The organism is Bradyrhizobium sp. Gha, assembly GCF_900113735.1.
GTDB lineage: Bacteria > Pseudomonadota > Alphaproteobacteria > Rhizobiales > Xanthobacteraceae > Bradyrhizobium.
This window is the reverse complement of the sequence record NZ_FOQM01000055.1, coordinates 1-41,169: the sequence shown is the minus strand read 5'-3', so window position 1 is coordinate 41,169 and position 41,169 is coordinate 1. Positions and strand designations below refer to the sequence as shown.

41 protein-coding genes and 1 pseudogene are annotated in these 41,169 nt (G+C 64.3%); 33 read left to right on the top strand and 9 right to left on the bottom strand.

The window, feature by feature from the left end; all coding sequences use genetic code 11:
- The 6 genes from BM222_RS36985 to BM222_RS42935 all read left to right on the top strand — a co-directional run.
- A partial coding sequence (locus BM222_RS36985; RefSeq protein ID WP_092239583.1) for a copper-translocating P-type ATPase occupies positions 1-1,451 on the top strand: 1,451 nt, incomplete at its 5' end.
- Positions 1,451-1,672: a cbb3-type cytochrome oxidase assembly protein CcoS gene (ccoS, locus tag BM222_RS36980; protein WP_092239582.1), complete on the top strand. Its 222-nt coding sequence runs from the start codon at positions 1,451-1,453 to the stop codon at positions 1,670-1,672. The genes BM222_RS36985 and ccoS, both read left to right, overlap by 1 nt.
- A gap of 20 nt (positions 1,673-1,692) precedes the next feature.
- Positions 1,693-2,481, top strand: a complete 789-nt coding sequence (locus BM222_RS36975) for a DUF2189 domain-containing protein (RefSeq protein WP_092239581.1) — start codon at positions 1,693-1,695, stop codon at positions 2,479-2,481.
- A gap of 318 nt (positions 2,482-2,799) precedes the next feature.
- Entirely contained in the window at positions 2,800-3,045 is a 246-nt protein-coding gene (locus BM222_RS36970; RefSeq protein WP_092239580.1) for a hypothetical protein, read from the top strand.
- 627 nt (positions 3,046-3,672) lie between these two features.
- Positions 3,673-4,074, top strand: a complete 402-nt coding sequence (locus BM222_RS36965) for a VOC family protein (protein WP_092239579.1) — start codon at positions 3,673-3,675, stop codon at positions 4,072-4,074.
- A 525-nt stretch (positions 4,075-4,599) separates the two neighbouring features.
- Entirely contained in the window at positions 4,600-4,734 is a 135-nt protein-coding gene (locus BM222_RS42935; RefSeq protein WP_283810291.1) for a hypothetical protein, read from the top strand.
- A gap of 232 nt (positions 4,735-4,966) precedes the next feature.
- On the opposite strand, the gene BM222_RS42570 is transcribed toward BM222_RS42935, so the two are convergent.
- The 4 genes from BM222_RS42570 to BM222_RS36945 all read right to left on the bottom strand — a co-directional run bounded on the left by BM222_RS42570 (position 4,967) and on the right by BM222_RS36945 (position 8,275).
- Entirely contained in the window at positions 4,967-5,167 is a 201-nt protein-coding gene (locus BM222_RS42570) for a hypothetical protein (RefSeq protein ID WP_092239578.1), read from the bottom strand.
- A gap of 162 nt (positions 5,168-5,329) precedes the next feature.
- Positions 5,330-5,515: a hypothetical protein gene (locus BM222_RS43545; RefSeq protein WP_177243690.1), complete on the bottom strand. Its 186-nt coding sequence runs from the start codon at positions 5,513-5,515 to the stop codon at positions 5,330-5,332.
- A gap of 277 nt (positions 5,516-5,792) precedes the next feature.
- Positions 5,793-6,968: an MFS transporter gene (locus BM222_RS36950; RefSeq protein WP_177243689.1), complete on the bottom strand. Its 1,176-nt coding sequence runs from the start codon at positions 6,966-6,968 to the stop codon at positions 5,793-5,795.
- Positions 6,969-7,042: 74 nt separating this feature from the next.
- Entirely contained in the window at positions 7,043-8,275 is a 1,233-nt protein-coding gene (locus BM222_RS36945) for a cytochrome P450 (protein ID WP_092239575.1), read from the bottom strand.
- A gap of 499 nt (positions 8,276-8,774) precedes the next feature.
- Between BM222_RS36945 and BM222_RS36940 the strand changes: the two genes are divergently transcribed.
- The 12 genes from BM222_RS36940 to dhaK all read left to right on the top strand — a co-directional run bounded on the left by BM222_RS36940 (position 8,775) and on the right by dhaK (position 18,807).
- On the top strand, positions 8,775-10,121 hold the full coding sequence (locus tag BM222_RS36940; RefSeq protein ID WP_092239574.1) for an ABC transporter substrate-binding protein: 1,347 nt from the start codon (positions 8,775-8,777) through the stop codon (positions 10,119-10,121).
- Between the two features lie 103 nt (positions 10,122-10,224).
- The gene (locus BM222_RS36935) at positions 10,225-11,184 is read left to right on the top strand and encodes a carbohydrate ABC transporter permease (protein ID WP_092239573.1); all 960 of its coding nucleotides are present in this window, start codon (positions 10,225-10,227) and stop codon (positions 11,182-11,184) included.
- Entirely contained in the window at positions 11,181-12,134 is a 954-nt protein-coding gene (locus tag BM222_RS36930; protein WP_092239572.1) for a carbohydrate ABC transporter permease, read from the top strand. Before BM222_RS36935 ends, BM222_RS36930 begins: the two co-directional genes overlap by 4 nt.
- Entirely contained in the window at positions 12,131-12,343 is a 213-nt protein-coding gene (locus BM222_RS36925) for a hypothetical protein (RefSeq protein WP_092239571.1), read from the top strand. The genes BM222_RS36930 and BM222_RS36925 overlap by 4 nt, the downstream gene beginning before the upstream one ends.
- Positions 12,344-12,349: 6 nt before the next feature.
- Complete coding sequence (locus tag BM222_RS36920) at positions 12,350-13,447, top strand: ABC transporter ATP-binding protein (RefSeq protein ID WP_092239570.1); 1,098 nt, start codon at positions 12,350-12,352, stop codon at positions 13,445-13,447.
- Positions 13,440-14,447: an ABC transporter ATP-binding protein gene (locus tag BM222_RS36915; protein WP_092239588.1), complete on the top strand. Its 1,008-nt coding sequence runs from the start codon at positions 13,440-13,442 to the stop codon at positions 14,445-14,447. The genes BM222_RS36920 and BM222_RS36915 overlap by 8 nt, the downstream gene beginning before the upstream one ends.
- On the top strand, positions 14,444-15,058 hold the full coding sequence (gene dhaL / locus BM222_RS36910) for a dihydroxyacetone kinase subunit DhaL (protein ID WP_092239569.1): 615 nt from the start codon (positions 14,444-14,446) through the stop codon (positions 15,056-15,058). Before BM222_RS36915 ends, dhaL begins: the two co-directional genes overlap by 4 nt.
- Positions 15,055-15,441: a dihydroxyacetone kinase phosphoryl donor subunit DhaM gene (gene dhaM, locus BM222_RS36905; protein ID WP_092239568.1), complete on the top strand. Its 387-nt coding sequence runs from the start codon at positions 15,055-15,057 to the stop codon at positions 15,439-15,441. The genes dhaL and dhaM overlap by 4 nt, the downstream gene beginning before the upstream one ends.
- Positions 15,434-15,748: an HPr family phosphocarrier protein gene (locus tag BM222_RS36900; protein WP_092239567.1), complete on the top strand. Its 315-nt coding sequence runs from the start codon at positions 15,434-15,436 to the stop codon at positions 15,746-15,748. The genes dhaM and BM222_RS36900 overlap by 8 nt, the downstream gene beginning before the upstream one ends.
- A complete protein-coding gene (ptsP, locus tag BM222_RS36895) occupies positions 15,726-17,351 on the top strand; it encodes a phosphoenolpyruvate--protein phosphotransferase (protein WP_092239566.1) in 1,626 nt (541 codons plus the stop codon). The genes BM222_RS36900 and ptsP overlap by 23 nt, the downstream gene beginning before the upstream one ends.
- Positions 17,348-17,779, top strand: a complete 432-nt coding sequence (locus tag BM222_RS36890) for a hypothetical protein (protein WP_092239565.1) — start codon at positions 17,348-17,350, stop codon at positions 17,777-17,779. Before ptsP ends, BM222_RS36890 begins: the two co-directional genes overlap by 4 nt.
- Before the next feature lie 38 nt (positions 17,780-17,817).
- A complete protein-coding gene (gene dhaK, locus BM222_RS36885) occupies positions 17,818-18,807 on the top strand; it encodes a dihydroxyacetone kinase subunit DhaK (protein ID WP_092239564.1) in 990 nt (329 codons plus the stop codon).
- A gap of 10 nt (positions 18,808-18,817) precedes the next feature.
- Here the strand turns inward: dhaK and BM222_RS36880 are convergent, their stop codons facing one another.
- Positions 18,818-19,609: a carbohydrate ABC transporter permease gene (locus BM222_RS36880; RefSeq protein ID WP_092239563.1), complete on the bottom strand. Its 792-nt coding sequence runs from the start codon at positions 19,607-19,609 to the stop codon at positions 18,818-18,820.
- Positions 19,606-20,484: a carbohydrate ABC transporter permease gene (locus tag BM222_RS36875; protein ID WP_092239587.1), complete on the bottom strand. Its 879-nt coding sequence runs from the start codon at positions 20,482-20,484 to the stop codon at positions 19,606-19,608. The genes BM222_RS36880 and BM222_RS36875 overlap by 4 nt, the downstream gene beginning before the upstream one ends.
- Before the next feature lie 409 nt (positions 20,485-20,893).
- On the opposite strand from BM222_RS36875, the gene BM222_RS36865 reads away from it, so the two are divergent.
- The 3 genes from BM222_RS36865 to BM222_RS36850 all read left to right on the top strand — a co-directional run bounded on the left by BM222_RS36865 (position 20,894) and on the right by BM222_RS36850 (position 24,673).
- On the top strand, positions 20,894-21,061 hold the full coding sequence (locus tag BM222_RS36865) for a DUF2934 domain-containing protein (RefSeq protein ID WP_502691002.1): 168 nt from the start codon (positions 20,894-20,896) through the stop codon (positions 21,059-21,061).
- 428 nt (positions 21,062-21,489) lie between these two features.
- Positions 21,490-21,894: a hypothetical protein gene (locus tag BM222_RS41575; RefSeq protein ID WP_177243688.1), complete on the top strand. Its 405-nt coding sequence runs from the start codon at positions 21,490-21,492 to the stop codon at positions 21,892-21,894.
- Positions 21,895-22,351: 457 nt separating this feature from the next.
- Positions 22,352-24,673, top strand: coding sequence for a molybdopterin guanine dinucleotide-containing S/N-oxide reductase (locus BM222_RS36850; protein WP_092239585.1), 2,322 nt, complete (start codon positions 22,352-22,354; stop codon positions 24,671-24,673).
- 14 nt (positions 24,674-24,687) lie between these two features.
- Here the strand turns inward: BM222_RS36850 and BM222_RS36845 are convergent, their stop codons facing one another.
- Positions 24,688-25,263, bottom strand: a complete 576-nt coding sequence (locus tag BM222_RS36845) for a TetR/AcrR family transcriptional regulator (protein ID WP_092239559.1) — start codon at positions 25,261-25,263, stop codon at positions 24,688-24,690.
- 152 nt (positions 25,264-25,415) lie between these two features.
- Between BM222_RS36845 and BM222_RS36840 the strand changes: the two genes are divergently transcribed.
- The 10 genes from BM222_RS36840 to BM222_RS36795 all read left to right on the top strand — a co-directional run bounded on the left by BM222_RS36840 (position 25,416) and on the right by BM222_RS36795 (position 36,054).
- Complete coding sequence (locus tag BM222_RS36840) at positions 25,416-26,855, top strand: MATE family efflux transporter (protein WP_177243687.1); 1,440 nt, start codon at positions 25,416-25,418, stop codon at positions 26,853-26,855.
- A gap of 161 nt (positions 26,856-27,016) precedes the next feature.
- Positions 27,017-27,811 carry a MetQ/NlpA family ABC transporter substrate-binding protein gene (locus BM222_RS36835; RefSeq protein ID WP_092239557.1) on the top strand — a complete coding sequence of 265 codons (795 nt, stop codon included), beginning with the start codon at positions 27,017-27,019 and terminating at the stop codon, positions 27,809-27,811.
- A gap of 126 nt (positions 27,812-27,937) precedes the next feature.
- Positions 27,938-28,972, top strand: coding sequence for a putative FMN-dependent luciferase-like monooxygenase (locus BM222_RS36830; RefSeq protein WP_092239556.1), 1,035 nt, complete (start codon positions 27,938-27,940; stop codon positions 28,970-28,972).
- 27 nt (positions 28,973-28,999) lie between these two features.
- The gene (locus tag BM222_RS42560; protein WP_092239555.1) at positions 29,000-29,608 is read left to right on the top strand and encodes a CMD domain protein; all 609 of its coding nucleotides are present in this window, start codon (positions 29,000-29,002) and stop codon (positions 29,606-29,608) included.
- 15 nt (positions 29,609-29,623) lie between these two features.
- A complete protein-coding gene (locus tag BM222_RS42555) occupies positions 29,624-30,202 on the top strand; it encodes an alkylhydroperoxidase domain protein (protein ID WP_092239554.1) in 579 nt (192 codons plus the stop codon).
- Positions 30,203-30,235: 33 nt separating this feature from the next.
- Entirely contained in the window at positions 30,236-31,393 is a 1,158-nt protein-coding gene (locus tag BM222_RS36815; protein WP_092239553.1) for an ABC transporter substrate-binding protein, read from the top strand.
- Between the two features lie 54 nt (positions 31,394-31,447).
- The gene (locus BM222_RS36810) at positions 31,448-33,271 is read left to right on the top strand and encodes an ABC transporter permease (protein ID WP_092239552.1); all 1,824 of its coding nucleotides are present in this window, start codon (positions 31,448-31,450) and stop codon (positions 33,269-33,271) included.
- On the top strand, positions 33,271-34,119 hold the full coding sequence (locus tag BM222_RS36805; protein ID WP_177243686.1) for an ABC transporter ATP-binding protein: 849 nt from the start codon (positions 33,271-33,273) through the stop codon (positions 34,117-34,119). Before BM222_RS36810 ends, BM222_RS36805 begins: the two co-directional genes overlap by 1 nt.
- Complete coding sequence (locus tag BM222_RS36800; RefSeq protein WP_092239550.1) at positions 34,116-34,856, top strand: ABC transporter ATP-binding protein; 741 nt, start codon at positions 34,116-34,118, stop codon at positions 34,854-34,856. The genes BM222_RS36805 and BM222_RS36800 overlap by 4 nt, the downstream gene beginning before the upstream one ends.
- Positions 34,857-35,034: 178 nt before the next feature.
- Positions 35,035-36,054, top strand: a complete 1,020-nt coding sequence (locus BM222_RS36795) for a HoxN/HupN/NixA family nickel/cobalt transporter (RefSeq protein WP_092239549.1) — start codon at positions 35,035-35,037, stop codon at positions 36,052-36,054.
- 29 nt (positions 36,055-36,083) lie between these two features.
- Here the strand turns inward: BM222_RS36795 and BM222_RS36790 are convergent, their stop codons facing one another.
- Entirely contained in the window at positions 36,084-37,595 is a 1,512-nt protein-coding gene (locus BM222_RS36790) for a helicase HerA domain-containing protein (RefSeq protein WP_092239548.1), read from the bottom strand.
- 317 nt (positions 37,596-37,912) lie between these two features.
- On the opposite strand from BM222_RS36790, the gene BM222_RS36785 reads away from it, so the two are divergent.
- Positions 37,913-38,977, top strand: a complete 1,065-nt coding sequence (locus tag BM222_RS36785) for a ketopantoate reductase family protein (protein ID WP_092239584.1) — start codon at positions 37,913-37,915, stop codon at positions 38,975-38,977.
- An 877-nt stretch (positions 38,978-39,854) separates the two neighbouring features.
- Complete coding sequence (locus tag BM222_RS36770; protein ID WP_143106014.1) at positions 39,855-40,880, top strand: IS110 family RNA-guided transposase; 1,026 nt, start codon at positions 39,855-39,857, stop codon at positions 40,878-40,880.
- Between the two features lie 26 nt (positions 40,881-40,906).
- Here BM222_RS36770 and BM222_RS41735 read toward each other — a convergent pair.
- Positions 40,907-41,169, bottom strand: a pseudogene (locus tag BM222_RS41735) (hypothetical protein); the annotation flags it as partial.

Here is a 41,169-nt window from a genome sequence, read left to right as displayed (position 1 = left end):
CTGACGAAATCTCGCAGGTGCCGGTCGCAGCGATCCATCCCGGCGACATCGTGCTGCTGCGGCCCGGCGAGCGCTGCGCGGTCGACGGCACGGTGATCGAGGGGCGCTCCGAGATCGACCAGAGCCTGATCACCGGCGAGACGCTCTATGTCACGGCCGAGCAGGGTACGCCCGTCTATGCGGGCTCGATGAACATCTCCGGCACGCTGCGGGTGCGGGTCTCTGCTGCATCGGAGGCGACGCTGCTTGCCGAGATCGCCCGGCTGCTCGACAATGCGCTCCAGGCGCGCTCGCGCTACATGCGGCTGGCCGACCGCGCCTCGCGGCTTTATGCGCCCGTGGTGCATGCGACCGCGCTGGTCACGATTCTGGGCTGGGTGATCGCGGGCGCCAGCTGGCATGATGCTGTTGTCACCGGGGTTGCGGTTCTGATCATCACCTGTCCCTGTGCGCTCGGGCTTGCGATCCCGACCGTGCAGACGGTGGCCTCGGGCACGATGTTCAGGGCTGGCGTGCTGCTCAACTCCGGCGATGCGATCGAGCGCCTCGCCGAAGCCGACCACGTCATCTTCGACAAGACCGGCACGCTGACGCTGCCAGATCTCGACGTGAGCAACGCCGCCGACATTCCCGGCGAAATTTTCGAGCTAGCCGGACGCCTCGCATTGTCGAGCCATCATCCCGTCGCCGCCGCGGTTGCGCAGGCTGCCGGCGCGAGATCGCCGATCGTCGGCGCCGTCGAAGAGGCCGGGCGGGGCGTCCGCGCAGCGGTGGATGGTGTTGAGCTCCGCCTTGGCCGTGCTTCCTTCTGCGGAGCGGAGGCGTTGGTGATCGGCGCCGATCTCGATCCCGAAGCCTCGGTCGTCGCCTTCAGCAAGGGCGACGCAAAATTCGTCCTCTCGGTGCGCCAGGGTCTGCGTCCGGATGCGCAGGCCGTGATCGCGGCGTTGAAGGATCGCAACATTGGTATCGAGATTCTCTCCGGCGACCGCGAGCCCGCAGTGGTCGCGGCGGCTCATTCGCTCGGGATCGCCGAATGGCGCGCCGGCGTCACGCCGGCCGACAAGATTGCGCGGATCGAAGAGCTGAAGCGGCGTGGTGCAAAGGTGCTGATGGTCGGCGATGGCATGAACGATGCGCCGGCGCTCGCGGCAGCGCACGTCTCGATGTCGCCCATCTCGGCGGCGCATCTGAGCCAGGCCACCGCGGATCTCGTCTTCCTCGGCCGACCGCTGGCGCCCGTTGTCGCGGCCATCGATTCCGCGCGCAAGGCGCTGCATCTGATGCGGCAAAATCTCTGGCTTGCGATCGGCTACAATGTCCTGGCCGTGCCGGTCGCGATCAGCGGCGTCGTGACGCCACTGATCGCGGCGGCCGCCATGAGCGGATCCTCGATCCTGGTGATGCTGAATTCGCTGCGCGCCCGCAGCGCCTCGCGGGAGACCGTGTGATGGAGATTTTGGTCTTCCTGGTGCCTCTGGCACTGATGCTCGGCGGTGCGGGCCTCGCCGCCTTCCTCTGGTCGCTCCGCAGCGGCCAATACGACGATCTCGACGGTGCAGCCTGGCGGGCGATCGCGGAGGACGATGATGAGCCGCCGATCGCGCCAGCCGGCGGCAACAGATGGCGACCCAGCGAAGGCGGAGAAAAGTGGGGGCCTGCCTCGATATAAATCGGTGAGCAGAGGGATCCATGACGTCGGTATCCGGCAAGGCTGATCCCGTGGTCCGGTGCATTGCGGCTGCGGTCATTGTGGAAGCGCTGAGTGAGGGCTTGCGCGACTTTCAGGCGGCGCCGCTCTACGGGCTGGCTTTCGGCGCGCTCTATGCTGCGGGCGGAATCGCAATATTGCTCTGCCTGCTGGGGCTCGACCTCGTTTACTTGGCCTATCCGCTCGCTGCTGGGTTTGCAATGATCGGCCCGTTTGTCGCCACCGGGATCTATGAAGTGAGCCGTCGACGCGAGAACGGGCTGACGATTTCGGCCGCGGCGATATGGTCCACTGTGAAGTCCCGGGGCGAGATCGGTTGGATGGCTTTCGTCACGCTTTTCGTCTTCGTTGTGTGGATGTACCAGGTACGGCTGCTGATGGCGCTGCTGATTGGGCTTAATGCCTCGTTTTCCAGCTTTCACGAGTTCATGACGATTGTGCTCACGACCAACGGAGGACTGTTGTTCTTAGTTGTCGGCAACGCGGTTGGCGCAGCCCTATCACTGATACTTTTTGCGCTTACGGTGGTGTCGTTCCCATTGCTGCTTGAGCGGGATGTCGATTTCGTTACTGCTATGATCACCAGCGTACGCGCGGTTGCGGCCAGTCCTGGGCCGATGATCGGATGGGCCGCGGTTACCGTCGCGCTGTTAGCGGTCTCGGCTATCCCGTATTTTCTCGGCCTGGTGGTGACACTCCCGGTGCTTGGTCACACCACTTGGCATCTTTACCGCCGCATTGTTGTGCCGGTGGGTAGCGGCGCGACTTGACGCCGGCGAGCAGTGGGCCGCGGCGAATGCCGTCGTATTTGATCTGGCGCAATGCAGACGCTGCCCGACGACAGGATATTGAGCTAATTCAATCCTTCCGGAGGTCGCCATGACATCGTTGGTCACAGATTCGGCATCGATCGCGAGCAGGTTGATTGCAAGCTTTGCGGACTGGCTCTGGCGGGGGCACGATTGTGCTGACGTCCGGTCGATGAGCGCCTCGGAGGTCGAATCCATAGCGCACGATCTTCGCATCTCGCGAGCCGAGCTCGAAGTTCTCGTCGTCCATAACCACCAAGCCGCCAACGAACTGCCGCAGTGCTCGAGGGCCTCGGGATTGACGAGTGTGCGATCGCGCGCAAGGAGCCGGGTGTGCTGCGCGACTTGACGTTGGTATGCGCACTTTGCTCAACGAAGTTCCGCTGTAACCGCGAGATCGAGGCGGGGACGGCGGCTCTGCACTATCAGGATTATTGCGCCAACAGCTACACCATCGATGCGCTGAGAAAGGAATCTTCAAGAGCCGAGGTAGCCGAATTTATTCGCGGGCCTGCCTGCTGCTGATTGCTTCGACGATTCGCCTAAGCGAGCGTCAGGGCAGCCGGTCCGAGCTCTTCCACTGCCTCGTGGTAGCGATGGACACAGGCACCTGCGACCGAGACGTCGTGCTTGATTCCCGGGCAGCCCGCCTTCTGTGCCTCGTCTTTGCCTTCGCGCAGCGCCCAACCACGCCGACGTTGCGCTTCGGCACGTCCCGACCAGCCACTGCTTAAGCAATGCCTGGACACCCTGGACACCGTCGTCTTGTCCTGAATGGCCTTAACTTGCCCCTCCCAGACCGTACCTGATGGACCTCCTTTGCGATCGTTGTGAGCACGCGTCCATCAGCGGCGAGACGACATCCATCGTCGCCCTATCCGCAGCCCCAATCAAGCGGCCGTTACTCAGCAGCCATCCAGCCTGAAGAGCGGCGGGGCCCATAGGAGTTGCGCCCCGCCGCGGACTCATCAACCTGCCTCACGCGAAGGATTGGATGAGATATCGTAGATTGGTTGGTGTGGGGAAAGGCGGTAGCGCTCCCCCGCTACCATTCTCTCCCCAAGCCCCCGCTTGATCGTTCGGCAGAACTCAGCCCATCCTGATGCATGGCGCCGCGCATAGCACGCGCCGTACGGTGGGGAGTGGGGCGGCATGGTCGATGGTCTGCCAAGCGAAGTCGAGGTCATCTCGCTGTTCGTCGATGACATCACGTCGTCGAAGGCGTTCTACGCCAAGGTCTTCGCAGCCGAGACCGTCTGGGCGGATGACGTCTCGTCCGTGCTGAAATTCGGCGGGCTCCTGATCAATCTTCTCGACGCATCCCGGGCGCCTCCGCTCGTGGAGCCATTGCCGGTCGGGCCGTCGTCCGCAGGCGCCCGCGCGCTGCTGACGATCAGGGTCGCTGACGTCGATGCGGTGTGCTCTGCGCTTGGGGCTGTTGGTGTCGATCTGCTCAATGGCCCGATCGACCGTCCATGGGGACGCCGAACCGCGGCTTTCGCCGACCCTTCGGGTCATGTCTGGGAGATCGCGCAGGTGATCGGGCGGACGTAGTTTGTGGACGGGGCGAGAGCTCGCGGAAAGGCCTGCCAAACTCCAATTGGTTTCGCTTCCCATAGCCCACTGGTGCCGGTTTCAACAACAACGCCGCCCTGGCGTGGTATTGCGGTCATTGCCCGTCGCCCCAAACACCTTCGCACCGACCCCTCCTCGCAAAAGATATTACACTTTACCGAATTCGGAAATGGCGTATGGGTCGTCCATCCCAGCTCATCCAGTGAGCGCACCGGACCTCGCGATCATCCTGGCGCGCGAATGTTGATGTACGGATGACGACCGGCGCGTCTGCCAATCGCATCCGTCACGCCACCCAACGGCACCGGTAATCTTGCCGCAGATCTCGCGAGCGTTCTCTCGCCTCCAGCTCCTACGTCGGCGCTCCACACATTGCCCATTAAGGAACTGCTTACGAGTTGCTGTCACCATTTCCCTATTAGGTCGCCATAGGCGGCAGCCAATTCCAAGAACGCTTTAATTTTTCGACACGCCCAGTTGGCGGTCTCTTGAAGGAGAGGCCCAATGTTTAAGGGCTTCACAGTGGCAATTATCGCGCTGATTAGCATAGCGCAGGTGGATCACTACCTAACCAACGGTCGGTACACCGACGCGGCCATGGCTATGCTGCGGCAAATCAAGCATGCATTTGGGTTTTAGATAATCGTTTAGCGCGGAGCCGCGTGATGGACATCTCATGGGCTGATCTAGATAGCGATGAGCAGCGCACCGTTGCTGTATTGGGAGCCGGACTTTCCATTGAACTGTGCGACCCTCTCGCCCTCCTGACGTTGAGGCGTCTCGGTCTAATCGTAGGGTTCGATTTGACGGCTGCCGGACACGATTTGCGAAGAGATGCCGTTGTGAAGAGTGTCGCAAGCTCACGCTCGGCTTAGACCATCCGATCCTTGGTGACCCGCAAGCTGCGAACGTAATAGCCCTGATTTCGAACGGCTGACTTGATTTCGTCGCTGACCTTCAGAATTCTCCTTCTGCTCTTGCGCCATCTTTTGCCGGAGTAGGCCGCCGGTATCGGTGAGCCTAAACTTAGAACGAGCAGGTCACGTGTCCCGTTGCGATAGACATCAAACACTTTCCGCCCCGCGATTTATTAATTGAAACGAGAATGAAGTGCGTTTGGTCGCGTCAATGAACGAAACTTGGCGGCTAGGATCGTCGCGCAGGTTGCAGCTCTGCAACAACATATGCTTCTTGTGAATTGCGGGGAAAATGCCGGTATGATGGCACGATCTACTTAGGTTTCTGCTTGGATGTTGTTCGTATGCCACGCCAACGCACCAACTCTGCTCTCGATGAATATGAGCTGGCGGTCGATGAAATCGTCGCCGGTTGTGACGGTGACCTGCGCGCTGCGCTTAGAGCGCTGATGCTGTTGAACGAGCGGCTCGAGCAGCGATTGGAGGAGATGAGTGAGGTTCATCCTCCTCACCAGCGGCTGCATTGAGAGCATGCCACGGCAAACTTGGCATCGGCCGCAAGTTGCCGAACGCGCTCTGCATGTGAGTGGGCCGACTTAAGGCAAGGCACCCGCAGGCGCTGATCAAGGCCGACGCGCGCGTTTGATCGAAATGCGATATGGGGAAAGTTGCGTGTTGTCTGGCACGCGCTAGCTTAACCTTGGCTTCTCATGGAGACCCCCGCTAGTTGAATTCGCTGAGTATCGCGAACTGCGTTGACGTGATGCTGGCCGCTCCGCGTCAGGAGCTTGGCTCGGCAGCGAGAGCGCCGCCAGGCCGCCGGACAAGCATCGCGAAGACACCAAATACCGGAATGGCAAGCAGCATCGCGACAGCCGCGGTATCGAAGGTGATGGAAGCCGATCTGGCCGAGCGGGCAAGCAGACCCTGCAGCACAGGGAAACCGAGCATGATGGCGTAGGAAATCGTGTAGAAGACACCCATGCCGACCGCCCGGATCTCCGTGGTCAGCACCTGCGCCGGCAATGTCATCATGGCGCCGCCGGGCAAGCCGGAAACGATCCCGATCAGCACGAAGAGCCCGATATTGGCGTGCATGTGCGGCACCGCCACCAGCGCTGCCGCGGCGACAGCCAGGGACAGGACGATCAGGCCGCCTGGCTTCGACAGCCTGGACGCAATGAGCCCTCCGGCCGGGATCGAGAGCAGCGACATCCACAAGACGATGCTGACATAGGAGGCTGCAACACTGGCGACAAAACCCTTCTCCACCAGCAGCGCCGGACCGAAGCCGAACACGGTGGCAAAGGCCGCATTCGCAACGCCCCAGAGCACGCCGATCACCGAGATCGCCAGGAGGGTGAGCCCTCGCGGCAGTGACACGGGCGCGACCACGCCGGGCCGGGCGGCGTTGGGGATCAGGAGCACGTTCAGAAGCAGCACGACGACAACGAGACCGAGCAGGAACGCACGGGCCTGAAGCAGCCCGAACAATTGAGCGATCGGCGGCAGGCAGACGAGCGACAACGCGATGCCGCATGGCCATGCATTGACGTACACGGCCATGGCCAGCCCGAGATTCCTGCCGGAGAACCGATCGACGATCATCTTGGTCGCGGCGACGGTGAGCACGACACCTCCGGCCCCCGCGATCAATCTCGCCGCCAGATAACCGATCCAGCTGCCATGCAACTCGAGGGCTCCGCCGCAGGCCATGAGGACCAGACACCCAATGACAGCCACCCGGTCTCCGAGCCGCGAGACGACAATTCCGCCAGGGAGACACAGCAACACACCCGGCGCCAGATAGGCGCCAATGAGAAGACCAAGCTGGCCGTAATCGATGTCCTGGGCCCTCAGCAGCGGCGCGAGCGAGCCCACGCTCTGGAACTGCATGCCCATGATGCAGCGCCCAAGGAAAAGCGCCGTGAGAATGAGCCACTTCTTGTCGTTCACGGATCCCCCGGGCAACTCCAGCATCAACCCTGCGTTTTTCCCTTATCCGGATGCGTCCACCAAGAGGCGGTCAACTACCAGCTCGCGGGCAAAGTCTTCAGCCCGCGCATGACGAACTTCGGCTTCCAATCGGGATTTTCGGTGTTGTCGATCCGCAATTCAGGAATTCGCCGGAGCAGCGTAACGATGGCTATCTCTGTTTGCAATCGCGCAAGTTGAGCCCCGAGACAGAAGTGAATGCCGCCGCCAAATGACAAGTTTTTTCCGCCATGTCGCGTGATGTCGAGCTGTTCCGGCCGATCCGGATAGGCCGCCTCGTCGCGGTTGGCCGACGCCAGAAGACACAACACGCTGGCGCCCTTCGGGATCGTTTTTTCGTGGAGATCCCAGACGTCCTCGAGCGCCACGCGACCCGTGAACTGGATCGACGGCTCGTAGCGAAGAAATTCATCGACTGCGGAGCCGATCAGATCCGGCCTTTCGCGAAGCAACGCGAGTTGCTGCGGGTTTCGATGCAGCGCCAGCAAGCCGTTGCCGATCAGATTGATCGTGGTCTCGTGCCCCGCCACGAACAGCAGCATGATGCTGGCCGTCAATTCCTCGTTCGTCAGCTTGCTGCCGCTCTCCTCGGATTGCATGAGCTGCGTTGTCAGGTCATCGCAGGGACAGCGGCGGCGCTGCTCGTAGAGTCGCTCGAAATAGCTCCGGACGGTTTGAACGCGACCGTTTGCGGTCGCGAGCTCCTCGGGCGTGAACGGAGCCGACTCCAGGATTTTGACGCTGTCTTCCGAGCAGGCGTGGAAGAGCTTCCGGTCTTCCTCGGGAATTCCTAGCATGTCACAGATGATGGCGACCGGAGGATGATAGGCGAAGTCCGCGACCAGATCCATTTTCCCGACGTCGAGGACGGCATCGATGGCGTCATCGACGACCTGCTGAATGCGTGGCCGCATGGCCTCGACCCGTCGAGCCGTGAACGCCTTGACGACGAGGCCGCGCAGCCTTTCATGTTGAGGCGGATCGGAGAGCAGCATCGTCCGGGACATGTGATCGAACAGCGTCTCCGCCATGATCTCAGGACCGTAATGCCGCTGGCTGCGTTCGATGAAGTCCTTGCCGAAACGCCGATCCCTCAGGACAAAGCCGACGTCCGCATGCCTGCTGATCACATAAGCGCCAAAGCGGGCCAGATGAACCGGATCGAGTCCGCGCAGCCGCGCGTAATGAGAGTATGGGTCCTGGAGGAAGGCTGGCGAGAACGGATTGAAAGTCGGCTCGGTATTCTCAGGTGTTGCCAGGCTTGACATCAATAGCTCCTCACCAAGACTGCGCGGGCAGCGCTCATGAACGGAAAACAAGATCTTTGATATGCACGATGGTCACGCCGGGCTCGGCAATGAGGAGCCCGACATGTCCCTAGGACAGCTGCGACTGATATCGGCTCAGCACACGATCGAAAAAAGACAAAAGGCGGCTCGCAACCGTAACACAGTCGACGGTCAAGGCGCATCTTAACGGCGAGATTCTAAAAATCGGAATCGCGGGCCAGAGCGAGTCCTCCAGACGGATCGTGCGATGGCTTCAGAAAGATCGTCTCGCGAAGCCGGCAAAGTCGCTTGCAATGTTTAGTAAATGGTGGTTCACTAAACAAATCGAGCCTGCCGGGCCTATAGAATCCGGGTGGCGCGAGGAAACGTTAGTTTAGTTACTCAGCTCGTCACGGACTGTGTCGCTCTGCTCGAAGCATTCGAGCGGGTAGGAACGCCGCGCCATGTCGATGGCCGGCCCACTCGGAGGGAACGTGTAATGAAACGGACGATGAAGACGCTTGCAGTGTCATGCGGGGCTGTCGCCGCCGCGCTCGGTGTCGGAGCGGGCACCACGCCCGCGCAGGCGCAGGGCAAGACCATCACGCTGTGCTGGGCCGCATGGGACCCCGCCAACGCGCTGGTCGAATTGTCGAAGGACTTCAGCGCCAAGTCGGGTATCGGTATGAAGTTCGAGTTCGTGCCGTGGACCAATTACGCCGATCGCTTCCTGAACGAACTCAATTCGCACGGCTCGCTGTGCGACCTCATCATCGGCGATTCCCAATGGATCGGTGGCGCCGCGGAGAACGGCCAATACGTCAAGCTCAACGATTTCTTCAAGAAGGAAGGAATCAGCATGGACGACTACATGCCGGCAACCGTGGTCGGATATTCCGAGTGGCCGAAGAACACGCCGAACTATTGGGCGCTGCCGGCGATGGGCGATGCGGTGGGCTGGACCTACCGCAAGGACTGGTTCGCGCGGCCGGACGTGCAGAAGGACTTCAAGGCAAAGTACGGCCGCGAGATCGGCGTGCCGAAGACGCTCGATGAGCTCAAGGACATCGCGCAATTCTTCCAGGGCCGCGACATCGACGGCAAGAAGGTCTATGGCGCCTCGATCTACACCGAGCGTGGCTCGGAAGGCATCACCATGGGTGTCTCGAACTACCTCTACGATTACGGCTTCAAATACGACGATCCGAAGAAGCCCTATGCGATGGACGGGTTCGTGAATTCGCCCGGTGCCGTGAAGGGGCTCGAAGCCTACAAGGAGCTCTACAAGTGCTGCACGCCGCCCGGCGCCTCCAACTCCTACATGTCGGAGGGGCTTGATGCCTTCAAGTCCGGCCAGGTGGCGCTGCAGATGAACTTCTTCGCCTTCTTCCCGGGCCTCTACAAGGACCCGAATGTCGGTGGCGACAAGATCGGCTTCTTCGTCAATCCGGCCGGTCCCGCCGGACAGGCGACACAACTCGGCGGCCAGGGCATCTCGGTGGTTTCCTACTCCAAGAACCAGGCCGAAGCGCTGCAATACATCAAGTGGTTCTCCGGCGGGGACGTCCAGAAGAAGTGGTGGGCGCTCGGCGGCTATTCCTGCGCCAAATCGGTGCTGAACGATCCGAGCTTCCCCGGTAGCGCGCCCTTCGCCAAGGAGTTCCTGCAGTCGATGGGCATGGTCGTCGACTTCTGGGCCGAGCCGTCCTACGCCCAACTGCTGCAGGCGGAGCAGAAGCGCGTGCACGACTATGTGGTGGCCGACAAGGGCACCGCACAGGAAGCGCTCGACGGTCTGGTGAAGGACTGGAAGGCGATCTTCAAGGAAGAAGGCAAGAAGTTCTGAAAGCACGCTGGCCGGAGCGCGTGCGCTCGCGCTCCGGCCGTTCCTTCGAGATGACCGGGAACGGTCGCATCGTCGACGCCGGGTGCCAGGATCGGTCGCTGCAATGAATGAATTGAGTGCCTCTTCGCGGATCACCTATCGGGCCGTCATGGTCCGGCCAGGCCTCGCGCGTCGTATCCGGGGCCTGTCGGACAGGATGCTCGCCTGGCTCTTCATCACGCCGACGATCGTGCTGTTGCTGGCGATCAACATCTTCCCGCTGCTCTGGACGATCTATCTGTCGTTCACGAATTACCGCGCCAACAGGGCCAACGTGCCGACGATCTGGCTCGGCGCCGACTGGTATCAGTCGATCCTGACCGACCCTGACATCTGGGCGGCAATGCAGGTCACCGCGCATTTCGTGATCTGGACGGTGGTGATCGAGACCGTCCTCGGATTTGGACTGGCCTATCTCATCGACAAGAAGTTCCGCGGCCATGGGATGTGGACCACGATCATCCTGCTGCCGATGATGCTGTCGCCGGCCGTGGTCGGCAATTTCTGGACGTTCCTGTACCAGCCGCAGATCGGCCTGTTCAATTACGTCGTCGCCTTCTTTACCGGCCGCGCCGCCTCGTCCTTCCAGATGCTGGGCGACGTCACGCTGAGCCCCTGGGCCATCGTCATCGTCGATGCCTGGATGTGGACGCCCTATGTGATGCTGATTTGCCTCGCCGGCCTGCGTTCGATCCCTGACTACATCTATGAGGCCGCCGAGGTCGACCGCGCGTCGAAATGGCGGCAGTTCTGGTCGATCACGCTGCCGATGGCGCTGCCGTTCATCATGCTGGCGGTGCTGTTCCGCGGCATCGAGAATTTCAAGATGTTCGACATGGTCAATCTGCTCACCGGCGGTGGGCCGGGATCGACGACGGAAGTCGCCTCGATCACGCTCAAGCGTGCGGCGTTCGAGAGCTGGCGCACCGGCTATTCCTCGGCCTTCGCGATCATCCTGTTCGTGACGGTCTTCGGTCTCGCCAACATCTACGTGAAGGCGCTGAACAAGGTGAAAAGCCGATGACATCAGTCACCACAGCCCACTCGGTCGTCGAGCCGTCGGTTACGACGCGGCGCTTTGCCGGCTCGCTCGTCGTGCTCTACGCCATCATCACCATGATCCCGCTGGTCTGGATCATGCTCACCGCTTTCAAGTCGCCTGACGATGCGATCTCCTATCCGCCCAAGGTGATGTTCAAGCCATCGCTCGAAGGCTTCTGCAACCTGTTCACGACGCGCTCGCGCCAGACCCCGGAGTTCATCCGCTCGCTGGGACCGCCGCAGGGGCTGTGCGACGGCATCGCGCGCGACCGCAACATGGTGGTCGCCGGTCCCTCGAATTACGTGCCGCGCTTCGTCAATTCCCTGATCATTGCGTTCGGCTCGACCGTGCTCGCAGTTGCGCTCGGCACCTTGTCGGCCTACGGCTTCTCGCGCTTCCGCGTGCCGCTGAAGGACGATCTGCTGTTCTTCATCCTGTCGACCCGGATGATGCCGCCGATCGCGGTCGCGATCCCGATTTATCTGATGTACCGCACCATCGGTTTGTCGGATACGCGACTCGGGATGATCCTGCTCTACACCTCGGTCAACGTCTCGCTCGCAGTCTGGCTGCTCAAAGGCTTCATCGACGAAATCCCGCGCGAGTATGAGGAGGCGGCGATGATCGACGGCTACACCCGATTTCAGGCGTTCGTGAAGGTGGTGCTGCCGCAGGCGACCACGGGAATTGCGGCAACCGCGATCTTCTGCCTGATCTTCGCCTGGAACGAATACGCCTTCGCGGTGCTTCTCACCTCAGGCAACGCGCAGACGGCGCCGCCCTTCATTCCGATCATCATCGGGGAGGGCGGGCAGGACTGGCCCGCGGTGGCCGCCGGCACGACGCTGTTCCTGGTGCCGATCGTGGTGTTCACGGTCTTGCTTCGCAAGCACCTGCTGCGCGGCATCACCTTTGGAGCTGTGCGCAAATGAGCGTCGATCTCACCCCCTCCATCGCACGTCGTGGTCTTGCGGACCGCATTCTGCGCCGCGCTCCACTCGAAGCCATCGCGACGACGATCATCGCCGCCGGGGTGGTGATGCTGATGCAGCCATTGTCTCTGACACTTTATTCCTGGTCGTTTGCGACGACCCTGTTCGGCACGGTGATGTTCACCATCGTGTCCAAGGTCCGGGAGTAGCGCGCGATGGCACAGATCAAGGTCGAGGCGCTCGACAAATCCTTTGGTAGTTTTCATGCGGTCAAGTCTGCCAGCTTCACGGTGGAGGACGGCCAGTTCCTCTGCCTGCTGGGACCGTCCGGCTGCGGCAAGACCACCACGCTGCGCATGATCGCAGGCCTGGAGCTGCCGACGGCGGGCACCATCCGGCTCGACGGCGAGGACGTGACGATGAATCGCGCCTCGGCACGCGACATCGCCTTCGTGTTCCAGCTGTTCGCGCTCTATCCGCATATGAATGTCCGGCGCAACATCGGCTTTCCCCTGACATGCGAAGGGATCAGTGCAGCCGAACGCGACCGACGTGTTGTCGAGGCCGCGCGCATCCTGCGGATCTCCCATCTTCTCGACCGCTCCGTCTCGGGCCTTGCCGGTGGCGATCGGCAGCGCGTCGCGCTGGGGCGTGCGATCGTGCGCAAACCAAAATGTTTTCTGATGGACGAGCCGCTCGGCGCACTCGATACCGAGATGCGCGAGGCCATGATCCATGAACTGCGGGCTCTGCATGATCGCCTGGGAGCGACGACCGTCTATGTCACCCATGACCAGCTCGAAGCCATGGCGATGGCCGACAGGATCGCGGTGATGAACAACGGCGTCGTCGAGCAGGTCGCAAGTCCGCGCGACATCTATGACCGGCCGGCTTCGCTGTTCGTTGCCGACTTCATCGGCTCCCCACCGATGAACTTCCTGCCGTTCCGTAGCGGCTTGCAGACCGGCGCAGAGGCGATCCGGCTCGGCGAGCGCGACGTGGCCATTCCTGCGGCGCGCGAAGCGATGACGGAAAGCGAGCTCGTGCTCGGCGTGCGGCCCGAGCATGTGCGCTTCACCGATCGCGGCATGGTGCGCGGCGAGGTCTATGGCACGGAATATCTGGGCACGATGCAGATCGTGACCGTGACGACCCGTTACGGCGCGCTCAAAGCCCGCTCACCCAGCAGCCGATCGTTCCGGACCGGCGAGACTGTCGGGCTCGACTTCCGGCCCGATACGCTGTCGATCTTCGACAAGGCATCGGGCCGGGCGATACGCACTGCGCTGCATGACGGAGGTGTGCATGGCTGAGGTCGAGATCAACGCTGTCTCGAAGGCCTTCGGCAAGACTCAAGCCCTGAGCGATCTGTCGCTGACGGTGGGCGACGGCGAGTTCGTCGCATTGCTTGGGCCGACCGGCGCCGGCAAGACAACGGCATTGCGCTTGATAGCCGGGTTGGAGCAGCCGGATCGCGGCTCGATCCGCATCGACGGGCGCGACGTGACCGGCGATGCACCGGCCGATCGTGACGTCGCCTTTGTCTTCCAGCAATATTCGCTTTATCCGCACCTCACCGTGTTCGAGAACATGGCCTTCTCGTTGCGAGCGCCGACCCGCCGCGTCGCGGAAGCCGACATTCGCGCCAAGGTGCAGGAGATCGCACGTCTGCTTCACATCGAGACCAAGCTCGACAACAAGGCGACGCAGCTGTCGGGCGGGCAGATGCAGCGCGTCGCGATCGGCCGGGCGCTGGTCCGTTCGCCCTCGATCTACCTGATGGACGAGCCGCTGTCCTCGCTCGATGCCAAGCTGCGCGGCGAGTTGCGGCTCGAACTCAAGCGGATCCAGGTCGATCTCGGCGCGACGATCCTCTATGTCACGCACGACCAGACCGAGGCGATGACCATGGCCTCGCGCATCGGCGTGATCGAAGGCGGGCGGCTGATGCAGATTGGCACGCCGCGGGAGATCTACGAGAACCCTGTTAACGCGCATGTCGCGGCGCGGCTGGGCCAGCCGGTGATCAATCTGCTGCCCGCGGCGCTGTTCGGCCGGGCCCCTGATGGGGTCGAGACGATCGGCGCGCGGACCGAGCATTTGACGATTGCGCGCGGCGGCGGCGATATCTCGGCAACCGTCAAGCGGGTCGAGCACCTCGGCGACCAAAGCCATCTCCATCTCGATCTCGCCGGCCGACCGGTCGTGACGCTGGCGGATCCCGAGGCGGGCTTTGACGCCGGAGACGTCGTGTCGCTCCGTCTGAACAAGCCGCTGTATTTCGATGCGAAGGGCGGGAGGGTAGCGGCATGAGCCTCGATCGGGGTGCCAGGGAAAAATTGGTGCGAGCGCTGGCAGGCTCGGTGATTGAACACGCGGACGAGCTGACGAGCCTCGATCAGGCGATTGGCGATGGCGATCACGGGCTGAACATGAAGCGCGGTTTCGAGGCGGTGCTCGCGGCGTTGCCCGGCCTTGCCGACAAGTCGCTCCCGGAGATGCTGAAGGCGATCGGAATGACCTTGGTCATGAAGGTCGGCGGTGCGTCGGGGCCACTGGTCGGAACGTTCTTCATGGAACTGGGCAAGGCGCTTCCGGAGCAGCCGAGCCGCGCCGATCTCGTTGCGGCGACGGAGAAGGCGATCGAGGCCGTCAAGGCGCGCGGCCGTTCCGAGGCGGGACAGAAGACGCTGCTCGATGTCCTGGTGCCCGTGCACGCCGTGCTGGCGGGCGGCGGCGATGCCAAGGCGATCGCAGCCGAGGCTGCGCAAGCGGCCGATCGCACCACGCCGATGCAGGCGATTCGCGGCCGCGCGTCGTTTCTGGGCGAACGTTCGATCGGTCACATGGACCCGGGCTCGCGCTCGGCGTCGCTTCTGATCGGCGCAGCAGTCGAGACACTGGAGTTCGAGGTCACCCCATGAGCAACGTTGGAATTGTCATCGTGTCGCATTCGCCGAAGATCGCGGAGGGCGCGGCCGATATGGTGCGCCAGATGGTGGGAGACGCGGTGCCGCTGGCCTGGACCGGCGGCGATGTCGATGGCGGGCTCGGTACGAACGTCGCCGGGATTCTCGAGGCGATCGAGAACGCCTGGTCGCCCGCCGGCGTCGCGATCCTCGTCGATCTCGGCGGTGCCGAGACCAATTCAGAGATGGCGGTGGAGATGCTGCCCGAAGACCGGCGCGCGCGCGTGCTGGTCTGTAATGCCCCGGTGGTCGAGGGGGCTGTGATCGCCGCGACCGAATCTTCGGGCGGCTCATCGCTGACCGCCGTCAAGCGCAGTGCGGAGGAATTCTATGCATGATGCCAACGCCAACCGGGCGGCTCACACGTTCGCGCCGCTGACCGCCTCGGCGGTCCTCGTCAATCCGGTCGGCCTGCACGCGCGGCCGTCGGTGAAGCTCACGCAATGCGCGAAAGGCTTTGCCGCCAAAATCGAAATTGCGCTTGCCGCCGAGGGGCCCTGGACCGACGCCAAGAGCCCGGTGAAGGTGATGCGCGTGAAGGCGCCGCAGGGCGCGACGCTGCATTTCCGCGTCGCCGGTCCCGATGGCGACGCGGCGCTCGCGGCCATGCTGGCGCTGGTGCATGACGGTTTCGGCGAGGCGTAGAATCGTGGGCGAGATCCATCTCACCGGCCATCCCGCCTCGCCCGGCCTCGCCATCGGCCCGGTCGCGGTGCTGACGAGAGAAGTCGCGAGCAGGGTGACGAAGGGCGATCCGGCTCAGGAAGCCGCAGCGCTGAAGGCGGCCATCGAGGGGGCGGCAGTCGAACTCGCTGAACTGATCGCGAAGGTTCACGGCGAGGCCGCGGAGATTCTGGAGTTCCAGGTCGCGATGCTCGGTGACGATGCGCTTGCGGAAAGTGCGTATGAAGCTGTGGCCACCGGCACGGCTGCCGACGAAGCCTGGCGCACGGCACTCGATGCGGAGATCGCAGGCTATCGCGCGGCCGACGAGGAGTATTTCCGCGCACGCGCCGCGGATCTCGTCGACATTCGCGATCGCGTGCTCGCCGGGCTGAATGGTGCGGATGCGATCGCAAAGATATCTGGCGACTCCGTCGTCACCGGGGACGATATCTCGCCCTCGACCTTCCTCGCCGTCGACTGGACCCGTGGCGGTGCCATTGCGCTGGCGAGCGGTTCGCCGTCGTCGCACGTCGCGATGCTCGCGCGCTCGCGCGGTGCCCCGATGGTGGTTGGACTGGGTCCATTGCCGTGGAACGGACAACCGCCGTCATTGGCGCTGGTCGACGGCGACACCGGCACCGTGATCTTCGATCCCAAGCCCGAGACGCGCCGCCTTTTCGAGGACCGCATGGCGGCGGCGAATGCTGCACGGATCGCTGCCGACGCCGGTCGTCTCAAACCGGCGCTGACGGCGGACGGCCGTCGCATCGCCGTCCTTCTCAACGTCGCCGCGCCCGAAGACGTCGAAGGCCTCGATCCCGCAATCTGCGACGGCATCGGCCTCGTCCGGACCGAGTTTCTGTTCGAGGGATCGAGGGGGCTTCCCGGCGAGGATGCGCAATATGCGGTCTACCGGCGCATCCTCGAATGGGCCGCCGGACGGCCGGTCACGATCCGCACCCTCGATGCCGGCGGCGACAAGCCGATCCCCGGCGTCACGGTCGATGACGAGCGCAATCCGTTCCTGGGTTTGCGCGGGATCCGGCTCTCGCTGGCGCGGCCGGAGGTGTTTCGCGTGCAGTTGCGGGCGCTTTGCCGCGCGGCTGTCCACGGGACGCTCAAGGTGATGCTGCCGATGATCGCGATCCCTGCGGAGCTCGATCGTGCCAACGCCATGCTGGATGCGGAGTTCGCAGCACTCAAGGCTGCGGGCACCGCCTGCGCCCGTCCGTTGCTCGGCATCATGGTCGAGATCCCGTCGGCGGCGCTATGTGCAGAGGACTTCGGCGCGGCGTTCTATTCCATCGGGTCGAACGACCTGACCCAATACACAATGGCCGCTGCGCGCGACATCGGCGCCGTCGCCGACCTCAACGATGCCGGCCATCCCGCCGTGCTGGCGCTGATCGCGCGAACGGTCGAAGCCGGGCGCAAGCGCGGCGTCGAGGTCTCGCTCTGCGGCGATGCCGCGGCGGATACGCGTCTGACCAAGGCGCTGCTGGCGGCAGGCTTGACGACTCTTTCGGTCTCGCCGATTGCGGTGGCCAGCCTCAAGGCCGCCATCGCCGGGGTGACTGCATGACGGATGATAACGACGAAGACACAAGCCGGCCGGGCGACAGCAATGTCGCTGACTACAAGCTGATCCTGCGGCGGGCGCTCGACAACCGGCCATCCGGGACGCGTTTGAAGCTCGCGGCGGCGCTGGGCAAGAACCGCTCCTTCGTCAGCCAGATCACCAATCCGGCCTATCTGGTGCCGATTCCGGCGAAGCATGTCGCGATCATCTTCGAGGTCTGCCATCTCTCGGGCGCCGAGCGGGCGGCCTTCCTCGAAGCCTATGGGCGCGCGCATCCGGGACGGCTGCGCGGTGCCCATCGCGAGGCGCGCACGCGCATGGTTACCGTGACGGTTCCAGATCTCGGCGACGACAAGAAAAATCGTGCGCTCGAGCAGCTCGTCGTCGACTTTGCCGCCCAGCTTGCGCGCTACACCGAGAGCATCGGCTGACGAATTCGAAACTCAAAATAGATAATCGGGAGGACGCCATGAAAAAGCTGATCAACAGCGCCGATACGGTGCTCGAAGAGAGTCTCGACGGGTTGGCGGCAGCCCATGCCGATATCCTGCTGCTCGGTGCTGACAGGAAGTTCGTGCGCCGCCGCAATCTGAAGCCGGGCAAGGTCGCGCTGATCTCGGGCGGTGGCTCCGGCCATGAACCGCTGCATGCGGGCTTCGTCGGCCAGGGCATGCTCGATGCGGCCTGTCCGGGTCAGGTCTTCACCTCGCCGACGCCGGATCAGATGATCGAGGCAGCCGAGGCCGTCGACACCGGGGCGGGCGTGCTCTTCATCGTCAAGAACTACGAAGGCGACGTGATGAACTTCACCATGGCCGCCGAGATGGCCGGTCGCGAGGTCGCGAGCGTGGTGACCAATGACGACGTCGCGGTCGAGAAATCGACCTACACGACGGGGCGTCGCGGTGTGGCGGGCACGCTGATCGTGGAGAAGATGTTGGGCGCGGCGGCCGAAAAGGGCCTGCCGCTCGCCGCGCTCAAGACGCTCGGCGATGACGTCAACAGGCGCACCCGCTCGATGGGCGTGGCGCTGCTGCCATGCACGGTTCCGGCGGCGGGCCGGCCGAACTTCACGCTGGCTGACAACGAAATGGAAATGGGCGTCGGTATTCATGGCGAGCCGGGTCGCCGCAGGGTGCCGCTGGCATCCGCCGATGACATCGCGGCCGAGATGCTCAATGCGATCCTTGGGGATCTCGCACCGAGCAAGGGCAGCGAAGTCCTGCTTCTGGTCAACGGGTTCGGCGCAACGCCGCTGATCGAGCTGTATCTGATGGCCAACAGCGCCAAGCGCATTCTGCACGGGGCGGGGATCACGGCGAAGCGATTCCTGACCGGGTCTTACGTGACCTCCCTCGACATGGCCGGTGCATCGATCACCGTCTCCGTGCTCGACGGCGCGTCGATGGAATTGTGGGACGCCCCGGTGCATACCGCGGCGCTACGCTGGGGCATCTAGTCGATTCGGCTCAGGTGCGGATCACAAAGCCTCTGGCGAGGTGATTGCGCACGAAATAGATCATCGCTACGCCCGGAACGAGCGCGAGCACGGTCATCGCCATGACGAGGCCGAGATCGGTCCGGAAGCCGAACAGCGCGTTGATGGCCATGGTGATCGGCTTGCCGCCTGTTGTCGTCAGGATGCGGGCCAGCACCACCTCCACCCAGGAAAAGATGAAGCAGAAGAACGCGGCGACGCCGATGCCCGGTGCGATGGCGGGAATGAGATGACGGAAGAAGAAACTGCGAAGCGAATGGCCGTCAAGGAACGCCGTTTCATCGAACTCGCGCGGCACTGCGGCGATGAAACCCTCCAGGATCCAGATCGAGATCGGGATGTTGAAGACGCAATGAACCAGCGCGATGCCGACGGGCGTATTCGCGAGGCCGACCTGCGCGAACAGCACGAAGATCGGCAGCGAGAGCACGACGGTCGGCGTGATGCGGAACACCAGCAGCAGGAAGAACAGCTGGCGATCACCGGCGAACCCGTAGCGCGCGAATGCATAGGCGGCCGGCAGGCCAACGCCAAGGCAGAGGGCGACGTTCAGCACGACGTAGATGATGGAGTTGAGGATCGATTGCTTCAGGACCGGTGACTGGAGGATGTTCTGGTAGTTGACCAGGGTGAAATGTCCGTCCGCGATCCCGGCGCGCGGCAACGTCGAGACGAAGCTTGTGATGATCGTCTGCGCCAGCGGCACCAGGACGAAGGCGGCTATCACGGCGAAGAGGGTGATCCGCCCAATCGATGACTTCACTTGGCCGGCTCCATGGCATCAGGCGCCCGCGTGCTTGTTGCCGCCTTGAACGTCCACGCGACCGTCAGGACGATCAGGAAATAGACGATCGAACGGGCCGCAGATGGTCCGTAGTTGAAGGACTGGATCTCCTCGCCGAGATCGAGGCTGAGGAATGCGGTGGCGCTGTCGGGTCCGCCGGCATTGATGCGGAAGGCCTCGATATAGATCATGAAGCTGTCCATGAAGCGAAGCAGCACCGCCATCGACAGCACGGGCTTCATTTTCGGTAGCTGGATGAAGCGAAACACCTGCCATGGCGACGCGGAGTCGATGGCTGCGGCCTGATAGTAGGCGGGCGGAATGCTGGAGATGCCGGCATAAGCCAGCACGACCACGAGCCCGAGCCAATGCCAGGTGTCCATCACGACAAGTACGATCCAGGTGTGCAGGGCATTGAACTTGTAGTCGAAGCCGACACCCATCCAGGCCAGCATCCGCCCGGCGAGGCCGGCATTGGGATTGATGAAGTTCAGCCAGATCACCGGGATCATGTTCCAGGGCACCACCAGCGGCACGGTAATCAGGACGAGAACCGCGCTGACGATGAATTGGCGGGATCGCTGCAGCAACAGCGCAATCCAGATGCCGAGCGGCAGCTGGACCGAGAGCACGATGGCCGAGAACAGAAGGCTTCGCGCCAGGCTGGCGTAGAACCGCTCAGACCTCACGATGTTGCTGTACCAGTCGACACCCACCCAATAGGGGTTGGTCAAGCTGAACAGGTCCTGGAAGGAGTAATTGGTGACGGCGACCAGGGGGAGGATTCCGACGAAAGTCACAATGACCAGCGCGGGAAGCACCAGGAACCAGGCTCTGTTGTCGTAAGGCTTCATGTCGAGCGATTGCAACGGGGACACGTCCGGGCACGAAAAAGGCCTCGATTGACACCGAGGCCCGTTCAGCATTCCGGATCGAACCTGAATTAGCCCGCCACACAGCCCGCGGACAAGTCCGGGAGATGGCACCGCAGCTCCGCGCGTCGGTCATTGCTGACTGCGACAATGAAGTCGTCGCACGCCCGAGCGGGCGCAATCAGTCAAGAATGCAGCGGCGCGCCTGCTGCTTGCAATTCGGCGCTCGCAAACTTCACCGGCCAGATGTCCATGGTGACGCGGGGAGAGGAACTGTGCGCCAGATCAAAGCTTGAATCGGCGGGCCGGCGTCGTCGCCGATGGCTGGCCGGCGCGGCCCCGCCTTCCAGCCCCAAAAACCTCGGGGCGAGGCCGCGCTTCATGACAGGAGATGCAATTGTCCGAGCCGAATGAGCAAGAGATCAGGGAGCGGGCGCACCAATTGTGGGAGCGCGCCGGCAAGCCCGAGGGCCGTGAGGACGAGTTTTGGCACGCGGCCGAGCAGGAGCTGCGCAACGAAGACAGATCGAACACCTTGAGGACGCCGGATACGCTGTGACCAAGCTATGCCCTTTCTGCCGCGGTCTGGGATGGGTCTGTGAAAACCATCCACTGCGGGTCTGGAGTGAAAAGGCGGGCGGATGCCGGTGCGGCGCAGGCATGCCCTGCACGTGCAACACCGCGGAAGACCCGGAGATCAGGGCCGTGATCGTCGAAGCGGATACGATCTGGCATTGAGAGCATCAGCGCTTCGATGGAACGCAGGCACGCGCAAGAAAGAGCCGCCGGGTTCCTCACCGCGGCGGCTTCGCAAGTCCGCAGCTGTTGATCGCCTCCCAGCCTGGTGCGTACCGCCGTTACCTTGTTTGCGGCCATGCTCAGCCGTTCTAGGCAATCGGGCTCGATTCGGCTGTGACCCAAAGCACACACGCTGGAGTCATGTCGCGCATGAGATGTTGCGGCCCCTATTTCTGTCCGGATCCCGACATGCCGGCATTTGGGACGGCACTTCCCTGCGTCGAGCCGGCTACGGCGCCGCCTGGCGATGCAGGCGTGGATTTCGCCGGCGCGCTTGATCCGCCGCCATTGTTGTCCGCCGGCGTGTTCAGGCTCGAAGCTCCCGCGCCCGTGGCGCCGCCGGTGCCGGATGAGTTGATGCTGGAGCCCCTGCCGGATGCACCTGATCCGCTTTGCGCGCCGGCTGGCGACGTCGTGATCACGGCCGCTCCGAGTGCGACCATCGCAAGGATCTTCATGTCGGCTCCTTCAGTTGAGGGCAGGAGATGGGCCGCGCGCAGCGATTCATCGCCGGAGCTGAAGCTGGTGCGGCTGATCGTCCATCTGCAACGGCTCCAACCGCCGAAAGTGCCTAATCAAGTCAGGGCAGGTTGACCTCCAGCCGTCAAAGAACAGTCGTCACCGGCTGAGAGCCATCATGTTGCATGATGGACGAGGCGGCAATGCCGATAAAAGCCGAAAGCCCTGCGGCGAAATGGCGGCCGTGGAGCGTACGTGTTTTCCGCACTCCGACCACGCGAAGGCGTCGCTGCAACTTCGAACGCTAGCAGAAGGGTGTGCTGTTGCACCTTGCTCCGTCATTGCGAGGAGCTCTTGCGACGAAGCAATCCAGGATCCCTCGACGGCGACAGTCTGGATTTGCTTCGCTGCGCTCGCAATGACGGTGTGGAGGCCTTTTTGCTCCCTCAAGGCCTGCAACTCGCGGGACGCCGCCATGCGTCCGGTTCCTGACATCGGTAATCCGTTGCCCTGCACGCGGCGCTCTCACTATATTGGCCCGATGCTGACGACCGGAGCCGCCTGTACGGTGCTCCGCGATGAGGGCCACGCGATGGACGATACGATTGGCTTCCCCGACTCCGGACTCGATTTGTCGGATGGATTCAAGCCGCACACCTCGCACTGGGGCGTCTTTTCCGCGCGCAACGGCGCTGCCGGGCTGGAGGTGAGGGCGTATGGCGGCGATCCCGATCCGAACGGTATCATCGACAATTTTCCCGGCGCGCTGCGCCACCAGGCGCGCATCGCCCAACCGGCGATCCGCCGTGGCTGGCTCGAGCGCGGGCCTGGTCCCGACGACCGCCGCGGCCGCGATGAATTCGTCTCCGTCAGCTGGGAGAAGGCGCTAGACCTGCTCGGCGACGAGCTGGCGCGCGTCCGCGATACGCGGGGCCCGGGCGCCGTGTTCGGCGGCTCCTACGGCTGGGCCAGTGCCGGCCGCTTCCATCACGCCCAGAGCCAGGTGCACCGCTTTCTCAACATCGCGATGGGCGGCTATGTCCGCTCGGTGAATTCCTATTCCTCCGGTGCGTCCTCGGTGCTGCTGCCGCAGATCATGGCGGGCTACGAGGACATCACCAAGCGCAACGTCACGTGGCAGCAGATCGCTGACGAGACCGAGATCGTGCTCGCCTTCGGCGGCATGGCGCTGAAGAACTCGATGGTGGCCGGAGGCTCCATCAGCAAGCATGTCGAACGCGGTGCCATGGCGACGGCGCGGGCGCGCGGCTGCGAGTTCATCCTGATGAGCCCGCTGCGCGAGGATTTGCCGGTCGAGGCCGGCGCGGAATGGATGACCTGCATCCCAGGCACCGACACCGCGCTGATGCTCGGGATGATCCACACGCTGGTAGCCGAAGGTCTGCACGACCAGGCCTTCCTCGACCGCTACACCGAAGGCTGGCCGGTGTTCCTGCGCTACCTCACCGGTGCGAGCGACGGGCAGGCCAAGGATGCCGCGTGGGCGGCCGCGATCTGCGGCCTCGACGCAAATGCGATCCGCATGCTGGCGCGGCGCCTGGCCGGCAAGCGCGCGCTGATCACCGTCTCGCATTCGCTGCAGCGTGCCGAACATGGCGAGCAGCCGGTGTGGATGGGCATGGTGCTGGCGGCAGCGCTGGGCCAAATCGGTCTTCCCGGCGGCGGATACGCCTATTCGCTCGGCGCGATCGGCTATTACGGCCGGCGCGTCAACGACGCGCCGGGGCCAACGCTGGGGCAGGGCCGCAACGGTATCCGCGATTTCATTCCGGTGGCGCGCATCGCCGATATGCTGCTCAACCCCGGCAGCACCTATCGCTACAACGGCGAGACGCGCACCTATCCGGACATTCGCCTGGTCTACTGGGCCGGCGGCAATCCGTTCCATCACCACCAGGACATCAACCGCCTGCGCAAGGCCTTTGCCAAGGTCGATACGCTGGTCGTGCACGAACTCGCCTGGACCGCCACCGCGCGCCACGCCGACATCGTGCTGCCCTCGACCATGACGCTCGAGCGCGAGGACATCGGCTATTCCAGCAACGATCCGCTGATGGTCGCGATGCATCGCATCGCCGAGCCGTTTGGGCTCGCGCGCGACGATTACGAGATCTTCGCTGATCTCGCCGATCGCCTCGGCGCCCGGGAACCCTTCACGGAGGGTCGCACCTCGCGGCAATGGCTGGAGCATCTTTACGAGCCGACGCGCGCCTCACTCGCCAAGCGCGGCTTGGACTCTCCGAGCTTCGAGGAATTCTGGCGGCGCGGCAGCCTGGTCGTGCCGCAACAGCCCGACGATGGCGGCCGCTTGCGCAGCTTCCGCGAGGATCCGGCCGCGCATCCGCTGCCGACGCCGAGCGGACGCATCGAAATCTATTCCGCGAAGATCGCCGGCCATGGCGATGCGGATTGTCCGGGCCATCCGGTCTGGCTCGAAAAGAGCGATATGCCCAACTCGGGCGCGCCGTGCTTCCTCGTCGCCAACCAGCCGGTGACGCGGCTGCACAGCCAGCTCGATTTCGGCGGCCATTCGCTTCAAGCCAAGCATCGCGGCCGCGAGGTCGCGCGCATGAATCCGCGCGATGCTGATACGCGCGGCATCGTGGACGGCGACATCATCCGCCTCTTCAACGAACGCGGCGCGTGCCTGGCCGCGGTGCATGTCACCGACGACATCGCACCCGGTGTGGTGCAGCTGCCGACCGGCGCCTGGTACGATCCGATGGACCCGGAGAACGAGGCGCCGCTCTGCGTCCACGGCAATCCGAACGTGCTGACGCGCGATGTCGGCACCTCGTCCTTTGCGCAAGGCTGTACCGGCCAGCTCACCACGGTCGAGGTGGAGAAGTTCACCGGCAATCTGCCGCCGATCCGCGCGTTCGATCCGGTGTAACGGATTCGGACGCGTCAACGCGCGTTCGCGGTCGCAATCGCTGCTTCCACCGCATTCTCCAGGATCTCGTCGGACAGCGGCTTGTCGTTGACGGCCCGAGCCAATTGCAGCGCGCCGACCATGGTCGCATAGATCGTGATCGCCTTGCGCCGCCGCCGTTCCGGCGAGCCCTGCCTGATCTGCTCCGCCATCAGCACGATGATGTCGGCGAGCTTTCCGGTGAAGGCATCACGCGTTGCCTTCGGATGCCGTGCGATCTCGGCGGCCAGCGCCGCGGTCGGGCAGCCCGTGCCGGCGCGGTCGCGGTGCCGCGTCGAAAGATACTCGCGGATGGTGGCCTCGAGCGCCACGCCGTTCTCCAGATTGTCCCTGTGCCGCTCCTCACGCCGGGTGAGCGCATCGATCAGCACCTTTCGCACCAGCTCCTCCTTGGAGGCGAAGTGCGAGTAGAAGGCGCCATTGGTAAGGCCCGCCTCCGCCATGATGCCGGCAATGCCGACGGCGGCAATGCCACTCTCCCGAAACTGCGCCGAGGCGACATCGAGGATGTGCCGGCGGGTCTCGTCCTTGTGTCCCTTGTCGTAGCGCATGGGCCTCAATCCCCTCCCATGGTCAGCCTGGACGGCGGCCACGGGATCGTGAGCGATTTGCTATTGCATTACGATCATAATAATAGATTATGATCATAATGCAATGGTCGTCGGATCGGCGGCGGCCCCGGAAACCAAACAGGATTACGGCAATGTCAGTCGAAGACGCCGCCCCGCCCTTGTCCGCGCTGGAGGCCCCGGCGCGCGAGCCGGCCGCGCCTCGTCCGGCGGCCGCGACCGCCGATCAGCGTCGCACCGCGCTTCTGACCGCGCCCATCCTTCCGACGTTGCTCAAGTTGGCGCTGCCGACGGTGACAGTCCTGGTGGCGCAGACCGCGGTCAACATCGCGGAGGCCTATTATGTCGGTTATCTCGGCACCGATGCGCTGGCCGGCGCCGCGATGGTGTTCCCGATCTTCATGCTGATGACGATGATGTCGAATGGCGGATTCGGCTCCGGCGTCGCCTCGTCGGTGGCGCGTGCGGTCGGCGCCGGCCGCCGCGACGATGCCGACGCCGCTTTGTTCCACGCCATCGTGCTTGCGATCATCGCGGGCGCGCTGTTCACGCTCGGGGCTAACCTCGGCGGGCCGCCGCTGTTTCGCCTGCTCGGCGGCCGCGACGGCGCGCTCGACGCCGCCATTACCTACTCCGACAATCTCTTCGCCGGAGCGATTCCGGCGTGGATCGTCAATCTCCAGGCGGCGGCGTTGCGCGGCTCGGGCAACGTCAAGGTGCCTGCGCTGGTCACCCTGATCGGCGCGATCGTGACGATTCCCGTCTCGCCGCTGCTGATCTTCGGTTTCGGACCGATTCCAAGCCTCGGCATTGCCGGCGCCGGTCTCGCCTTCGGTCTCTATTACGGCGCGGCGATGCTGTTCCTGCTGCGCTACATGTCCTCGGGTGCATCCGGCTTGCGGCTGCACATCGTGCCCCTGCGCGCAAAGATTTTCGGCGACATGCTCAAGGTCGGTATCCCGACCGCGTTCAACGCCGTGTTGACCAATCTCACCGTCATCCTCGTCACCGGTGCGGTCGGCCTGTTCGGCACCTCGGCACTCGCCGGCTACGGCATCGCCTCGCGGCTCGACTACATCATGATCCCGCTGCTGTTCGGCATCAGCACGGCGACGCTGACCATGGTCGGCGTCAACATGGGCGCGGGCCAGACCGCGCGGGCGCAAAGGATCGGCTGGGTCAGCGGCGCCGCCGGCATGATCATGACGGGGTCCATCGGCCTCCTGGTCGCGATTTTCCCGACGGCGTGGCTGCATCTCTTTAGCGGCGACGCCGACGTCGTCAACGAAGGCATGACGTACTTGCGCATCGTGGCACCGGCCTATGCGGCGCTGGGCTTTGGCTTCGTCACCTCGTTCGCCGCGCAGGGCGCGGGTCGGGCGATGGGCCCGCTCGCATCCGGGGTCGCGCGCATCCTGATCGCGGCCGGCGGCGGCTGGATAGCGGTTGCCTATGTCGGCGCGGGAATGGCCGGGCTTGCCACCATGGTCACGGTGTCGCTCGCGGCCTCCGCCGTGATCTGCGTGCTGATCATGGTTTCGCCCTCGACATGGCGCGCCGAGCCGCGCGCCTAGCTGGCTTGCGGGCGGTCCGCGCCTGCCTCAATCTGCGTTCGTTTCCCGTCTGGCGGCGAACGGAGAAGCGTTGCCCGTGCTAGCCGGTCAATATGGATTTTCATTTCATTGATTTCGCCCGGCAGAGAAGCGAATACGGTTCCACTCAGTCTTGATGAGTCATGGAGACCAAGATGTCGTTTCGTCCCGCTTTGATCCTCGCAACCGCGCTTGCCGCATGGTCGGCAGCAAGCTTCGCCGAGACCATCAAGATCGGCGTGACGCCCGGGCCGCATGCGCAGATCTTCGAGGCGGTGAAGCCGATCGCGGCCAAGCAGGGGCTCGACATCCAGCTCATCGAATTCTCCGACTATGTGGTGCCGAATGCCGCGCTCGATGCCGGCGATATCCAGGCCAATTCGTTCCAGAACCAGCCTTATCTCGACAACCAGAAGGCTGATCGCGGCTACCGGATCGAGCCGGTCGGCCTCACCGTGAACTTCCCGATCGGCGTCTATTCGAAGAAGCACAAGGCGTTCGCCGACATTCCCGACGGCGGCAAGATCTCGATCCCCAACGATCCGACCAATGGCGGCCGCGTGCTGCTGTTGCTGCGCGACAAGGGCGTGATCAAGCTGAAGGACGGGGTCGGTTTCAAGCCGACGGTGCTCGATATCACCGAGAATCCCAGGAAGCTGAAATTCATCGAGGTCGACGCGGCCCAGGCCCCGCGCGCGCTCGACGACGTCGACGCAGCCGCGATCAACACCAATTATGCAACCCAGGCGGGCCTCGATCCAGTCAAGGATCCGATCCTGCGCGAGGACCCCAAGGGCCCCTATGTCAACCTGATCGCGGTGCGCAGCGCCGACAAGGACAAGCCTTGGGTCAAGATTCTGGTTGACAGCTACCATACGCCCGAGGTGAAGGAGTTCATCCTCACCACGTTCAAGGGCGCGGTGCTGCCGAGCTGGTAGGCAGTCTGCCCATCGCGGGGCCGGCGCGGAGGTGCGCTCGCGGCGGGCAGCCCTGCGCATTGCCCGCTTGTCTTGGGCCGCGGCAACCGACATCATCGAGGGCCATCCTCGCCCGACAGGGGTCGTATGAAACGTTTTGCAAACCTGAAACGCCTGGGATTTTTCACGCGGCTTCTCGATGAAGCCCCCCCGGCGGAACGCTATCGCTTCGCTGCCGAGCAGATCGTCCGCGCCGAGAAGGCGGGCCTCGATTCCGCGTGGATCGCGCAGCACCATTTTCACGAGCGGGAGGGCGGACTGCCGTCGCCTTTCACCTTCCTCGGCTATGTCGCAGCCCAGACCTCGCGCATCCGCCTGGGCACCGGCATCGTCACTTTGCCGCTGGAGAGCGCGGTACGCGTGGCGGAGGACGCCGCGGTGCTGGATCTGCTCTGCAACGGGCGGTTCGAGCTCGGCGTCGGAACCGGCGGCAATCCGTCGGCCTTTGCCGCGTTCGGCCTCGACGGCACCCAGCGCAACGAGATCTTTGCGCGCAATCTGGAGGTCGTGCGCAGGGCGCTGACCGGCAAGCAACTCGACGGCGGCGACACGCTCTATCCGCAGCGGCCGCAACTGGACAAGCGCATCTGGCAGGCGACATTCTCGGTGGCGGGCGGCGCGCGCGCCGGCAAGGCCGGCGACGGCCTGCTGCTGTCGCGCACCCAGCCGCGGGCCAAGGACGCGCCGAACGCCACGCTCGCCGAGATCCAGAACCCGATCATCGACGCCTATCTCGCCGCGCTGCCACAGGGCGCCGAACCGCGCATCATGGCGTCGCGCAGCGTGTTCGTCGCCGACGAGCATCGCGACGCGATGCGGCTTGCCGATATCGGCCTGCGGCGCGCATTGCCACAGTTCATGAAGAGCGGCCATCTTCCTCCCGGCGAGACGCTGGAGGAGATGATCACAGCGTTCGATACCCATGTCGGCGGAGCCGGCGAGGTCATTGCCTCGCTGCGCACGGATGCGACGCTGGAGCGGGTGACTGATCTGGTGTTCCAGGTCCATTCGGTCGATGCGCCGCATCCCTACGTCCTGCGCTCGATCGAGCTGGTGGCAGAAAAAGTCGCGCCGGCGCTGGGCTGGGCCCGCACCGCGCGCGACGTGGCGCTGGCTGGCTAGTCGGTTTAGGGAATTGCACGAGGCTGAATGATGGTGACGACTGATATCATCGACAAACTAGCCGGCATCCAACCAGGATCGGCGCTGGACGCCATCCGCGCCAAGCGCCTGCAAGCGCGCGAGAACGCGCAGAAGAGCTATCTCTCGCTGTTCGAGCCGATCGATGCCGGCGACTTTTCGCTGCTCGAACGCGCGGCGGTCGCAGCCGTCGTGACCGGGCTCCATGGCGAATCTCCCGTTGCGACCTTCTATCGCGACAAGCTTGCGACGAGCGCGGGGGGAGCGGCCCTGCTTGATGCCGTTGACGCCGAGATCGCGCGGGGCAAGACGTCGGGTCCCTATGGCTCGTATCCGGCCGGCCCGCTGTCGGTCGAGAACACGGCTGGTCTGATTTATCGCGTGAGCGCGGCGAGCAAGTCCGTTCTCGGTAACAGGCTCACCGCGGCGCTCGAGCACGCGCACCTGCTGGTGTTTCGGCCCCGCGACGCGGCCTCCACCGACATGAAGGCGCTGTTGGCCGCCGGCTGGTCGAAGACCGGCATCGTCACCTTCTCGCAACTCGTCGCGTTCCTGTCGTTCCAGGTGCGGGTCGTCAGCGGCCTGCGCACGCTCGCGGCCGCGAACGCGAACGCCTAAGAGGAGGCTGCAATCATGAGCGCCACCGTCAATCAGCCCGTCGTCTTCACCCAGGATGAGCTCGGTTGGGTCTCCTGGATCGAGCCGCTGCCCGAAGCAGAGCTCACCGAGCGGCATTATGCTGGCCTGGTCGATCGCGCCCGCGCCAAGTCGGAATATTTCCGCCTGCTGGCGCGCGACCCCGAGGTGCTGGAAGCCCGCACCAAGACCGACAAGGACATCTTCTACAACGTCGCGGACGGCCTGCCGCGCGCCGAGCGCGAGCTCGCGGCGGCTGCGACCTCGCGCTACAACGGCTGCATCTATTGCGCCTCGGTGCATGCGCGCTTCGCCAGCACCTATTCCAAGCGCCGCGACGACGTTCAGAAGCTGCTCGACGAAGGCGTCAATGCCGATCTCGGCGAGCGCTGGAACGCCGTGGTCAAGGCCTCGGTGGCGCTCGCGTCGACGCCGATCGCCTTCGGCCCCGACAATGTCGCGGAGCTGCGCAGCGTCGGCCTCGACGACGCCGAGATCGTCGACGTCATCAACGGAGCCTCGTTCTTCAACTGGGCGAACCGGCTGATGCTGTCGCTCGGCGAACCTTCGAAGTAATCTGTTTCAACACCTGACTGGATGGAGCCGTGCATGAGCAACATCAATCGTCGAACCCTGGTCAAGGGCTCGCTCGCCGCCGCAATCGCGGGAACAGCCCTCTCGCGCGCTGCCTTCGCTGACAGCACCGATCCCATCCTGCTCGGCGTCAGCGGTCCTCTCACCGGGCCGAACGCGCAATATGGCACGCAGTGGAAGCAGGGCTTCGATCTCGCGCTCGACGAGATCCAGGCCGCCGGCGGCATCAACGGCCGCAAGCTCGCCTATCAGTTCGAGGACAGCCAGAGCGATCCGCGTCAGTCGGTCGCGATCGCCCAGAAATTCGTGTCCGATCCCAAGATCGTCATGGAGCTCGGCGACTTCTCCAGCCCCGCTTCGATGGCGGCCTCGCCGATCTATCAGCGCGGCGGTCTCGTGCAGTTCGGCTTCACCAATTCGCATCCTGACTTCACCAAGGGCGGCGATTTCATGTGGAGCACGTCGGTCAGCCAGGCCGACGAGCAGCCGCTGTTGGCGCGCTATGCGGTGAAGAAGCTCGGTCTGAAGAAGCTGGCGGTGCTGCACCTCAACACCGATTGGGGCCGCACCAGCCGCGACTATTTCAACAACGCCGCCAAGGAATATGGCGCGGAGATCGTCATCACCGAAGGCTATATCGCCGAGGAGCGCGACTTCCGCTCCACGCTGGTGCGCGTGCGCGATGCCAATCCGGATGGTCTGGTCCTGATCTCCTATTATTCCGATGGTGCCCTGATCGCGCGCCAGGCCCGCCAGGTCGGGCTGAAGCAGGTGATCTGCGCCGCCAGTTCGGTCTATTCGCCGAAATTTCTGGAGCTCGGCGGCGAAGCCGTCGAGGACGTCCATGTCGGCACGCGCTACTTCCCGGAGGACCCGCGGCCCGAGGTGCAGAAATTCATCGCCGGCTTCAAGAAGAAGTACAACGGGCTCGAGCCCGATGCCTTCAACGCCTACGCGTATGACGCCATGAACATGGCAGCCGCCGTGCTGAGGATCGGCGGCACCGACCGCAAGGCGATCCGCGATGCCTTCGCCAAGGTCAAGGACGTCCCGAGCGTGATCTTCGGCAGCGCGACGTTCAACGTCGCGACCCGTCGCATCAACGGCGCGATGAATGCCGAGCTCGTCGTGCGCAAGGGGCAGTTCGCCCTTTGGGACGGCAAGCCCACCTGATCTCTTGGCCGGAGCCCTTCGCTCCGGCCTTTCTCCCTTCATTAGGAACCCTGCGTGTCTTCCTGGCTCGACTACACCATCAACGGGCTGATCGTCGGTAACGTCTACGCCCTCGTTGCGGTCGGGCTCGCGCTGATCTTCGGCGTCAGCCGGCTGATCAACTTCGCCCAGGGCTCGATCTATCTCGTCGGCGCCTATATCGGCTGGGTCGCGGTGGTGCAGCTGCACACGCCGCTGCCGCTCACCATCATCTTCGTCGCGGCCGTGGCGGCGCTGGTCGGACTGATCATCGAACGGTTCGGTCTACGCCCGCTGCAGAACTCGGTGCGGATCGCGCCGCTGCTGGCGACGATCGGCATCAGCTTCGTGCTCGATCAGCTGGTCATGCTGACCTTCTCGCCCAATCCGCGCGCGCTGCCGAGCCAGTTGCCGGATGTCCGCTTCCAGGTCGGCGGCGGCACCATCGGCCCGCTTGATCTCCTGATCGCGGGCGTCGGCATCTCCAGCGCGCTGCTGCTGTTCGTGTTCCTGCGCTATACCAAGCTCGGCTGGGCGGTGCGCGCGGCCTCGCAGGACCGCGACGCGGCGATGCAGATGGGCGTCGACGTCAACCGCGTCAACCAGACGGTGTTCGGCATTGCGGCTGCGCTCGGCGGCGTCTCGGGTCTCTTGGTCGGCATGTACTACAACCAGATCGACACCGCGATGAGCCTGCAGGCGACGCTGAAGGGCGTCGTCGCCGAGGTCGTTGGCGGCGCCGGCAATGTGCCGGGCGCGGTGGTCGGCAGCCTGTTGCTGGGACTGGTCGAGAGCTACGGCGTCGCCGTGTTCGGCACCAGTTACCGAAACCTGTTCGCCTTCTTGCTGCTCGTCGTCGTTCTCGTGCTGCGCCCGAACGGCCTGTTCGCCAGCGCCCGACAGGCGCCGCCGGAGCCGCTGACCGGCACCTTCATCGCGCCGAGCCGGCCCGTGCGAATTCCGCGCTGGGGCCTGGCTGTCGCAGTCGCTTTGTTCGGGATCCTGCCGCTGCTGCCGGTGTCGTTCTACGTGCTGCAGACCCTGATCAATGCCTGGCTGCTCGGCATGCTCGCGCTGAGTCTTACGCTCGTCGCCGGCACGATCGGGCAGGTCTCGCTCGGACATGCCGCGCTGCTTGCGATCGGCGCCTATACTTCCGCGCTGCTGTCGCTGACGTTGTCAGTTCCGGTCGGTCTCGCCATCATCGCCGGCGGCCTGATGAGTGCCGCGCTCGGCACGCTGCTGATCTCGCCGTCGTTTCGGCTGCGCGGGCACTACGTCTCGATCGCGACGCTCGCCATCGGCGAGATCGTGTCGCTGGTGATCTTGAACTGGGAGAGCGTCACGCGCGGGCCCATTGGCATTTCCGGTATCCCGCCGCTGTCGCTGTTCGGCTACGATCTGATCAGCCCGGCCTCGGTATACTGGTTCGCCTTTGCGGTGATGGTCGTGCTCGCGCTGCTCCAGGCGCGCCTGCTCGGCTCGCATCTCGGCCGCAGCTTTCGCGCCATCCGCGACGACGACATTGCCGCGCGCGCCTATGGAATCAGCCTGAACCGCTATAAATCACTGGCCTTCATCTTCGGCGGGTTCGCCGCGGGCGTCAGCGGCGGCATCGCCGCGCATCTCTATTCCTACATCAACCACGAGACCTTCAACACGCAGCAATCGATCCTGGCGCTGACCGTCGTGATCCTCGGCGGGCTCGGCAATGTCGTCGGCGCCATCGTCGGCGCGGTGGCGCTGGTCGGCCTGCCCGAGATCTTCCGGATCGCGGCCGAGTACCGCATCCTGATCTACGGCATCGTCCTGCTGCTGCTCGTGCGATTCAGGCCGCAGGGCCTGTTGGGGACGATCTGATGGCGGAGGCGACTGAACCGCTGTTGTCCCTGCGCGGGCTCACGCGCCGCTTCGGCGGCCTGACGGCGGTCGACAATATCGATCTCGATCTCGCCAAGGGCGGGCTCGTCAGCATCATCGGCCCGAACGGTGCCGGCAAGACGACGCTGTTCAACCTGGTCACCGGGCTCGACCGGCCGGATGCAGGCACTGTCAATTTCGAAGGACAGGACATCACGGGTCTCTCGCCCGAACGGCTCGCCGCGCGGGGCATCGCGCGCACCTTCCAGCTCGGCCGTGTCTTCGGCAATCTCAGCGTCATGGACAATGTCCTGATCGGCGCGCATACGCGCTTGCGTGCGGTAAAGCCGGCGGTGCCTGTCATCGGGCCGCTGCTCGAATTGGGACTGGCGCTGCTGCGGCCTGCCAGCGTCAAGGCAGAGGAAGAGCGGCTACGCGAGGAGGTCGAAGCCATTCTCGCGCGCTTCGGCGAGCGGCTGCTGCCGCGGATCGATCAGCCCGCCTACAGCCTCTCTTACGCCAACCGCCGCCGCGTCGAGATTGCGCGCGCGCTGGCGCTGAAGCCGCGCCTGCTGCTGCTCGATGAGCCGACCGCCGGCATGAACCCGAGCGAGACCGCGGAGATGCAGGCGCTTGTCGCCGAATTGAAAGCAGGAGGGCTGACCATCCTCCTGATCGAGCACAAGCTGGAGATGGTGATGCGCCTCTCCGATCGCGTCATCGTCATGGACGAGGGCCAGAAGATCGCGGAAGGGCCGGGCGAAGAGGTGCGTGGCGATCCAAAGGTGATCGAAGCCTATCTCGGCCACGGCCTGCCGGGCGGGGCAGAGCAGGAGAGCGCGGCATGACGACGAGCGCACCCGAACCTCTGCTGGCGTTGTCCGACGTCAACACGTTCTATGGCCAGGCGCAGGTACATTTCGACCTGTCGATCACGGTCGGCCGCGGCCACATCGTGTGCCTGCTCGGCGGCAATGCCAGCGGCAAGTCGACGACGATGAAGATCATTCTGGGCCTGGTGAAGCCGCGCTCGGGCGAGGTGACGTTCGACGGCGCCTCGCTGATCGGGCTGACCACGCCGCAGATCGTCCGCCGCGGCATCGCCTCGGTGCCGGAGGCGCGGCGGCTGTTCGCGGACATGAGCGTGCGCGAAAACATCCTGATGGGCGCCTTCGTGCGCAACGACCGCGATGCGGTGGCGCAGGATCTCGACAGGATGCTGACGCTGTTTCCAAAGCTCGGCCAGCGGCTGTCGCAGCGCGCGGGCTCCTTGTCCGGCGGCGAGCAGCAGATGGTCGCGATGGCGCGTGCACTGATGAGCCGTCCCAGCCTGATCGTGATGGACGAACCGACCATGGGCCTGTCGCCGCTCTATGTCGACCGCGTGCTCGAGCTGATCCGCACCATCAACCAGGAGGGCGTCTCGGTCTTCATGGTCGAGCAGAACGCCAGCCTCGCGCTCGAGATCGCCCACGAGGCCTATGTGCTGCAGACCGGCAAGATCGTGCTCTCGGGTCCGGCGCGGGCGCTGAAGGACGATCCGCGCGTGCGCGATGCCTATCTCGGCGGGGCAGAGGCGGCGTAGCTCGATCTATCCGTTCGTCATGGCCGGGCTTGACCCGGACAAGCCCGGGCATGACGGCCTTTTCGGGGCTGGTCAGTGTGACAATTATCTGAAAAGATCATACCGTTGGCGCAAGGGGGCGTGCGGCGGAAGGCGTGTCGTGACGAGATGGTCTGCGCGGGCGGTCGGGCCCGGTGTAATGCTGCTGTTCGGCGGGCTTGTCGCGGCCAACATGGCCGCATGGGCGTGGGCTTTTGCGGCGTTCGGCGACCGGCCGGCGGTGATGGCGACCGCGCTGCTCGCCTGGGTGTTCGGCCTGCGCCACGCCGTCGATGCCGACCACATCGCAGCCATCGACAATGTCGTGCGCAAGCTGATGCAATCAGGCGATGCGCCGCGCAGCGTCGGCCTCTATTTCGCGCTCGGCCATTCCACTGTCGTGGTGGTCGCAACCATGCTGCTCGCGCTCGGCGTCGTCAGCCTCGGCGGCGACAGCCTGCTGAAGGATATCGGCAGCCTGATCGGCACCTCGGTGTCGGCGCTGTTTTTGTTGGTGATCGCCGCCATCAACCTCGCGATCTTCGCCGGCCTGTGGCGGACGTTTCGCACGGCGCGGGAGCAGGGCGTTCATGACGCTGCCGGGCTGGAGGCGCTGCTCGCCCATCGCGGCTTTCTCGCGCGGCTGCTCGGGCCGATGTTCCGCCTGGTGACAAAACCCTGGCACATGTTTCCGCTCGGCCTCTTGTTCGGGCTCGGCTTCGACACCGCGAGCGAGATCGGCCTGCTCAGCATCTCCGCCAGCGAAGCCGCGCGCGGCGCATCTCTTGCCGATATCCTGGTCTTCCCCGCGCTGTTCGCATCAGGCATGGCGCTGGTCGATACCGCCGACTCCGCGCTGATGGTCAGCGCCTATCGCTGGGCCTTCGTCGATCCCATGCGCAAGCTCTGGTACAATCTCACGATAACAGGTGCCTCCGTTGCGGTGGCGCTGCTCATCGGCGGCATCGAGGCGCTCGGGCTGATCGCCGATCGGCTGGGTCTCTCGGGTGGTGTGTGGGCGCTGGTCGACGCCCTCAACGAGTCGCTCGCGAATGTTGGTTTCGCGGTGATCGCCTTGTTCGTGATCGCCTGGCTCGTCTCGGGCATGCTCTACCGCCGCATGTTTGCGGATGCGCGAGGCGCAGCGGTAGATGCACTCGATGCGACCGAGGCCGCGTAAGTGAAGAGACGCCCGCAAAGTCCCCCGGCTCAGGCAGACGCCGCGCTGGCTATCGGCTCCACCGGCTGATCGTCGCCATTGGGATCACCAGGCGCGGTGGCCCAGGCGAGTTCCACCAGCGTGACGAACCGGCGTCCGCCGCCGTCGAGCTGGACCACGATCAGGCCCTGCTCCTCCATGTAGCCGAGCAGGCGCTGCGCCCGGCGCAGTGAATGCGAGCCGTAGGCCCGGGCGATCGCGGCATCGCCGGGGCAGGGCCAGCCCTCCTTGGCGGCACGCGCGATCATCATGAACACGCCCTGCATGTCGTCGGGCAGGATCGAGGCGCGCAAGCTCACCTCCTGCCAGGCATCGTCGTCGGCGATCTCTGTGCCGAGCCCGGCGCGCGCATGCGTCAGCATGCGGCGGAATTCGCTCAAGTCGGGCACGGACGCCCCGAGACCTTCGATGCGGCAGCGGACCACGAACTCCTGATAGAGCACGCCGATGGCGCGGAAGCCGGCGTCAGGCGCGGCCAGTACGGCGCGCAACGTGCGATCCACGCGCTCGCGCCGCTCGGCGAGCTCTTCGGCGCTGACCGGCTCCTCGACCACTTCGGGGCTGGTCTCAGGCGCTGCCGCCTTGGCCGCACGAAGCTGTTCGAGCAGGTCGGGCGCGGGCCGGCGCTGCGGCCGGCTGGCATCCGGCGGCGGTGCCGCCAGGATCACCGCGCGTGCATCTTCAAGCGTGGCCTCCGGCAGCGGCATCAGCCGCGGGGTCGAATTGCGTGGGCTGGTTTCGGTCGGGCCGATGTTCAGCCGCAGCGGGCGCCGCGACAGCGCAGGTCCCAGCGCCATGAACTGCCCGCGTTCGAGATCGCGAAAGGCTTCCGCCTGCCGCCGTTCCATGCCGAGCAGATCGGCGGCCCGCGCCATGTCGATGTCGAGGAAGGTGCGGCCCATCAGGAAGTTCGAGGCCTCGGCCGCGACGTTCTTGGCGAGCTTGGCCAGACGTTGCGTCGCGATGATGCCGGCAAGTCCGCGCTTGCGGCCCCGGCACATCAGATTGGTCATGGCGCCGAGCGAGAGCTTGCGCGCCTCGTCGGAGACTTCGCCCGCGACGGCCGGCGCGAACAGCTGCGCCTCGTCGACGACCACCAGCATCGGGTACCAATGGTCGCGTTCGACATCGAATAGCCCGCCGAGGAAGGCTGCCGCGCGCCGCATCTGGTTCTCGGCATCCAGCCCTTCGAGATTGAGCACGGTGGAGACCCGATGCAGCCGGGCGCGCTCGCCGGCGACCTGAAGACCGCGCTCGGTATGATCCTCGGCCGCGATCACGAGATGCCCGAAGCGGTCGGCCAGCGTGACGAAATCGCCTTCGGGGTCGATGATGGCCTGCTGCACCCAGGGCGCGCTCTGCTCCAGCAGGCGCCTGAGCAGATGCGACTTGCCGGACCCGGAATTGCCCTGCACCAGGAGACGGGTCGCCAGGAGTTCCTCGAGGTCCATGGCCGCCCCGGCGCCCGCCGTGGTCAGCCCCATCTCGATCGCAACCGTCATGTCCCCGACTCAAGCCCCGTCATTCGCGGAGAGGGGCTTATCAATCGAAGCGAGATGCGTCGAGCGAAACAGCTGGCAACACGCCGTGTTGCCCACGGCGGAATTTCAGCTGAGATTTGAAGGCCGTAGAAGTGTGGGGCCGGAACGCAGGCGGGTCCGCGTTACCCTCATTATTTCGGTTAAGCCGCAATCAGTATATCCGGCGGGCCTTGTATGCATTATCCCAGTTGCCATCCTCGGCCGGTTTGCCTTACATGCTGCAACGCACCCGCGGGAACGGCCGGGACTCAAATCACGTGAAGATCGAGGGGACGAACATGGCGCGCAACGTTCTGATTCTGGGGGCTTCCTACGGCTCGCTGCTGGGCACCAAGCTCTTGATGGCCGGGCACAACGTGACCCTGGTCTGCCGCGCCAAGACCGCGGAGCTGATCAACCGCGACGGTACCGAGGTGCGGATCAAGCTGCGCGATGAGGCGGTGCACCGGGCGATCTTGTCGCGCGACCTGCCCGGCAAGCTGGATGCGGTGACGCCGCAGAACGTCGATCTCTCCCGCTACGACATGGTCGGCCTCGCGATGCAGGAGCCGCAATACACCAACCACACGGTCCGCGTGCTGATGGTCAAGATCGCCGCGGCGAAGCTGCCGTGCCTGTCGATCATGAACATGCCGCCGCTGCCTTATCTCAAGCGCATCCCGGCGCTATCAGACATGGATCTCGAGGAGGCCTACACCAATGCGCAGGTGTGGGAGCGCTTCGAGCCCGGTCTCGTGACGTTGTGCTCGCCCGACCCGCAGGCCTTCCGTCCGCCGGAGGAAGCCGCAAACGTGCTGCATGTCGGCCTGCCCACCAACTTCAAGGCTTCCGCCTTCGCCGACGAGATGCACAACAAGCTGCTGCGCGAGCTGGAGGCCGACATCGACGCGGTGACGCTCGACGGCAAGGACGTGCCGGTGAAGCTGAAGGTGTTCTCGTCGCTGTTCGTGCCGCTGGCGAAATGGTCGATGCTGCTCACCGGCAATTATCGCTGCATCACGCCGAACGAACCGCAGTCGATCCGCGACGCCGTGCACGGCGATCTCGCACGCTCGCAGACGATCTACGACCATGTCGATGCCATCGCCCGCCGTCTCGGCGCCGATCCCGAAGACCAGGTGCCGTTCGCGAAATACGCCAAGGCTGCGGAAAGCCTGCTGAAGCCGTCGTCGGCGGCGCGCGCGGTTGCGAGCGGCGCGCCCTTCATCGAGCGCGTCGACCTGCTGGTGAAGCTGATCTCGCATCAACTCGGCACGCCCAATGTCGAGATCGACCGTACCGTCGACATCGTCGACCAGAAGCTGAACGAGAAAATCGTGCAGGGCGGATCGGGCGCGCAATAACGCCTGCCCGACGGGCAAAACGAGCGGCGCGGGCTGTCAAGCCAAGCCGGCGAAAATATTCCACTTTACCGAAATTCGGAAATGGCGTATGTGTCGCCCATCCCGGCTCATCCTTGAGGGGCGATCGTACGTCGTCACGAATTGCGAGCCGGGGATGCGGTGGACGCGGCAGCGTCGGCACGAGAGGTGCGGGCAGGGCGGGTAGTCCCTGTGAGCTCGAAACCGCGTGCGGACGAACGGCGCTGTGAAGCTCGTCTCGCCAACACTCTTGCGGCGCGTGTGCACCCTGCCGCCAGACCCTGTGGCATCAGGCGAGCGCGCGTACGGCAAAACCGTGTGGTTCCGGCCGTCGTCGCTACGGTCAAGCCGGTCGCGGAGGTGCAGGGAGCCCAACCGGGTGAAGTGCATCGTCAATCTGCGAGGCGAGGGAGGCCAGAAGGAATTCGGCTCCCGGAAGAGCACGGCATAAGCCGTCAACCCATCGCGCAGGGAAGGCCGAGTGATTGGCACCACCTGTATGCTGCTGTGCGGTCTTTTCCTGCGCTACATCTCGCGCAGCGGACCGCGGGTGCGAGGTCGGCACCCGGCCTTCCCTGCGCCCTCTTGGACAAGAGGGTGGAGTGACCCAAGCAGAGCTCGGGCGAAATCAGCCGCGAGAGCGCGTAAGCGTGTCCGAGATTCAAGATGCGAACTGGAGGGACGCTGCCGTCGCCCCACAACCCGTCATTGCGAGCGCAGCGAAGCAATCCAGAGTCGTTCCGCGGAGAGATTCTTGATTGCTTCGCTGCGCTCGCAATGATGTTGTGGACGGCCCCACCTAAACGGCATCAAGTGCCAAAACGTGGTCGCCGCAGCGCCACAAAGAGGGGGACTGTCCATGACGAAGTTTATCAGAGCCGCGATTGATCTGGGCAAGAACTATTTTCAGGTTCATGGGCTCGAGAGCGAGGGTGGCCGATCGATTTCGCGCAAGGTGAAGCGTTCGAAGCTGCACGAGGTCTTTTCGCAGATCGATCTCTGCCGGGTCGGTATGGAGGCGTGCGGTTCGGCGCATTATTGGGCTCGCCAATTGGTCGCGATGGGACACGAGGTAGTCCTGATCCCGCCCACTTACATCAAGCCCTATGTCAAGCGGGGCAAGAACGACGCGGTTGACGCGGCTGCGATCTGCGAGGCGATGTCCCGACCGGATATGCGCTTCGTGCCGATCAAGAGCGCGGAGCAGCAAGCCATTTTGATGCTGCACAAGACCCGCGAGCTGCTGATCAAGCAGCGCACGATGGCCGTCAATGCCTTGCGCGGCCACCTGGCCGAGTTCGGCATTGTCGCCGCCAAGGGTATCGGCCGCGTCGATGAACTCCTGGCGCAGGCGAAGGCGGATGCTGCGCTTCCGCCCATTGCCGCGGCCGCAGTGACCTGCATCGCTCAACATCTGGAAGGGCTCAACGCCTCGATCACGACCGTGGAAGAGGAACTCGCCAGGGCGCACAAGCAAAACCCGATCAGCCGCGTGCTCGACGAGATTCCAGGCGTCGGGACCCTGGTTGCGTCGGTGGTCGCGGCCAGTGTTCCCGATCCGGGCGTGTTCAAATCGGGGCGTGACTTCGCGGCATGGCTCGGTCTGACGCCCCGGCAAAATTCGAGCGGCGGCAAGGAGAAGCTCGGCGCAATCACCAAGCAGGGCAACCGCTACATCCGCAAAATGCTCGTCACGGGGGCAACCTCAGTGCTGCGTGTCGTAGGCAAGCGCACAGGCGCTTTGGCCGACTGGATCAACGCGCTGCGGGCCAGGAAGCCCGAGCGGCTGGTCGCCGTGGCTCTGGCCAATAAGCTGGCAAGGATCTGCTGGGCGATCATGACCACGGGCGAGGGCTTCCGTACCGACACCTATGTCAAGGCGTGAGCGCACCTCACCGTCTCAAACAGCCTTCACGAGGAGTATCCCGGTTCAAGATTGGTAAGCACGAAAGAAGTGATGAGCGATACGGTCACCGCCGAAAACCATGGACACCCCGACATCGTCACGAGCCACCAAGCTCGCCGCAATGATAGGGACCAGGGCAATCGGATTTCATCAGGGCCAGCGGTCATAAAGCCCGCACCAAAAGGCCGGACATATGACCGAAGCAGACCAACCTCGCTCCACACTTCAAAAAGCGCTTGCCAATAGGGGCCGTCCACATATGACGATG

Coding starts and splice junctions, on each gene's coding strand:
- ccoS (WP_092239582.1), top strand. CDS start 1,451: ATGGAGATTTTGGTCTTCCTGGTGCCTCTGGCACTGATGCTCGGCGGT.
- BM222_RS36975 (WP_092239581.1), top strand. CDS start 1,693: ATGACGTCGGTATCCGGCAAGGCTGATCCCGTGGTCCGGTGCATTGCG.
- BM222_RS36965 (WP_092239579.1), top strand. CDS start 3,673: ATGGTCGATGGTCTGCCAAGCGAAGTCGAGGTCATCTCGCTGTTCGTC.
- BM222_RS42935 (WP_283810291.1), top strand. CDS start 4,600: ATGTTTAAGGGCTTCACAGTGGCAATTATCGCGCTGATTAGCATAGCG.
- BM222_RS43545 (WP_177243690.1), bottom strand. CDS start 5,515: ATGAACCTCACTCATCTCCTCCAATCGCTGCTCGAGCCGCTCGTTCAA.
- BM222_RS36945 (WP_092239575.1), bottom strand. CDS start 8,275: ATGTCAAGCCTGGCAACACCTGAGAATACCGAGCCGACTTTCAATCCG.
- BM222_RS36940 (WP_092239574.1), top strand. CDS start 8,775: ATGAAACGGACGATGAAGACGCTTGCAGTGTCATGCGGGGCTGTCGCC.
- BM222_RS36935 (WP_092239573.1), top strand. CDS start 10,225: ATGAATGAATTGAGTGCCTCTTCGCGGATCACCTATCGGGCCGTCATG.
- BM222_RS36930 (WP_092239572.1), top strand. CDS start 11,181: ATGACATCAGTCACCACAGCCCACTCGGTCGTCGAGCCGTCGGTTACG.
- BM222_RS36925 (WP_092239571.1), top strand. CDS start 12,131: ATGAGCGTCGATCTCACCCCCTCCATCGCACGTCGTGGTCTTGCGGAC.
- BM222_RS36920 (WP_092239570.1), top strand. CDS start 12,350: ATGGCACAGATCAAGGTCGAGGCGCTCGACAAATCCTTTGGTAGTTTT.
- BM222_RS36915 (WP_092239588.1), top strand. CDS start 13,440: ATGGCTGAGGTCGAGATCAACGCTGTCTCGAAGGCCTTCGGCAAGACT.
- dhaL (WP_092239569.1), top strand. CDS start 14,444: ATGAGCCTCGATCGGGGTGCCAGGGAAAAATTGGTGCGAGCGCTGGCA.
- dhaM (WP_092239568.1), top strand. CDS start 15,055: ATGAGCAACGTTGGAATTGTCATCGTGTCGCATTCGCCGAAGATCGCG.
- BM222_RS36900 (WP_092239567.1), top strand. CDS start 15,434: ATGCATGATGCCAACGCCAACCGGGCGGCTCACACGTTCGCGCCGCTG.
- ptsP (WP_092239566.1), top strand. CDS start 15,726: ATGACGGTTTCGGCGAGGCGTAGAATCGTGGGCGAGATCCATCTCACC.
- BM222_RS36890 (WP_092239565.1), top strand. CDS start 17,348: ATGACGGATGATAACGACGAAGACACAAGCCGGCCGGGCGACAGCAAT.
- dhaK (WP_092239564.1), top strand. CDS start 17,818: ATGAAAAAGCTGATCAACAGCGCCGATACGGTGCTCGAAGAGAGTCTC.
- BM222_RS36875 (WP_092239587.1), bottom strand. CDS start 20,484: ATGAAGCCTTACGACAACAGAGCCTGGTTCCTGGTGCTTCCCGCGCTG.
- BM222_RS36865 (WP_502691002.1), top strand. CDS start 20,894: ATGCAATTGTCCGAGCCGAATGAGCAAGAGATCAGGGAGCGGGCGCAC.
- BM222_RS41575 (WP_177243688.1), top strand. CDS start 21,490: ATGCCGGCATTTGGGACGGCACTTCCCTGCGTCGAGCCGGCTACGGCG.
- BM222_RS36850 (WP_092239585.1), top strand. CDS start 22,352: ATGGACGATACGATTGGCTTCCCCGACTCCGGACTCGATTTGTCGGAT.
- BM222_RS36845 (WP_092239559.1), bottom strand. CDS start 25,263: ATGCGCTACGACAAGGGACACAAGGACGAGACCCGCCGGCACATCCTC.
- BM222_RS36840 (WP_177243687.1), top strand. CDS start 25,416: ATGTCAGTCGAAGACGCCGCCCCGCCCTTGTCCGCGCTGGAGGCCCCG.
- BM222_RS36835 (WP_092239557.1), top strand. CDS start 27,017: ATGGAGACCAAGATGTCGTTTCGTCCCGCTTTGATCCTCGCAACCGCG.
- BM222_RS36830 (WP_092239556.1), top strand. CDS start 27,938: ATGAAACGTTTTGCAAACCTGAAACGCCTGGGATTTTTCACGCGGCTT.
- BM222_RS42560 (WP_092239555.1), top strand. CDS start 29,000: ATGATGGTGACGACTGATATCATCGACAAACTAGCCGGCATCCAACCA.
- BM222_RS42555 (WP_092239554.1), top strand. CDS start 29,624: ATGAGCGCCACCGTCAATCAGCCCGTCGTCTTCACCCAGGATGAGCTC.
- BM222_RS36815 (WP_092239553.1), top strand. CDS start 30,236: ATGAGCAACATCAATCGTCGAACCCTGGTCAAGGGCTCGCTCGCCGCC.
- BM222_RS36805 (WP_177243686.1), top strand. CDS start 33,271: ATGGCGGAGGCGACTGAACCGCTGTTGTCCCTGCGCGGGCTCACGCGC.
- BM222_RS36800 (WP_092239550.1), top strand. CDS start 34,116: ATGACGACGAGCGCACCCGAACCTCTGCTGGCGTTGTCCGACGTCAAC.
- BM222_RS36795 (WP_092239549.1), top strand. CDS start 35,035: ATGCTGCTGTTCGGCGGGCTTGTCGCGGCCAACATGGCCGCATGGGCG.
- BM222_RS36790 (WP_092239548.1), bottom strand. CDS start 37,595: ATGACGGTTGCGATCGAGATGGGGCTGACCACGGCGGGCGCCGGGGCG.
- BM222_RS36785 (WP_092239584.1), top strand. CDS start 37,913: ATGGCGCGCAACGTTCTGATTCTGGGGGCTTCCTACGGCTCGCTGCTG.
- BM222_RS36770 (WP_143106014.1), top strand. CDS start 39,855: ATGACGAAGTTTATCAGAGCCGCGATTGATCTGGGCAAGAACTATTTT.